This window comes from Escherichia sp. Marseille-Q3837 (assembly GCF_916618735.1).
GTDB classification, from domain to species: Bacteria; Pseudomonadota; Gammaproteobacteria; order Enterobacterales; family Enterobacteriaceae; genus Escherichia; species Escherichia ruysiae.
Genome location: NZ_CAKAKC010000001.1, coordinates 288356 through 345274, shown reverse-complemented (window position 1 = coordinate 345274; position 56919 = coordinate 288356). Strand labels below are relative to the sequence as shown.

The 56919-nt window shown below is 50.0% G+C and carries 56 protein-coding genes and 1 tRNA gene (2 of these 57 only partly in view); 35 read left to right on the top strand and 22 right to left on the bottom strand.

From position 1 onward, the window contains the following. Positions 1-3934: the 5' portion of a glutamate synthase large subunit gene (gene gltB / locus LG381_RS01585; RefSeq protein WP_032226595.1), read on the bottom strand. The gene continues 527 nt to the left of window position 1, outside the view; the window shows 3934 of its 4461 coding nt (coding positions 1-3934); it begins with the start codon at positions 3932-3934; its stop codon lies off the left edge, out of view. A 675-nt stretch (positions 3935-4609) separates the two neighbouring features. Between gltB and LG381_RS01580 the strand changes: the two genes are divergently transcribed. The 4 genes from LG381_RS01580 to mtgA all read left to right on the top strand — a co-directional run bounded on the left by LG381_RS01580 (position 4610) and on the right by mtgA (position 9579). Then, entirely contained in the window at positions 4610-5539 is a 930-nt protein-coding gene (locus LG381_RS01580; protein ID WP_225761945.1) for a TIGR01212 family radical SAM protein, read from the top strand. A 95-nt stretch (positions 5540-5634) separates the two neighbouring features. Then, complete coding sequence (arcB, locus tag LG381_RS01575) at positions 5635-7971, top strand: aerobic respiration two-component sensor histidine kinase ArcB (protein WP_222686557.1); 2337 nt, start codon at positions 5635-5637, stop codon at positions 7969-7971. A 229-nt stretch (positions 7972-8200) separates the two neighbouring features. Continuing rightward, positions 8201-8854, top strand: a complete 654-nt coding sequence (gene elbB / locus LG381_RS01570) for an isoprenoid biosynthesis glyoxalase ElbB (RefSeq protein WP_137325791.1) — start codon at positions 8201-8203, stop codon at positions 8852-8854. Then, positions 8851-9579 (top strand): monofunctional biosynthetic peptidoglycan transglycosylase, encoded by a 729-nt coding sequence (mtgA, locus tag LG381_RS01565; protein WP_225761944.1) that lies wholly within the window; start codon positions 8851-8853, stop codon positions 9577-9579. Before elbB ends, mtgA begins: the two co-directional genes overlap by 4 nt. On the opposite strand, the gene yrbL is transcribed toward mtgA, so the two are convergent. The 12 genes from yrbL to LG381_RS01505 form a co-directional block, all read right to left on the bottom strand. Continuing rightward, the gene (gene yrbL, locus LG381_RS01560; protein ID WP_000620414.1) at positions 9576-10208 is read right to left on the bottom strand and encodes a PhoP regulatory network protein YrbL; all 633 of its coding nucleotides are present in this window, start codon (positions 10206-10208) and stop codon (positions 9576-9578) included. The genes mtgA and yrbL overlap by 4 nt on opposite strands. A 223-nt stretch (positions 10209-10431) precedes the next feature. Further along, on the bottom strand, positions 10432-10704 hold the full coding sequence (gene npr / locus LG381_RS01555) for a PTS phosphocarrier protein NPr (protein WP_000216792.1): 273 nt from the start codon (positions 10702-10704) through the stop codon (positions 10432-10434). Further along, a complete protein-coding gene (gene rapZ / locus LG381_RS01550) occupies positions 10701-11555 on the bottom strand; it encodes an RNase adapter RapZ (protein WP_000243741.1) in 855 nt (284 codons plus the stop codon). The genes npr and rapZ overlap by 4 nt, the downstream gene beginning before the upstream one ends. 45 nt (positions 11556-11600) lie before the next feature. Then, complete coding sequence (gene ptsN, locus LG381_RS01545; RefSeq protein WP_000183676.1) at positions 11601-12092, bottom strand: PTS IIA-like nitrogen regulatory protein PtsN; 492 nt, start codon at positions 12090-12092, stop codon at positions 11601-11603. 117 nt (positions 12093-12209) lie between these two features. Next, positions 12210-12497, bottom strand: a complete 288-nt coding sequence (gene hpf, locus LG381_RS01540) for a ribosome hibernation promoting factor (protein WP_001176602.1) — start codon at positions 12495-12497, stop codon at positions 12210-12212. Between the two features lie 22 nt (positions 12498-12519). Beyond that, positions 12520-13953 carry an RNA polymerase factor sigma-54 gene (rpoN, locus tag LG381_RS01535; RefSeq protein WP_000809026.1) on the bottom strand — a complete coding sequence of 478 codons (1434 nt, stop codon included), beginning with the start codon at positions 13951-13953 and terminating at the stop codon, positions 12520-12522. Positions 13954-14000: 47 nt separating this feature from the next. Further along, a complete protein-coding gene (gene lptB / locus LG381_RS01530) occupies positions 14001-14726 on the bottom strand; it encodes an LPS export ABC transporter ATP-binding protein (protein ID WP_000224099.1) in 726 nt (241 codons plus the stop codon). Positions 14727-14732: 6 nt separating this feature from the next. Continuing rightward, entirely contained in the window at positions 14733-15290 is a 558-nt protein-coding gene (gene lptA, locus LG381_RS01525; RefSeq protein WP_000669785.1) for a lipopolysaccharide ABC transporter substrate-binding protein LptA, read from the bottom strand. Then, complete coding sequence (gene lptC / locus LG381_RS01520) at positions 15259-15834, bottom strand: LPS export ABC transporter periplasmic protein LptC (RefSeq protein ID WP_000030542.1); 576 nt, start codon at positions 15832-15834, stop codon at positions 15259-15261. The genes lptA and lptC overlap by 32 nt, the downstream gene beginning before the upstream one ends. Continuing rightward, a complete protein-coding gene (kdsC, locus tag LG381_RS01515) occupies positions 15831-16397 on the bottom strand; it encodes a 3-deoxy-manno-octulosonate-8-phosphatase KdsC (RefSeq protein WP_001030165.1) in 567 nt (188 codons plus the stop codon). The genes lptC and kdsC overlap by 4 nt, the downstream gene beginning before the upstream one ends. A gap of 20 nt (positions 16398-16417) precedes the next feature. Further along, the gene (gene kdsD, locus LG381_RS01510) at positions 16418-17404 is read right to left on the bottom strand and encodes an arabinose-5-phosphate isomerase KdsD (protein ID WP_010346512.1); all 987 of its coding nucleotides are present in this window, start codon (positions 17402-17404) and stop codon (positions 16418-16420) included. A 13-nt stretch (positions 17405-17417) separates the two neighbouring features. Continuing rightward, a complete protein-coding gene (locus LG381_RS01505) occupies positions 17418-18395 on the bottom strand; it encodes a calcium/sodium antiporter (RefSeq protein WP_222679551.1) in 978 nt (325 codons plus the stop codon). 208 nt (positions 18396-18603) lie between these two features. Between LG381_RS01505 and mlaF the strand changes: the two genes are divergently transcribed. The 7 genes from mlaF (at position 18604) to murA (ending at position 23434) form a co-directional block, all read left to right on the top strand. Next, positions 18604-19413, top strand: coding sequence for a phospholipid ABC transporter ATP-binding protein MlaF (mlaF, locus tag LG381_RS01500; protein WP_137467696.1), 810 nt, complete (start codon positions 18604-18606; stop codon positions 19411-19413). A 7-nt stretch (positions 19414-19420) separates the two neighbouring features. Beyond that, complete coding sequence (gene mlaE / locus LG381_RS01495) at positions 19421-20203, top strand: lipid asymmetry maintenance ABC transporter permease subunit MlaE (protein ID WP_000925792.1); 783 nt, start codon at positions 19421-19423, stop codon at positions 20201-20203. Positions 20204-20207: 4 nt separating this feature from the next. Beyond that, positions 20208-20759 (top strand): outer membrane lipid asymmetry maintenance protein MlaD, encoded by a 552-nt coding sequence (mlaD, locus tag LG381_RS01490; protein WP_016159478.1) that lies wholly within the window; start codon positions 20208-20210, stop codon positions 20757-20759. Positions 20760-20777: 18 nt separating this feature from the next. Continuing rightward, positions 20778-21413 (top strand): phospholipid-binding protein MlaC, encoded by a 636-nt coding sequence (mlaC, locus tag LG381_RS01485; protein WP_000476479.1) that lies wholly within the window; start codon positions 20778-20780, stop codon positions 21411-21413. Then, positions 21413-21706 (top strand): lipid asymmetry maintenance protein MlaB, encoded by a 294-nt coding sequence (gene mlaB, locus LG381_RS01480; RefSeq protein ID WP_000004491.1) that lies wholly within the window; start codon positions 21413-21415, stop codon positions 21704-21706. Before mlaC ends, mlaB begins: the two co-directional genes overlap by 1 nt. A 159-nt stretch (positions 21707-21865) precedes the next feature. Beyond that, complete coding sequence (gene ibaG / locus LG381_RS01475; protein WP_010346509.1) at positions 21866-22120, top strand: BolA family iron metabolism protein IbaG; 255 nt, start codon at positions 21866-21868, stop codon at positions 22118-22120. A 54-nt stretch (positions 22121-22174) separates the two neighbouring features. After that, the gene (gene murA / locus LG381_RS01470) at positions 22175-23434 is read left to right on the top strand and encodes a UDP-N-acetylglucosamine 1-carboxyvinyltransferase (protein WP_000357262.1); all 1260 of its coding nucleotides are present in this window, start codon (positions 22175-22177) and stop codon (positions 23432-23434) included. Between the two features lie 47 nt (positions 23435-23481). Here murA and sfsB read toward each other — a convergent pair whose 3' ends face one another. Both sfsB and ispB read right to left on the bottom strand, forming a co-directional pair. Then, a complete protein-coding gene (gene sfsB, locus LG381_RS01465; protein ID WP_000445413.1) occupies positions 23482-23760 on the bottom strand; it encodes a DNA-binding transcriptional regulator SfsB in 279 nt (92 codons plus the stop codon). 226 nt (positions 23761-23986) lie between these two features. Continuing rightward, a complete protein-coding gene (gene ispB / locus LG381_RS01460) occupies positions 23987-24958 on the bottom strand; it encodes an octaprenyl diphosphate synthase (protein WP_010346507.1) in 972 nt (323 codons plus the stop codon). A 258-nt stretch (positions 24959-25216) separates the two neighbouring features. On the opposite strand from ispB, the gene rplU reads away from it, so the two are divergent. From rplU to cgtA, 4 genes are all read left to right on the top strand, one after another. Beyond that, a complete protein-coding gene (gene rplU, locus LG381_RS01455) occupies positions 25217-25528 on the top strand; it encodes a 50S ribosomal protein L21 (protein ID WP_000271401.1) in 312 nt (103 codons plus the stop codon). 20 nt (positions 25529-25548) lie between these two features. Continuing rightward, entirely contained in the window at positions 25549-25806 is a 258-nt protein-coding gene (rpmA, locus tag LG381_RS01450) for a 50S ribosomal protein L27 (RefSeq protein WP_000940596.1), read from the top strand. A 126-nt stretch (positions 25807-25932) separates the two neighbouring features. Further along, complete coding sequence (locus LG381_RS01445) at positions 25933-26898, top strand: DMT family transporter (RefSeq protein ID WP_000813014.1); 966 nt, start codon at positions 25933-25935, stop codon at positions 26896-26898. Positions 26899-26913: 15 nt separating this feature from the next. Next, a complete protein-coding gene (cgtA, locus tag LG381_RS01440) occupies positions 26914-28086 on the top strand; it encodes an Obg family GTPase CgtA (protein WP_000673561.1) in 1173 nt (390 codons plus the stop codon). 111 nt (positions 28087-28197) lie between these two features. On the opposite strand, the gene dacB is transcribed toward cgtA, so the two are convergent. Then, the gene (gene dacB, locus LG381_RS01435) at positions 28198-29631 is read right to left on the bottom strand and encodes a serine-type D-Ala-D-Ala carboxypeptidase (RefSeq protein WP_001212645.1); all 1434 of its coding nucleotides are present in this window, start codon (positions 29629-29631) and stop codon (positions 28198-28200) included. A gap of 246 nt (positions 29632-29877) precedes the next feature. Between dacB and greA the strand changes: the two genes are divergently transcribed. Further along, positions 29878-30354 (top strand): transcription elongation factor GreA, encoded by a 477-nt coding sequence (greA, locus tag LG381_RS01430; protein ID WP_001148001.1) that lies wholly within the window; start codon positions 29878-29880, stop codon positions 30352-30354. A 155-nt stretch (positions 30355-30509) separates the two neighbouring features. Here the strand turns inward: greA and yhbY are convergent, their stop codons facing one another. Further along, positions 30510-30803, bottom strand: coding sequence for a ribosome assembly RNA-binding protein YhbY (gene yhbY, locus LG381_RS01425; protein WP_001054420.1), 294 nt, complete (start codon positions 30801-30803; stop codon positions 30510-30512). Between the two features lie 126 nt (positions 30804-30929). Between yhbY and rlmE the strand changes: the two genes are divergently transcribed. From rlmE to LG381_RS01395, 6 genes are all read left to right on the top strand, one after another. Then, positions 30930-31559, top strand: coding sequence for a 23S rRNA (uridine(2552)-2'-O)-methyltransferase RlmE (rlmE, locus tag LG381_RS01420; protein WP_000145975.1), 630 nt, complete (start codon positions 30930-30932; stop codon positions 31557-31559). A gap of 99 nt (positions 31560-31658) precedes the next feature. After that, the gene (ftsH, locus tag LG381_RS01415) at positions 31659-33593 is read left to right on the top strand and encodes an ATP-dependent zinc metalloprotease FtsH (protein ID WP_001107477.1); all 1935 of its coding nucleotides are present in this window, start codon (positions 31659-31661) and stop codon (positions 33591-33593) included. Positions 33594-33682: 89 nt separating this feature from the next. After that, the gene (gene folP, locus LG381_RS01410) at positions 33683-34531 is read left to right on the top strand and encodes a dihydropteroate synthase (protein WP_000764735.1); all 849 of its coding nucleotides are present in this window, start codon (positions 33683-33685) and stop codon (positions 34529-34531) included. Beyond that, positions 34524-35861: a phosphoglucosamine mutase gene (gene glmM / locus LG381_RS01405; protein ID WP_000071137.1), complete on the top strand. Its 1338-nt coding sequence runs from the start codon at positions 34524-34526 to the stop codon at positions 35859-35861. The genes folP and glmM overlap by 8 nt, the downstream gene beginning before the upstream one ends. Positions 35862-36088: 227 nt before the next feature. After that, on the top strand, positions 36089-36421 hold the full coding sequence (gene secG / locus LG381_RS01400; protein ID WP_001517162.1) for a preprotein translocase subunit SecG: 333 nt from the start codon (positions 36089-36091) through the stop codon (positions 36419-36421). Positions 36422-36434: 13 nt separating this feature from the next. Further along, positions 36435-36521: transfer RNA gene (locus tag LG381_RS01395), tRNA-Leu, on the top strand. Positions 36522-36745: 224 nt separating this feature from the next. On the opposite strand, the gene LG381_RS01390 is transcribed toward LG381_RS01395, so the two are convergent. The 3 genes from LG381_RS01390 to nanC all read right to left on the bottom strand — a co-directional run bounded on the left by LG381_RS01390 (position 36746) and on the right by nanC (position 39648). Next, a complete protein-coding gene (locus LG381_RS01390) occupies positions 36746-37732 on the bottom strand; it encodes a sialate O-acetylesterase (protein ID WP_225761943.1) in 987 nt (328 codons plus the stop codon). Between the two features lie 73 nt (positions 37733-37805). After that, positions 37806-38912, bottom strand: coding sequence for an N-acetylneuraminate epimerase (locus LG381_RS01385; RefSeq protein ID WP_225761942.1), 1107 nt, complete (start codon positions 38910-38912; stop codon positions 37806-37808). 19 nt (positions 38913-38931) lie between these two features. Beyond that, positions 38932-39648: an N-acetylneuraminic acid outer membrane channel NanC gene (gene nanC, locus LG381_RS01380; protein WP_016159471.1), complete on the bottom strand. Its 717-nt coding sequence runs from the start codon at positions 39646-39648 to the stop codon at positions 38932-38934. A 1483-nt stretch (positions 39649-41131) separates the two neighbouring features. Here nanC and fimB point away from each other — a divergent pair. The 9 genes from fimB to fimH all read left to right on the top strand — a co-directional run bounded on the left by fimB (position 41132) and on the right by fimH (position 49883). Then, complete coding sequence (fimB, locus tag LG381_RS01375; protein WP_000790591.1) at positions 41132-41734, top strand: type 1 fimbria switch DNA invertase FimB; 603 nt, start codon at positions 41132-41134, stop codon at positions 41732-41734. A gap of 477 nt (positions 41735-42211) precedes the next feature. Next, positions 42212-42808, top strand: coding sequence for a type 1 fimbria switch DNA invertase FimE (fimE, locus tag LG381_RS01370; protein WP_000044716.1), 597 nt, complete (start codon positions 42212-42214; stop codon positions 42806-42808). 479 nt (positions 42809-43287) lie between these two features. Further along, complete coding sequence (gene fimA, locus LG381_RS01365; protein WP_000695568.1) at positions 43288-43836, top strand: type 1 fimbrial major subunit FimA; 549 nt, start codon at positions 43288-43290, stop codon at positions 43834-43836. A 65-nt stretch (positions 43837-43901) separates the two neighbouring features. Next, positions 43902-44441: a fimbrial protein gene (locus tag LG381_RS01360; RefSeq protein ID WP_105280712.1), complete on the top strand. Its 540-nt coding sequence runs from the start codon at positions 43902-43904 to the stop codon at positions 44439-44441. 36 nt (positions 44442-44477) lie between these two features. Next, the gene (fimC, locus tag LG381_RS01355; RefSeq protein ID WP_085460270.1) at positions 44478-45203 is read left to right on the top strand and encodes a type 1 fimbria chaperone FimC; all 726 of its coding nucleotides are present in this window, start codon (positions 44478-44480) and stop codon (positions 45201-45203) included. A 65-nt stretch (positions 45204-45268) separates the two neighbouring features. Further along, positions 45269-47905: a fimbrial usher FimD gene (gene fimD / locus LG381_RS01350; protein WP_225761941.1), complete on the top strand. Its 2637-nt coding sequence runs from the start codon at positions 45269-45271 to the stop codon at positions 47903-47905. A gap of 9 nt (positions 47906-47914) precedes the next feature. Further along, a complete protein-coding gene (locus LG381_RS01345) occupies positions 47915-48445 on the top strand; it encodes a fimbrial protein (RefSeq protein ID WP_225761940.1) in 531 nt (176 codons plus the stop codon). A gap of 12 nt (positions 48446-48457) precedes the next feature. Further along, positions 48458-48961 (top strand): type 1 fimbria minor subunit FimG, encoded by a 504-nt coding sequence (gene fimG / locus LG381_RS01340; RefSeq protein ID WP_000872017.1) that lies wholly within the window; start codon positions 48458-48460, stop codon positions 48959-48961. A gap of 19 nt (positions 48962-48980) precedes the next feature. Continuing rightward, entirely contained in the window at positions 48981-49883 is a 903-nt protein-coding gene (fimH, locus tag LG381_RS01335; protein WP_225761939.1) for a type 1 fimbria D-mannose specific adhesin FimH, read from the top strand. Positions 49884-50136: 253 nt separating this feature from the next. Here fimH and gntP read toward each other — a convergent pair whose 3' ends face one another. Further along, positions 50137-51480 carry a gluconate permease GntP gene (gene gntP, locus LG381_RS01330; protein WP_225761938.1) on the bottom strand — a complete coding sequence of 448 codons (1344 nt, stop codon included), beginning with the start codon at positions 51478-51480 and terminating at the stop codon, positions 50137-50139. Between the two features lie 339 nt (positions 51481-51819). Here gntP and uxuA point away from each other — a divergent pair, with 339 nt between their 5' ends. The 4 genes from uxuA (at position 51820) to iraD (ending at position 56388) form a co-directional block, all read left to right on the top strand. Continuing rightward, positions 51820-53004 carry a mannonate dehydratase gene (gene uxuA, locus LG381_RS01325; protein WP_000438582.1) on the top strand — a complete coding sequence of 395 codons (1185 nt, stop codon included), beginning with the start codon at positions 51820-51822 and terminating at the stop codon, positions 53002-53004. Between the two features lie 80 nt (positions 53005-53084). Next, the gene (locus LG381_RS01320) at positions 53085-54545 is read left to right on the top strand and encodes a fructuronate reductase (protein ID WP_225761937.1); all 1461 of its coding nucleotides are present in this window, start codon (positions 53085-53087) and stop codon (positions 54543-54545) included. Between the two features lie 269 nt (positions 54546-54814). Continuing rightward, entirely contained in the window at positions 54815-55588 is a 774-nt protein-coding gene (gene uxuR / locus LG381_RS01315; RefSeq protein WP_000833697.1) for a Uxu operon transcriptional regulator, read from the top strand. Positions 55589-55995: 407 nt separating this feature from the next. Further along, entirely contained in the window at positions 55996-56388 is a 393-nt protein-coding gene (gene iraD, locus LG381_RS01310; protein WP_032227041.1) for an anti-adapter protein IraD, read from the top strand. Positions 56389-56462: 74 nt separating this feature from the next. Here the strand turns inward: iraD and iadA are convergent, their stop codons facing one another. Then, positions 56463-56919 carry the final stretch of a beta-aspartyl-peptidase gene (gene iadA, locus LG381_RS01305; RefSeq protein WP_032227042.1) on the bottom strand. Its footprint extends 716 nt past the window's final position, so 457 of the gene's 1173 nt are visible here — the last part of the coding sequence; its start codon lies off the right edge, out of view; its stop codon occupies positions 56463-56465.

Genomic DNA, 56919 nt, shown 5'->3' with positions numbered 1-56919 from the left:
GAGGACGAATGGCGATTAAGCCGCCCGCCATGCCTTTACCGACATAGTCGTTGGCATCGCCCGTCAGATACAGCTCCACGCCGCCTGCGTTCCACACGCCGAAACTCTGGCCTGCGGTGCCGTTGAAGTACGCTTTAATCGGATCGGCAGCCAGCCCCTGATCGCCGTGCGTCTGGGCGATATAACCTGAAAGCGATGCGCCCACGGAACGGTCGGTGTTACGAATATCGAACCAGAAGGTTTTACTCTGACGCTCATCGACAAACGGTTTCGCCTGTTGCAGCAACTGCGCGTTCAGCAGACCGTTATCGAACGGCGGGTTGTTTTCGGTGCAGTAGAGCGCCTTACCAGGATGCGGCTCGGCAGTCTCCAGCAGCTTCGATAGCGCCAGTTTTTGCTGTTTAGCGGTGAAACCGTCCAGCTCTTTCAGCAGGTCGGTGCGACCAATCAGATCCACCAGACGCGTCACGCCCAGCTGTGCCATCAGCTCGCGGGTTTCACGGGCGATAAATTCAAAGTAATTCGTCACCTTGAACGGCAGGCCGTGGTAGTGATTTTTACGCAGTTTTTCGTCCTGAGTTGCCACGCCGGTGGCGCAGTTGTTCAGATGGCAAATACGCAGATATTTACAGCCGAGCGCCACCATTGGGCCAGTGCCGAAACCGAAACTTTCCGCGCCGAGGATGGCTGCTTTGATGATATCGACGCCGGTTTTCAGGCCGCCATCAACCTGCAAACGGATCTTATGACGCAAGCCGTTGGCAACCAGCGCCTGTTGGGTTTCAACAAGCCCCAGCTCCCACGGGCAGCCTGCGTATTTCACCGACGAAAGTGGACTTGCTCCAGTGCCGCCGTCATAGCCTGCGATGGTGATCAAGTCCGCATAGGCTTTCGCCACGCCGGTGGCGATAGTGCCAACGCCCGGCTCAGACACCAGCTTCACGGAGATCATCGCTTTCGGGTTAACCTGTTTCAGGTCGAAAATAAGCTGCGCTAAGTCCTCGATAGAGTAGATATCGTGATGCGGCGGCGGGGAGATCAACGTTACGCCGGGTACGGAATAGCGCAGTTTGGCGATGTAAGGAGTGACTTTATCGCCCGGCAACTGACCGCCTTCGCCCGGCTTCGCGCCCTGAGCGACTTTAATCTGAATCACGTCGGCATTGACCAGATACGCCGGAGTGACGCCGAAGCGACCGGAAGCGACCTGTTTAATGCGCGAGACTTTGTTGGTGCCGTAGCGCGCCGGATCTTCACCCCCTTCACCGGAGTTGGAGTTGCCGCCGATGCTGTTCATCGCTTCCGCCAGTGCCTCGTGGGCTTCCGGGCTTAACGCGCCGATAGACATCGCAGCGGTATCGAAGCGTTTAAACAGTTCGCTTGCCGGTTCAACATCAGCAATGTTGACCGCGTTTTCACCCGGCGTAATTGCCAGCAGATCGCGCAGCGTTGTTGCCGGGCGCTCGTTAACCAGCTTCGCGTATTCCTGATAGTCGCTGTACTCGCCGCTCTGTACCGCCTGCTGCAGCGTGCGCACGACGTCTGGATTGTAGGCGTGGTATTCGCCGCCATGCACATATTTCAGCAGGCCGCCCTGGCTGATGGGCTTACGCGCCAGCCAGGCTCGTTTTGACAGATTCAGCAGATCCTGCTGGAAGTCTTCGAAGCCTGCCCCGCCAATGCGGCTGACCGCGCCCTGGAAGCACAGGCTCACAACATCATCGTGCAGACCGACCGCCTCAAACAGTTTCGAGCAGCGGTAAGAGGCGATGGTGGAGATGCCCATCTTGGACATGATTTTGTACAAGCCTTTGTTGATGCCGTTACGGTAGTTGAGCATCACAGTACGATAATTTTTGGCAATCGCGTGGGTGTCAACCAGGCGACCCAGTGTTTCATAGGCAAGGTACGGATAAATAGCCGTCGCGCCGAAGCCCAGCAACACGGCGAAGTGGTGTGGATCGCGGGCGCTGGCGGTTTCGACGATGATGTTGGCGTCGCAACGCAGGCTTTGATCGACCAGACGGGTCTGGATCGCGCCAACCGCCATCGGGGCCGGAACCGGCAGGCGATCTTTAGCGATATTCCGGTCGGAGAGCACCAGCAGCACGGTGCCGCTACGCACCATTTTTTCGGCTTTATCGCACAGCTCTTTGACCGTCGCTTCGAGCGTGTTTTTGGTTGCGTCAAAGGTGATATCCAGGGTATCTGCGCGGTAGTGCTCTTCTTTCATCGTCGTGAGCTGTTTGAAATCGGAGTAGAGCAGAATCGGCGATTTAAAGCTTAAACGGTGTGCCTGGCCTTCGGCTTCACAGAAGACGTTCATTTCGCGCCCGATGCTGGTAGCGAGCGACATAACATGCGCTTCACGCAGCGGGTCGATTGGCGGATTAGTGACCTGGGCAAACTGCTGGCGGAAGTAGTCGTAAATAATGCGCGGCTGGCTGGAGAGCACGGCGAATGGGGTGTCGTCGCCCATCGAACCGACAGCTTCCTGACCGTTTTCGCCCAGCACACGGATCACAGAGTCCAGCTCTTCCGCGCTGTAGTTAAACTGTTTCTGGTAGCTGGCAAGCGTGTCGTCGTCCAGTTCACGGCTACCCACTTCTTCATCGGGCAAGTCTTCAAACGGCACCAGGCGGCGAACGTTTTTCTCCATCCACTCTTTATATGGATGGCGGCTTTTCAGGTCATCATCGGTTTCTGCCGAGTGCAAAATACGCCCACTGCGGGTGTCGATCACCATCAGTTCGCCCGGCCCCACGCGGCCTTTTTCAACCACTTCGTCAGGCTGATAATCCCAGATGCCGACTTCAGAGGCGCAGGTGATGAGCTTATCTTTGGTGATGACGTAGCGCGCCGGACGCAGACCGTTACGGTCGAGGTTACAAGCAGCGAAGCGACCGTCTGACATCACGATGCCCGCCGGGCCATCCCACGGCTCCATATGCATGGAGTTAAAATCGAAGAACGCGCGCAGTTCCGGATCCATATCCGGGTTGTTCTGCCAGGCTGGTGGAACTAACAGACGCATGGCGCGGATGATATCCATCCCGCCTGCCAGCAGCAGTTCCAGCATGTTATCCATTGAACTGGAGTCAGAGCCGGTTTCGTTGACGAAGGGTGCGGCGTCGTGCAAATCCGGGATCAGCGGCGTCTGGAATTTATAGGTACGGGCGCGCGCCCACTGACGGTTACCGGTGATAGTGTTGATTTCGCCGTTGTGCGCCAGATAGCGGAACGGCTGCGCCAGCGGCCAGCGTGGCACGGTGTTGGTGGAGAAGCGTTGATGGAACAGGCAGATAGCAGATTCCAGACGCAGATCCGCAAGATCCAGGTAAAAGCGCGGCAAATCAGCCGGCATACACAGACCTTTATAGATGTTGACCAGATTCGACAGGCTACAGACGTAGAAGTCTTTATCGGCTTCGAGACGTTTTTCGATGCGGCGACGGGCGATAAACAGACGGCGCTCCATATCGCGCGGACGCCAGCCTGCCGGGGCGTTCACAAAAATTTGCTCAATGCGCGGCAGCGAGGAGAGGGCGATTTCACCCAGTACACCTTCGTTGGTAGGGACATCACGCCAGCCGACAATCGACAAGGTTTCGCGTTGTAGCTCTTCTTCAACGACGCGGCGTGCGGCGGCGGCGAGTTCAGGATCTTTATTCAGGAAGATCATCCCGACGGCGTAGTTTTTCGCTAAACGCCAGCCGCGTTCCTGCGCAACGATACGAAAAAAGCGATCCGGTTTTTGTAACAGCAGGCCGCAACCGTCACCAGTTTTACCATCAGCGAGAATCGCGCCACGGTGCTGCATACGAGCCAGTGCGTGTATTGCAGTACGCACTACCTTGTGGCTAGGTTCGCCTTCTATGTGGGCGATCAGGCCGAAACCACAGTTATCCCTCTCAAGGGATTTATCGTACAACATATCGTGAACCTCCCCCAGGCTCTGCGGGAACCCCACTACCGAACCGCTGCGCACGGGCACAGAAAGAGCATGGCGACGGGGTTTGCGTTTCATACGCTTACCTCGCATTCGCCCCCTTTTTTGTCCTTTTCGCATCAGTTAATACGGTGAAGAGGGGAACTCAATTACTGCATAAATATGATGAGCAGGCTGCTCATCCAGAAAGCTTCCAGCGGATTTCCAACTTATCGGGAAAGCTGATACAGGTCAAATGGCAAGCTTATTGGTCTGGAAATGTGCTTTAGCGCAAAAATCTTTATTAAGATATTGAAATTAAACTAAATCTGTTATTCTTAATTAATGGAAAGAGAAAAAGGAAAACGTTGAGTGCCTGACTACTTTAGCGGCGAGTTAACCCTTATCCTGCCTTGAATTGACGTTTGAAGCAGTGTTTTATACTGCCTTAAGAGGAAAAGGCATTTCATGCTACTGTTTTTGTTTAAAATCCATTAGCGGATAAAAAAATCCGACGCAAGATAAGCAAAAGTAATTTATGTGCTATTGCATTAAATTTCAGTAATTGTGATTTATTATGCAGTTGGTATAAGCAGGCCGGGACGATTGATCCAGGTCATCGCCGAATTGAGCTAAAAATGGCAGGCTTTGGCCTCTTTTCAAGGCGCGGTCTATCAGATTATGCAGTTACAGAAATTAGTCAATATGTTTGGTGGGGATCTTACCCGTCGTTACGGGCAAAAGGTGCATAAACTGACGCTGCATGGCGGTTTTAGCTGCCCGAATCGTGACGGAACCATCGGACGCGGCGGATGCACATTCTGTAATGTTGCTTCGTTTGCCGACGAAGCGCAGCAACACCGCTCCATTGCTGAACAGCTGGCGCATCAGGCGAATCTGGTTAACCGTGCGAAACGCTATCTGGCCTACTTTCAGGCTTATACCAGCACCTTTGCGGAAGTTCAGGTGCTGCGTTCCATGTATCAACAGGCGGTGAGCCAGGCCAATATTGTCGGTTTGTGTGTTGGTACGCGCCCGGACTGCGTGCCGGATGCGGTGTTGGATCTGCTTTGTGAATATAAAGACCAGGGCTACGAAGTGTGGCTGGAGCTGGGGTTGCAAACCGCGCACGACAAAACACTGCATCGCATCAATCGCGGACATGATTTTGCCTGCTATCAGCGCACGACCCAGCTGGCGCGTCAGCGTGGGCTTAAGGTGTGTTCTCACTTAATTGTCGGCCTGCCTGGCGAAGGGCAAGCGGAATGTTTGCAAACACTGGAGAGAGTGGTTGAAACCGGCGTGGACGGCATCAAGCTTCATCCCCTGCATATCGTGAAAGGCAGCATTATGGCGAAAGCCTGGGAAGTGGGACGTTTGAACGGTATTGAACTGGACGATTACACGCTGACGGCGGGAGAGATGATTCGCCATACGCCACCGGAAGTTATCTACCACCGCATTTCCGCCAGCGCCCGTCGCCCGACGTTACTTGCTCCGCTGTGGTGTGAAAATCGCTGGACGGGTATGGTCGAGCTGGATCGCTATCTGAATGAACATGGCGTACAGGGATCGGCGCTGGGACGTCCGTGGCTACCTCCAACGGCGTAGGCCATTGAGGGGAATTCCGCATTTCTCACACAATTTATAACGTAACTGTCAGAATTGGGTATTATTGGGGCAGGTTGTCGTGAAGGAATTCCCTAATGAAGCAAATTCGTCTGCTGGCGCAGTATTATGTTGACCTGATGATGAAGTTAGGTCTGGTGCGCTTCTCAATGTTGCTGGCGCTGGCTCTTGTCGTTCTCGCCATTGTGGTGCAAATGGCGGTGACCATGGTGCTGCATGGTCAGGTCGAAAGTATTGATGTTATTCGTTCTATCTTCTTTGGTCTGCTGATTACGCCGTGGGCGGTCTACTTTCTTTCGGTGGTCGTCGAGCAACTGGAGGAGTCACGACAACGTCTGTCACGGCTGGTGCAAAAACTGGAGGAGATGCGCGAGCGCGATCTGAGCCTCAACGTTCAGTTAAAAGACAATATTACCCAGCTTAATCAGGAAATCGCCGTTCGTGAAAAAGCTGAAGCTGAATTGCAGGAAACCTTCGGTCAGCTGAAAATTGAAATCAAAGAGCGTGAAGAGACACAAATTCAGCTCGAACAGCAATCCTCTTTTTTACGTTCCTTCCTTGACGCCTCTCCAGATCTGGTTTTTTACCGTAACGAAGATAAAGAGTTTTCCGGCTGTAACCGTGCAATGGAATTGCTAACAGGGAAGAGCGAAAAACAACTGGTTCACCTGAAACCTGCTGATGTTTACTCGCCGGAAGCCGCCGCGAAAGTTATTGAAACCGATGAGAAAGTGTTTCGTCATAATGTGTCACTGACTTATGAACAGTGGCTGGATTATCCGGACGGACGCAAAGCCTGCTTTGAAATCCGTAAAGTGCCGTACTACGACCGCGTGGGTAAACGGCATGGTTTGATGGGCTTTGGTCGCGACATTACCGAGCGTAAGCGGTATCAGGATGCGCTCGAACGCGCCAGCCGCGACAAAACGACGTTTATTTCCACCATCAGTCACGAATTGCGTACACCTCTGAACGGTATCGTTGGCTTAAGCCGCATTCTGCTGGATACGGAACTCACTGCTGAGCAGGAAAAATATCTCAAAACCATCCATGTTTCCGCCGTCACTTTGGGGAATATTTTTAACGATATTATCGACATGGATAAGATGGAGCGCCGCAAGGTTCAGCTTGATAATCAGCCGGTTGATTTCACCAGCTTCCTTGCCGATCTGGAAAATCTTTCCGCATTGCAGGCGCAACAAAAAGGGCTGCGCTTTAATCTGGAGCCGACGCTACCATTACCGCATCAGGTCATTACCGACGGTACGCGTTTACGGCAGATCCTGTGGAATCTCATCAGTAACGCCGTCAAATTTACCCAGCAAGGTCAGGTTACCGTGCGCGTGCGCTACGATGAAGGCGACATGCTGCATTTTGAAGTGGAAGACTCAGGCATCGGCATTCCGCAGGATGAGCTGGATAAAATTTTTGCCATGTATTACCAGGTGAAAGACAGTCACGGCGGTAAACCTGCCACCGGCACCGGCATTGGTCTGGCCGTTTCTCGTCGGCTGGCGAAAAATATGGGCGGCGATATTACTGTTACCAGCGAACAGGGCAAAGGTTCAACCTTTAGGTTGACGATCCACGCACCGTCGGTGGCAGAAGAGGTCGATGATGCGTTTGATGAAGACGATATGCCTTTACCGGCACTAAACGTGCTGCTGGTGGAAGACATTGAACTGAACGTTATTGTCGCGCGTTCTGTACTGGAAAAATTAGGTAACAGCGTTGATGTAGCAATGACCGGCAAGGCGGCGCTGGAGATGTTTAAGCCGGGCGAATACGACCTGGTATTGCTGGATATTCAGTTGCCAGATATGACCGGGTTGGATATCTCTCGTGAACTGACGAAGCGTTATCCGCGCGAAGATTTACCGCCGCTGGTGGCTTTAACTGCCAATGTGCTGAAAGATAAACAAGAGTACCTCAATGCTGGAATGGATGATGTGCTGAGTAAGCCGCTTTCCGTACCGGCGCTAACCGCGATGATCAAGAAATTCTGGGATACCCCGGATGATGAGGAGAACACGGTGACGACAGAAGAGAACAGCAAATCTGAAGCATTACTCGATATTCCCATGCTGGAACAGTATCTCGAACTTGTAGGGCCGAAGTTGATTACCGACGGGTTAGCGGTGTTTGAGAAGATGATGCCGGGCTATGTCAGCGTGCTGGAGTCGAATCTGACGGCGCAGGATAAAAAAGGCATTGTCGAGGAAGGGCATAAAATTAAAGGCGCGGCGGGTTCAGTGGGGTTACGCCATCTACAACAGCTGGGTCAGCAAATTCAGTCTCCCGACCTTCCTGCGTGGGAAGATAACGTAGGTGAATGGATTGAAGAGATGAAAGAAGAGTGGCGTCACGACGTAGATGTGCTGAAAGCGTGGGTGGCAAAAGCCACTAAAAAATGACCCCGGCTAGACCGGGGTGCGCGAATACTGCGCCAACACCAGGGAAATCTTGGCTGCGCCGTAAATTATTATGATGAGTTACAAGGGCACAGCACTGTTTTTCAGGCCGCACGCAGTTAAGATAGCAAATCTTAAATGATTTGTTACATGAATCAGTTAAATGTGTGATGCGTAGCATTTTTATTAAAAAGATTAATGTGTTTCAGTCAGTTGCGAAAGGATGATCACAATGAAGAAAATTGGCGTAGTTCTGAGCGGGTGCGGCGTTTATGACGGTTCCGAAATTCATGAAGCTGTGTTGACGTTACTGGCGATATCGCGTAGCGGCGCGCAGGCGGTCTGCTTTGCACCGGATAAGCAGCAGGTTGACGTTATCAACCATTTAACCGGCGAGGTGATGACGGAATCGCGCAATGTGCTGATTGAAGCCGCGCGTATTGCGCGTGGTGAGATCCGTCCTCTGGCTCAGGCCGATGCTGCCGAACTGGATGCGTTGATTGTGCCTGGTGGCTTTGGTGCGGCGAAGAATTTAAGCAATTTTGCCAGCCTTGGCAGTGAATGCACTGTTGAGCGTGAATTAAAGGCGCTGGCGCAAGCGATGCATCAGGCCGGTAAACCGCTTGGTTTTATGTGTATTGCCCCTGCGATGCTGCCGAAAATTTTCGATTTCCCACTGCGTTTAACCATCGGTACTGATATCGATACCGCAGAAGTGCTGGAAGAGATGGGCGCAGAGCATGTACCGTGTCCGGTCGATGATATCGTGGTTGATGAAGACAATAAGATTGTCACTACACCGGCTTATATGTTGGCACAGAATATTGCGGAAGCGGCGAACGGCATTGATAAGCTGGTGTCCCGCGTGCTGGTTCTGGCTGAATGAGTAAAAGCCGCTTAACGGCGTTCGGTTTCGTTCGTCGTTTTCTTCTGCGGTTAGTGGTTGTCCTCGCCGTTTTATGGGGCGGGGGCATCGCGTTGTTTAGCATAGCGCCTGTCCCGTTCTCAGCGGTGATGGTCGAGCGACAGGTCAGTGCCTGGCTGCATGGCAATTTTCGTTACGTGGCGCATTCTGACTGGGTCAGTATGGATCAAATCTCGCCGTGGATGGGGTTGGCAGTGATTGCCGCAGAAGATCAGAAATTCCCTGAGCACTGGGGCTTTGATGTCGCTTCCATTGAGAAAGCCCTGGCGCACAACGAGCGCAATGAAAATCGTATTCGCGGCGCATCAACGATTTCTCAGCAGACAGCCAAAAATCTCTTTTTATGGGATGGGCGTAGCTGGATACGTAAAGGGCTGGAAGCTGGTCTGACATTGGGGATAGAAACGGTCTGGAGCAAAAAGCGTATCCTGACGGTTTACCTGAATATCGCCGAATTTGGCGATGGTGTGTTTGGTGTTGAAGCCGCAGCGCAACGCTATTTCCACAAACCCGCGAGCAAACTCACTCAGTCGGAGGCTGCCTTACTGGCAGCGGTACTTCCGAACCCACTACGCTTTAAAGTTTCCGCACCCTCAGGCTACGTGCGTAGCCGTCAGGCGTGGATTTTACGGCAGATGCATCAGTTGGGCGGTGAATCTTTTATGCGACAACACCAGCTGGATTAAGCTTCGCGCGAGGTGAGGGTGAGTTTCTTGTTCTCACTGAGTTGTGCGCCTTTCTTCAGGGCGACCGATAACGCGGGTTGAGCGATAAAACGTTGCCACAAACGCTCTTGCTTACGTAGACAACACCACTTCGACCAGGTCGCCAGCGGAATCCACGTGCTTTCACCAATGTTGTCACAGACGACGGGAATGATTTCTGACTCGCTGATGCGGTGGCAAAGAATATTCTGCGGCTTCAGCGACATCGTCACGATGCGGTTATCCTGCAAATAACGCTTCAGCTGCTTCAGTAACTGACGCAACTGAGCAACATCTTCTTCGTAACGGCATTGTCCAGCAAATTCGGTCAATGTAATAGACGGCTTGCCATCAAAATCGGCAATGACATCGTAGACATAACCGGTTCCACAATCCGTCTCAACCGTACCGTGATAGCGTGGAATACCGCTCCAGTCTTTCAAACGACGACCAAGGTGCGCATAGTACTTTAACTCACGGCGGATCTCTTTATCACCACCGTCGCCACGGTGGTAGACAATCTTGATACAGCGTTGGGCATCTTCCGGATGCGCGTAACATTTCCGATGTCTTCCGGTGCCCAGGGGACTTTGTTCAGATAAGCGAATCATGCCATCTCCTGGAAATATTTTCTGACAATCTCCAGTATGAGGACTTAACTTAAACAAAACCTAAACAGGACTTTTTAAGGTTTTCTTAAGGTTTTGTTCGTACAGAAAAGAGCACAAAATGTACAAATTGCGAAAAATGAGGACATTTTCCGCTTGTACTTTTTTCACCCCTACGGGCTGAAGGTGTATATCTGGGGGGAATTAAGCGTCAGGGTTATGAAGATTAATCTTCATCGAAACCAGAGTTAAAGAGGGCGATAACGGCGGCCAGTGCTTCCACTTCCTGTGGACCGGTCGCTTCGACTTCAATCTGCCGTCCTTTGGCGGAGTCCAGCATCAGCAGCGCAATAACGCTGTTCGCTTCAGCCTCGGTGCCTTCGTCATTACGTAACAGCACTTCAGCGTCAAAACCCTGCATTAATTCAAAGAGTTTCATGGCAGGCCGGGCATGCATGCCCAGCTTGTTTGTGATTTCAACAGTTTGCTTGACGGTCATGGTTTACGTTTTTCCAGCGTACGATGGCGTGACTGGACGTTTTTACCGCGCGAGCGGAAGTAGTCTGCCAGTTGCTCTGCAATATACACCGAACGGTGCTTCCCGCCGGTACAACCAATAGCGACCGTCAGGTAGCTACGGTTGTTGGTTTCCAGCATAGGTAACCATAGCTCAAGGTAGCTTCGCGTCTGGTAGATAAAATTGTGTACTTCTGTGTGGCGGTCGAGGAACGCGGCGACAGGTTTATCAAGACCTGTCATTGGACGCAGTTTCGGATCCCAGTGCGGGTTCGGCAGGAAGCGCACGTCAAAGACGTAATCTGCATCAATAGGAATGCCGTGTTTGAAGCCGAAGGACTCAAAGACCATCGTCAGTTCACGCTCGCGTTTTCCCAGCAAACGGGTACGCAACATTTCTGCCAACTCGTGAACGGACATTTCTGAGGTATCGACAATCAAATCTGCCCGCGAACGCAGTGGCTCCAGCAGATCGCTTTCTTTGTCAATAGCACTTTCCAGCGACAGGTTCTTGCTGGAGAGCGGATGCAGACGGCGCGTATCGCTGTAACGACGAATCAGGGTGTTACGATCGGCATCGAGAAACAGCAGTTGCGGTGAGAAAGCATCAGGCAGGTTACTCATCGCCTGTTCGAATATTTCTGGTGACTCCGGCATATTACGAACATCAATGCTGACGGCGGCAGAAATCTCGCGATCGGCGAGCGTGCGAGCCAGATCGGGTAACAGCACTACGGGAAGGTTATCCACGCAGTAAAAACCCATATCTTCCAGCGCACGCAGGGCGACAGATTTACCTGAGCCTGAACGTCCGCTGACGATCATCAGTACCATGTACTGTTTCTCCTCACAACGTCTAAAAGAGACATTACAGAATAACTACGCTTCATCCGGAGTACCTTCGGTATCCGTAATGATTTGATACAGCTCTTCATCACTCTGGGCTGCACGTAAACGGCGGCAGATGGTTTTGTCCGCCAGACGTTTCGCCACCAGCGAAAGAGTATGCAGGTGCGTTTTAGTTTGGTCAGCTGGCACCAGCAGGGCAAAAAGTAAATCCACCGGTTGGTTGTCGATGGCATCGAAAGCTATAGGCGTTTCGAGCTGAACGAAAACACCAACGGCACGCAGAGTATCTTCTTCCAGTTTGCCATGCGGAATGGCAATGCCATTACCGATACCGGTACTGCCCATTTTTTCCCGCGTCAGAATAGCTTCAAAAACCACCTGAGGCGGCAGGCTGAGTTGTTTCGCAGCCAGTTCGCTGATAATTTCCAGTGCACGTTTTTTGCTCTGACAGTGGACGCGGCTTCGCGTACATTCCCTGTTAAGAACACTGCTAAGCTGTAGAGTTGTATCATTATTTGTCATAATTTCACCTAAGAACCTGACCACTCAAATCGTGGGACAGGTTCGGAGCATTAACTGTACAAATGGCCCGTTGTGTCGCACAACAGGCCGCCATGCACTTGCTAATTGCCCGGACAATTAGTGTTGTTTCAATTTATCTTTATGCTTGGTCAACTGGCGTGCCAGCTTATCAATTAAGCCATCAATGGCAGCATACATGTCCTGACCTTCCGCGCTGGCATGAATTTCGCCACCGTTTACATGCAGTGTTGCATCTGAGGTATGGGTGACTTTCTCCACTTTCAGAACAACATAGACCTGGTTGATTCGGTCAAAATATTGCTCAAGTTTGGCAAATTTTGATGTGACAAATTCGCGCAGGGCCTCGGTGATCTCGACGTTATTTCCGGTAATGTTGAGCTGCATAGTGTCTTCCTTATCGGTTGGGTCAAACGAGCTGTTTACGCTGGTTTGACGGCGGAATGGATAAAGACTCTCGGTATTTCGCAACAGTGCGGCGTGCCACCATGATACCTTGTTCCGACAGCAAAGAGGTTAACTTGCTGTCGCTCAACGGTTTCGCTGGGTTTTCCGCCGCGATTAATTTCTTCACCAGCGCACGAATCGCCGTGGACGAGGCTTCGCCGCCGCCCTCGGTATTGACGTGACTGGAGAAAAAATACTTCAGTTCAAAAATGCCTCGTGGACTATGCAGGTACTTTTGCGTGGTCACGCGAGATATCGTCGATTCATGCATTTCGACGGCCTGGGCGATGTCGGCCAGTACCATCGGTTTCATATATTCTTCGCCTTGCTCAAAGAAGGCTTGCTGCTGTTCAACAATACAGCGACTCACGCGCAGTAGCGTATCGTTACGGCTTTCCAGACTCTTAATCAACCATTTGGCATCCTGCAGATTGCTGCGGATAAACTGGCTGTCGCCATCGTTACGTGTGTTATTGCACATCGAGGCGTAGTGCTGGTTGATTTGCAGACGCGGAATGCTGTCGCTGTTGAGTTCCACCGTCCAGTGGCCGTTATGCTTACGCACCAACACATCTGGAATGACATATTCCGGCTCACCGGTCTGGATCGACTGGCCGGGGCGTGGATCGAGCGACTGGATCAGATTGACGGCTTCTTTCAGCACATCTTCTTTCAGACGCGTGACGCGCATTAAAGTGCGGAAGTCGTGATTGGCTAACAGATCGAGATGATCGCTAATGATCAGCCTGGCCTCTTCCAGCCACGGCGTGGTCTTATCGAATTGGGAGAGTTGGATCAGCAGGCAGTCACGCAGATCTTTCGCCGCCACACCGACCGGATCAAACCGTTGGATCCGCTTAAGGACCGCTTCAACTTCATCGATGTCGATCTCTTCATCGCCCATGCTTTCGAGAATATCTTCCAGTGGGACGGTGAGATAACCGGTATCATCAACGGCATCAACGATGGAGGTGGCGATAGCGCGGTCAGTGTCGGAAAACGGTGTCAGCTCGACCTGCCACATCAGGTAATCCTGCAAGGTCTGCGTCGTTTCGCCTTGATAGACCGGCAGTTCGTCGTCAATGTAGTCACCGCTGGTGCCGGACGGCGTACCGGCTGTATAGATGGTGTCCCAACTGGCGTCGAGCGGCAGCTCTTCCGGCATCTCTTTTTGTTCGAGCGCGTCAGCGGTGTCCAGCGTTTCGCTGTCTGGCGTTTCGTGAGTGTCGATTTCATCATGAGTGTCGATTTGCTCAAGCAGTGGATTACTCTCCAGCGCCTGCTGCAGCTCCTGTTGAAGTTCCAGCGTGGACAGCTGCAACAGACGAATTGCCTGTTGTAGCTGAGGCGTCATCGCCAGTTGCTGACTAAGCCTGAGTTGCAAACCTTGCTTCATGTTCAGAATCGTACTCTCCTGCTAAAACGTCGCGAGCTTCTACCCTATCAGAGTCTGAAGTCTTCCCCAAGGTATACACGCTTAACGTGTTCGTCTTGTAAGATTTCTGTAGGTGTGCCGTGGGCGATCAAATGCCCCTGACTAACGATATAAGCGCGTTCACAAACTGCCAGTGTTTCACGCACGTTATGGTCGGTGATCAGCACACCCAGGCCGCTGTCGCGCAGGTGCTCAATGATGCGTTTGATGTCGATAACCGAGATCGGGTCAACCCCGGCAAACGGTTCATCAAGCAGAATAAATTTCGGATTCGCAGCCAGTGCGCGGGCAATTTCTACACGGCGACGTTCACCACCGGAGAGCGATTGCCCCATGCTGTCACGCAGGTGCTCAATGTGAAACTCTTCCATCAGCTCGTTCGCACGGTCTTCACGTTGTTCAGCAGACAAATCGTCACGAATTTGCAGTACCGCCATCAGGTTATCGTAAACGCTGAGGCGGCGGAAAATGGAGGCTTCCTGCGGCAGATAGCCGATACCGCGACGCGCGCGTGCGTGTAATGGCAGCAGGCTGATATCGTCATCATCAATAATGATGTTGCCTGCATCGCGCGGCACAATGCCAACAACCATGTAGAAAGTGGTGGTCTTACCGGCACCGTTTGGCCCCAGCAGACCGACAATTTCTCCGGAGTTGACGGTCAGACTGACGTCTTCCACCACGCGGCGACCCTTATAGGCTTTTGCAAGGTTCTTTGCTGTTAATGTTGCCATAACGAATTAATTACCTTTCTTCTGCGCCGGGGTCTGGCCTTTGTTGTTTTTATCCTGCAACTGCGACGGCACCAGAACGGTGGTTACGCGCTTACCTTTATCGCTGAAGGCCTGCATTTTCTGCTCTTTCACCAGGTATGTGATCTTATCGCCCTTTATATTGCTATCGACCTGCTGCAGATAAGCATTACCGGTCAGAACGACAAAATCTTTCGCCAGTTCGTAATGCATCTGGGAAGCGTGACCTTCGACAGGTTTACCGTTGTCCTGCATTTGATAGAACGTCGCTGGCTTACCGTAGCCATCGATCACTTCTTTGCCCTGCTCGCCGCCCGGGCGGGTAACGACCACTTTATCGGCATTAATTTTGATGGTGCCCTGGGTAACGATGACGTTACCCGTGAAGGTGACTACGTTGCCTTGCATATCAAGAGATTGCTGATCCGACTCAATGTGAATCGGCTGGTCAGTGTCTCCGGTAACGGCAAATGCCGGAATACTGGCGGCCAGAAGAGAGCTGGCAAGCACAAGATTAAGGCTGAGTTTGTTTGTTTTGAATTTCATAGGATGTTCTAACCTTTTCAATCAGCTCGGCGTTCTTGCTGCGTAAGTTGCCGCGCATTTTCAGACCGCTGGAGTTAAATGTTGTTCCGTATAACGTGACGAGGTCTTCAGAGGTAACATCCTGCGTCACCAGATTGATCTGCGCGTTATCCGTCGTGATTCTGCGAAGTTGAGAGTCCGGCACGAGTGCGTTGACTTCAACGTGTCCATATAAATAGAGCATCCGATCATTGGTCAGCTTGGCTTTATCCGCTTTTACGGACCATGTCGGGATTTTATCCTTATCAAACGTAGTAAGTACCGGTTGCGTAAACCACGAAACGGCCTGATCGGAATAATATTCAACGTGTTGAGCAATCAATCGATAGCTTAGCGCCCCTTCTGGGTTATAGACGAGCGTGTCCGTATGCTCGCTTTTGTAGGTGGGATCATTGTTGTTGACGACCACCTGGGCGGTATCGTCTTTCTCGGTCATGTTAATGCCGATCATCACCAGAACCGCCAGTGATAGCACAATGATAACCCAACGTCTGGCTTTACTCATATCGATTGCCCTTTGGCTTCATCCAGTTTGCCCTGCGCCAGGAGTAATAAGTCGCAAACTTCACGCACTGCGCCACGACCGCCAGCAATGCGAGTCACGTAATCGGCGCGCGGGAGCAACAGCGGATGCGCATCGGCCACGGCTACGCTTAGGCCCACTTTTTCCATTACCGGCCAGTCGATGAGATCATCCCCAACGTAAGCCACGTTTTCCGGGGCGATCGCCAGTTTTTCCAGCAGATCGCTAAAGGCGATAAGTTTATTCGACTGCCCCTGATACAAGTGAGTAATCCCCAATGTGGCACAGCGATCTTCTACCAGTTTAGCCTTTCGCCCGGTAATGATGGCGACTTCAATATCAGAGGTGAGCGCACAACGAATGCCATAACCATCACGAACATTGAACGCTTTAAGTTCTTCGCCGTTGTTGCCCATATAAATCAGGCCATCTGACAGCACGCCATCGACGTCAAGGATCAGCAGACGAATATTTTCTGCTTTTGCCATAACGTCGGCACTGACAGGGCCGTAACAGGTCTCAAGTGACGCACCTGCTTTATTCATTGTTGTTTATCCTTGAATCTTTACACTACGCCAGCACGCAGTAAATCATGCATATGTAACACACCGAGTAAATGGTCGCCATCGGCAACCATTACGGAGGTGATATGGCGGGACTGCATTAAGTTCAGTGCCTCAACGGCCAGAATGCCAGGGCGTACGCGAATTCCCCCCGGCGTCATCACATCGGCAATACTTAATTGACGGACATCCACGCCCATATCGAAGACACGGCGTAAATCACCGTCGGTAAAGATGCCTTCAATCATCATATTGTCATCGCAAATGACGGTCATACCAAGATTTTTGCGGGTAACTTCCAGTAATGCATCGCGCAGGCTGGCGGTTTTTTTGACATGCGGGATCTCATCACCCGTATGCATAATATCGTTTACGCGCAGCAGAAGTTTACGACCCAGTGCGCCGCCGGGATGTGAGAGCGCAAAATCTTCGGCGGTAAAGCCGCGCGCTTTTAACAGAGCGACGGCGAGCGCATCGCCCATAACCAGCGTGGCGGTGGTGCTGCTGGTCGGTGCCAGCCCCAACGGGCAGGCTTCTTTTGCTACTTTAACACACAGATGCACGTCTGCGGCACGAGCCATGCTGCTCTCCGGGCGACCGGTAATGCAGATTAACGGCACGTGAAGACGCTTAAGCACCGGAATCAAAGCATTGATTTCGCTGGATTCACCAGAGTTAGAGATAGCTATTACCACATCCTGCGGGGTGACCATGCCTAAATCGCCATGCGCGGCTTCGCCAGGATGGACGAAAAATGACGGAGTACCGGTGCTGGCAAAGGTCGCGGCCATTTTGCGTCCAATGTGTCCCGATTTGCCCATCCCCATAACCACGACTTTACCTTTACACCAAAACATCTTTTCGCAAGCGAGCGCGAAATTCTGATTGATGTATTGATCAAGCTCCGCCAGGCATTCACGTTCAATCGCCAGGACTTCTTTACCTGCTTGCTGAAAGTCAAAACCCGGTTGCAACTCTACGTGCGACATAATGCGTTTCCAGTTATTCAACGAGTATTGGCGATAACCAGTACAACATCGCCAGCCATACGATAAATCCGCCTGTTAATAATACCCCTACGCCACGGCCCGGTTGCGGGGAGCGTCGCCAGCACAGCAACGCAAAAATAATGCTTACCAACAACATCACGCTGTAGTCACGGCTGTACGCCAGTGGGTTAATCTCCCCTGGCGTAATCAGCGCCGGCAGACCCAGTACGATGACGATATTAAATATATTCGCGCCAATGATATTACCGATGGCGATGTCGTTTTCACCTTTGCGAACACCGGCTATCGCGGTTGCCAGTTCTGGCAGACTCGTGCCGATAGCGATTGCCGTCAGACCAATAGTCAATTCGCTGATGGCAAAGTAATTCGCCAGAACGGTGGCGTTATCAATCACCATCCGCGTAGCCACTGGCATGATGATCAGCGCAATGCCAAGCCATAAAAATGCGACGGGTAAACCGCCTTCACGCGGTAGCTCTGCAAGCTGCTCTCTGGTCAGGCTATCGGTTCCCTGACGTTCGGCCTGATGTGCAAGTTTAACAATGAACAGCAGCCATAGCACAGCCAGAAAAAGGAGAAAGATACCATCGCTGCGGCTAAGTTGTCCGTCATAGAGTACGGAACCGGCCACCACGCTGACGAATAACATTAATGGTAACTCGCGGCGCAGAACATCGGAATGGACGGTAAAAGGGCGCACCAGTGCGGTCAGACCGAGGATCAGCAAGATATTGATAATGTTTGAGCCAAGCGCCGTACCGACGGCTAAATCGCGTTGTTCGTGCAGTGACGCGGCAAGCGAAACAATAATCTCAGGAAGCGACGTGCCAATACTGACCACAGTCATGCCAATGATCAGCGGTGGGATGCCAAAAGTGCGGCAAAGAATGGAAGCGGCAAATACCAGACGATCGGCACTGTATACGACCAAAAGTAAACCAACAATTAACAGTGCCGTAGCTAAAAGCATCTAACGTCCTTTCTTCAGGTATACTCGCCGGTCGCTGAAGATTCTCAGAAAGCCGTAACGGATTCTTAATTTTGACTTTATGCGGCTAAAAAGTAAAACAAATGCCAGCTTTAGCTAACCACGGCGGGTAATATTCTGTAAATATGTTGGGTTCAAGGTTAAATTGAGCACCATGCTTAGAAAATCAACGCAAGACGAAGGGTGAATTATGGGGCAGTCTGTGGCGAATTTAGTCGATATGCGCGATGTCAGTTTTACGCGTGGCAATCGCTGCATCTTCGATAATATTTCCCTGACCGTGCCGCGAGGGAAGATCACGGCAATCATGGGGCCATCGGGCATCGGTAAAACGACGCTACTCCGTCTGATTGGCGGGCAAATCGCACCAGATCACGGTGAGATCCTTTTTGATGGCGAGAATATTCCGGCGATGTCTCGTTCGCGCCTGTACACTGTGCGCAAACGGATGAGCATGTTGTTTCAGTCCGGGGCGTTGTTCACAGATATGAACGTATTTGACAACGTTGCCTATCCACTGCGCGAACATACCCAGCTCCCCGCGCCATTGTTGCATAGCACGGTGATGATGAAGCTGGAAGCCGTGGGGCTGCGTGGAGCGGCTAAACTGATGCCTTCTGAACTTTCCGGCGGGATGGCTCGTCGCGCTGCGCTGGCGCGTGCGATTGCCCTGGAGCCGGATCTCATCATGTTTGATGAACCGTTTGTTGGGCAGGATCCGATCACTATGGGCGTACTGGTGAAGCTGATTTCTGAACTGAACAGCGCGCTGGGCGTGACCTGCGTGGTAGTTTCTCACGATGTGCCGGAAGTCTTAAGTATTGCGGATCACGCCTGGATTCTGGCGGATAAAAAAATTGTCGCTCACGGTAGCGCCCAGGCGTTGCAGGCGAATCCTGATCCGCGCGTACGTCAGTTTCTGGACGGGATAGCTGACGGACCTGTTCCGTTCCGCTATCCTGCCGGCGATTATCACGCTGATCTTTTACCAGGGAGTTAAGCCACTCATGCTGTTAAATGCGCTGGCCTCGCTTGGACATAAAGGGATTAAAACCCTGAGAACGTTCGGACGGGCCGGGTTAATGTTATTCAATGCGCTGGTCGGCAAACCGGAATTTCGTAAACATGCGCCGCTGCTGGTGCGTCAGCTCTATAATGTCGGCGTCCTGTCAATGCTGATTATTGTGGTTTCTGGCGTATTCATCGGAATGGTGCTGGGTCTGCAAGGTTATCTGGTGCTGACCACTTATAGTGCGGAAACCAGTCTGGGTATGCTGGTGGCGTTATCGCTACTGCGTGAACTGGGGCCGGTGGTTGCTGCGTTGCTGTTTGCTGGTCGAGCCGGTTCGGCGTTAACCGCAGAAATCGGCTTGATGCGCGCCACAGAGCAGCTCTCCAGCATGGAGATGATGGCGGTCGATCCGCTGCGTCGGGTTATTTCTCCGCGTTTCTGGGCTGGGGTTATTTCATTGCCGTTGCTGACGATTATTTTCGTCGCCGTGGGGATCTGGGGCGGATCGCTGGTCGGCGTTAGCTGGAAAGGTATTGATAGCGGATTCTTCTGGTCGGCAATGCAAAATGCTGTCGACTGGCGTATGGATCTGGTCAACTGTCTGATTAAGAGCGTGGTGTTCGCTATTACGGTGACGTGGATTTCGTTGTTTAACGGCTACGACGCCATCCCGACTTCTGCCGGGATTAGCCGGGCAACCACTCGCACCGTTGTCCACTCGTCTCTGGCTGTTCTGGGGCTGGATTTTGTGCTGACCGCATTGATGTTTGGGAATTGAGTTCATGCAAACGAAAAAAAATGAAATTTGGGTGGGTATCTTTTTATTAGCAGCACTGCTGGCGGCGCTGTTTGTCTGCCTGAAGGCGGCAAACGTGACGTCCATACGTACTGAACCGACCTACACGCTTTATGCGACGTTCGATAACATTGGCGGCCTGAAAGCGCGCTCTCCGGTCAGCATTGGCGGCGTTGTCGTCGGTCGGGTGGCAGATATTACGCTGGATCCGAAAACCTATCTGCCGCGCGTGACGCTGGAAATTGAACAACGTTATAACCACATTCCTGACACCAGTTCGCTGAGCATTCGTACTTCCGGCCTGCTTGGAGAGCAATATCTGGCGTTAAACGTCGGTTTTGAAGACCCCGAACTGGGTACTGCTATCCTGAAGGATGGCGATTCGATTCAGGACACCAAGTCTGCGATGGTGCTGGAAGATCTCATTGGTCAGTTCCTTTACGGCAGTAAAGGCGATGACAATAAGAATAGTGGCGATGCGCCAGCTGCTGCGCCAGGTAATAATGAAACCACTGAACCTGTGGGTACAACGAAATAATTTCAGGAGAACCGACGCATGTTTAAACGTTTAATGATGGTCGCTTTGCTGGTGATTGCACCGCTGAGTGCGGCAACTGCGGCAGACCAAACCAATCCGTATAAGCTGATGGACGAGGCGGCGCAGAAAACGTTCGATCGCCTGAAGAATGAGCAACCGCAAATCCGGGCCAACCCGGATTACCTGCGTACTATCGTCGATCAGGAACTGCTGCCGTATGTGCAGGTGAAATACGCTGGTGCACTGGTACTGGGTCAGTATTACAAGGGCGCGACCCCAGCCCAACGTGATGCATACTTTGCCGCTTTCCGTGAGTACCTGAAGCAGGCTTATGGTCAGGCGCTGGCGATGTATCACGGGCAGACTTACCAGATTGCGCCAGAACAGCCGCTGGGTGACAAAACCATTGTGCCTATTCGCGTTACTATTATTGATCCGAATGGTCGCCCGCCGGTGCGTCTGGACTTCCAGTGGCGTAAAAACTCCCAGACTGGCAACTGGCAGGCTTACGACATGATTGCCGAAGGCGTCAGCATGATCACCACTAAACAAAACGAGTGGGGAACGCTGCTGCGTACCAAAGGTATTGACGGCCTGACCGCGCAACTGAAATCAATTTCTCAACAGAAAATCACTCTGGAAGAGAAAAAATAATGAGCGAGTCACTGAGCTGGGTGCAGACGGGCAACACTCTGGTATTAACCGGAGAGTTGGATCAAGACGTACTGCTACCGCTTTGGGAAGTGCGTGAAGAAGCGGTGAAGGGAATTACCTGCATCGATCTTAGCCGCGTGTCCCGCGTCGATACCGGTGGACTGGCGCTGCTGCTCCACCTTATCGATCTGGCGAAAAAGCAGGGCAACAGCGTGACGCTTCAGGGGGTAAACGATAAGGTGTATACCCTGGCAAAGTTGTATAATTTGCCGTCTGATGTCCTGCCTCGTTAAATTTTTTCAGGCTGGATAAGGCGTTAACCGCCTGTCCGGCAAATCCGCCTGCAAGTCGAGCCTTGTTTGATTTATCAGCAAGGCTTTTTGCTTATTTATGCCAGCGCAACTTTGCTCTAAGATGTTTTGCTGGTTTATTAACTGATGAATGAAGATCCCATGGAAAATAATGAAATTCAGAGCGTGCTGATGAACGCTCTCTCCCTCCAGGAAGTCCACGTTTCCGGCGATGGCAGCCACTTTCAGGTTATTGCCGTGGGTGAGATGTTTGACGGCATGAGCCGGGTTAAAAAACAGCAGACGGTTTATGGTCCGCTGATGGAATATATTGCGGATAACCGCATTCATGCTGTGTCGATCAAAGCGTATACCCCTACGGAGTGGGCGCGAGATCGCAAACTGAACGGCTTTTGAGCTATGGGCGATTTGCCGGTAGCGGATATGAATTGTTAACTGAGAACAAACTAAATGGATAAATTTCGTGTTCAGGGGCCAACGAAGCTCCAGGGCGAAGTCACAATTTCCGGCGCTAAAAATGCTGCTCTGCCTATCCTTTTTGCCGCACTACTGGCGGAAGAACCGGTAGAGATCCAGAACGTACCGAAACTGAAAGACGTTGATACGTCAATGAAGCTGCTAAGCCAGCTGGGTGCGAAAGTAGAACGTAATGGTTCTGTGCATATTGACGCCCGCGACGTTAATGTATTCTGCGCACCTTATGATTTGGTCAAAACCATGCGAGCCTCTATCTGGGCGCTGGGGCCGCTGGTGGCACGTTTCGGTCAGGGACAAGTTTCTCTACCTGGTGGTTGTACGATTGGTGCGCGTCCGGTTGATTTGCATATTTCCGGGCTTGAGCAATTAGGCGCGACGATCAAACTGGAAGAAGGTTACGTAAAAGCTTCCGTTGATGGGCGTCTGAAAGGCGCGCATATCGTGATGGATAAAGTCAGCGTCGGCGCAACCGTGACCATCATGTGTGCTGCAACCCTGGCGGAAGGCACCACGATTATTGAAAACGCCGCGCGTGAACCGGAAATCGTCGATACTGCGAACTTCCTGATTACGCTGGGCGCGAAAATTAGCGGTCAGGGCACCGATCGTATCGTCATCGAAGGTGTGGAACGTTTAGGCGGCGGTGTCTATCGCGTGCTGCCGGATCGCATCGAAACCGGCACGTTCCTGGTGGCAGCGGCAATCTCTCGCGGCAAAATTATCTGCCGTAACGCCCAGCCAGATACTCTGGACGCCGTGCTGGCGAAACTGCGTGACGCTGGAGCGGACATTGAAGTAGGTGAGGACTGGATTAGCCTGGATATGCATGGCAAACGTCCGAAGGCCGTTAATGTCCGCACTGCGCCGCATCCGGCGTTCCCGACCGATATGCAGGCTCAGTTCACGCTGCTGAACTTGGTGGCAGAAGGCACCGGATTCATCACCGAAACGGTCTTTGAAAACCGCTTTATGCACGTGCCAGAACTGAGCCGTATGGGCGCGCAAGCCGAGATTGAAAGCAATACCGTTATTTGTCACGGTGTCGAAAAACTTTCCGGCGCACAGGTCATGGCGACCGATCTGCGTGCATCAGCAAGTCTGGTGCTGGCTGGCTGTATTGCGGAAGGGACTACGGTTGTTGATCGTATTTATCACATCGATCGCGGCTACGAACGCATTGAAGACAAATTGCGTGCATTAGGTGCGAATATCGAGCGTGTGAAAGGCGAGTAATCGTCTGAAAGCTGGCAGCCCCGTTCGCGGGGCTACCGCCAGACCACTCATTTTTTCGGTTTAGTGTAGCTGCGCATCAACTGCGTTCTGTCGATAAACTCATGGGTCTGCGGATCATGGTAGCGTGATGGCCATATAACCCAGGGGTCAGTACCCAGGGCTTTCGCAATAATCATCTCTCCCTTTGGCCACGGACGCGATAATGCATTTGCCAGCGTCGAGGAACTCAAACCATTTCTGCGAGATTCCGCCGCCATTGACGTTCCCTTCTTGCGCAAACCCGCAATGATGTCAGCGGGATGCCAGTCAATGAAATTACTCTCCATCTTGCCTCACTCCTTAAGTTAGTCGCTTTCATTCAGAACATGTGTTCTATCGAGCATCACTATACTCCTGATGGCGCATTGCTCTAAAAAGTTCATGTAAATAGTGTGAAGATTCAGAATATATAAAGACAAAAAGCTGATTATTCAGATGGTATTGCACTGAATAAGTGTTTTTATGGAACTTACTGGAGTTATCCCGCGCAATACGCGGGATAAAGGGAAGGAATTAACGATCGCGTTGAACCGCGATATGTGCAAGGCCGATTAACGCCTCTCGCCACGGGGTATCCGGGAGTATCTGTAACGCTTCGATGGCTTTGTCTGCCTCTTCCTCGGCACGCTGACGCGTCCATTCAAGAGATCCACACGCGTTCATTGCTTCCAGAACCGGTTCCAGAAGATGACGCCCGTTGCCTTGCTCAATAGCAGTACGGATCATTTGCGCCTGCTCCGGTGTACCATTATGCATCGCATGTAGCAGCGGCAGCGTCGGTTTACCTTCGTTCAGATCGTCCCCGACGTTTTTACCTAACTGTTCACCATCGGCGCTGTAATCGAGCAAATCGTCGATGAGCTGAAAAGCGGTGCCGAGGTAACGTCCATAATCCTGCAGGCCTTTTTCCTCTTCCGGTGTACATCCTGCCAGAATCCCGGAACACTGCGCAGCAGCCTCAAACAGACGTGCAGTTTTGCTGTAGATAACGCGCATGTAGTTTTCTTCGGTGATATCCGGGTCGTTAACGTTCATCAGTTGCAGAACTTCACCTTCTGCAATGACGTTTACGGCTTCAGACATCACTTCCAGCACTTTGAGCGAGCCGAGGCTGGTCATCATCTGGAACGCGCGGGTGTAAATAAAATCGCCTACCAGCACGCTGGCGGCATTGCCAAACGCGGCGTTGGCGGTAGCTTTACCACGGCGCATATCTGATTCATCCACAACGTCATCGTGTAGCAGAGTCGCTGTGTGGATAAACTCGATCAGAGCGGCAATGGTGACATGCGCATTTCCCTCATAGCCAACAGCTCGTGCAGCCAGTACAGCAATCATCGGACGAATACGTTTACCGCCGCCGCTGACGATGTAATAGCCTAACTGATTGATCAGTTGGACGTCGGAATTAAGCTGCTCAAGGATTGCCGCATTAACACCCGCCATATCTTGCGCGGTTAACTCATTGATTTTTTCTAAATTCATCGCAAAAGCCGGGCTTTTCGCCCCGATTACCTTACTGTGAACAAAGGCAACTTAGGGTTTATGGTTAGGAATATAGGGTGATTGTACTGAAAAAATGGCACAGATAAACGTTACCGTACAAGTTGTGTTTTTTTTCTTCGTGTATTGACTGTAGCACTTGTCAAAGGCGTGCGTTTTGCGTAATATTCGCGCCCTATTGTGAATATTTATAGCGCACTCTGAATCATTGAAAAGGTGTGCGCGGAAGCGGAGTTTTATATGTACGCGGTTTTCCAAAGTGGTGGTAAACAACACCGAGTAAGCGAAGGTCAGACCGTTCGCCTGGAAAAGCTGGACATCGCAACTGGCGAAACTGTTGAGTTCGCTGAAGTGCTGATGATCGCAAACGGTGAAGAAGTCAAAATCGGCGTTCCTTTCGTTGATGGCGGCGTAATCAAAGCTGAAGTTGTTGCTCACGGTCGTGGCGAGAAAGTTAAAATCGTTAAGTTTCGTCGTCGTAAACACTATCGTAAGCAGCAGGGCCATCGTCAGTGGTTCACTGATGTGAAAATTACTGGCATCAGCGCCTAAGACCTGAGGAGAGATTTCAAATGGCACATAAAAAGGCTGGCGGCTCCACACGTAACGGTCGCGATTCAGAAGCTAAACGCCTGGGCGTTAAGCGTTTCGGTGGCGAATCCGTTCTGGCGGGTAGCATCATCGTTCGTCAACGTGGCACCAAATTCCACGCTGGCACTAACGTAGGTTGCGGTCGTGACCACACTCTGTTTGCTAAAGCAGACGGTAAAGTGAAATTCGAAGTTAAAGGCCCGAAAAACCGTAAATTTATCAGCATCGAAGCTGAATAAGTTTTTCGCGTCCCGGTAACGGATGAAAGCCCCGCAACACGTTGCGGGGCTTTTTACATTCGATAGCCGGTAAAAATGCGCATCGTGCGGCGTTAATCCGCAAATGCGTTTTGCAGGGAATACGGTATGAAGCAGCAGGCAGGCATTGGCATTCTTTTGGCGCTCACCACAGCAATTTGCTGGGGGGCGTTGCCAATCGCAATGAAGCAGGTGCTGGAGGTGATGGAACCTCCGACAATTGTGTTTTACCGTTTCTTGATGGCGAGTATTGGCCTTGGTGCCATTCTTGCGGTGAAGAAGAAGCTGCCGCCATTACGCGTGTTTCGTAAGCCACGCTGGTTGATATTACTGGCGGTGGCGACTGCCGGGCTGTTTGGGAACTTCATCCTGTTCAGCTCATCCTTGCAATACCTGAGTCCGACCGCCTCGCAGGTGATTGGGCAACTCTCGCCGGTTGGCATGATGGTTGCCAGCGTATTTATCCTGAAAGAGAAAATGCGCAGCACCCAGGTTGTGGGAGCATTGATGCTCCTGAGCGGCCTGGTGATGTTCTTTAACACCAGTCTGGTCGAGATATTTACAAAGCTCACCGATTACACCTGGGGAGTTATCTTTGGGGTCGGTGCGGCGACGGTTTGGGTGAGTTATGGCGTGGCGCAAAAGGTTTTATTGCGTCGGCTGGCCTCACCGCAGATCCTATTTTTACTGTACACTTTATGTACAATTGCGCTCTTCCCTCTGGCAAAGCCTGGGGTGATAGCGCAGCTTAGCCACTGGCAGCTCGCATGTTTAATTTTTTGCGGACTGAATACATTGGTAGGATATGGCGCCCTGGCGGAAGCGATGGCTCGCTGGCAGGCAGCGCAGGTGAGCGCGATAATCACGCTCACCCCACTGTTTACGCTGTTTTTTTCAGATCTTTTATCACTGGCCTGGCCCGATTTCTTCGCCAGACCGATGTTAAACCTTTTAGGTTATCTCGGTGCGTTTGTCGTGGTTGCGGGCGCGATGTATTCCGCCATTGGTCATCGTATTTGGGGCGGATTACGTAAGCATACAACGGTGGTATCGCAACCCCGCGCAGGCGAATGATTTACGGAGAATAAAATGAAGTTTGTTGATGAAGCATCGATTCTGGTCGTTGCAGGTGATGGCGGTAATGGTTGCGTGAGCTTCCGCCGCGAAAAATATATTCCGAAAGGCGGCCCGGATGGCGGCGACGGTGGTGACGGCGGTGACGTATGGATGGAAGCCGACGAGAACCTGAATACGCTTATCGATTATCGTTTTGAAAAATCTTTCCGCGCCGAGCGTGGTCAGAATGGCGCAAGCCGCGACTGCACCGGTAAGCGTGGTAAAGATGTGACGATTAAAGTACCAGTAGGTACGCGTGTTATCGATCAGGGCACCGGTGAAACCATGGGCGATATGACCAAACACGGTCAGCGTCTGCTGGTTGCTAAGGGCGGCTGGCACGGTCTGGGCAATACTCGTTTCAAATCGTCCGTTAACCGTACACCACGGCAGAAAACCAACGGCACGCCGGGCGATAAGCGCGAGTTGCTGCTGGAGCTGATGCTGCTGGCTGACGTCGGTATGCTGGGGATGCCAAATGCTGGTAAATCGACATTCATTCGCGCTGTTTCGGCGGCTAAACCGAAAGTAGCGGACTATCCGTTTACCACTCTGGTGCCAAGTCTGGGTGTGGTACGAATGGACAACGAAAAGAGCTTCGTTGTTGCCGATATTCCAGGGCTGATTGAAGGCGCTGCGGAAGGCGCAGGTCTGGGGATTCGCTTCCTGAAGCACCTGGAACGTTGCCGCGTCCTGTTGCACCTTATCGATATCGATCCGATTGACGGCACCGATCCGGTTGAAAACGCGCGTATTATTATCAGCGAGCTGGAAAAATACAGTCAGGATCTGGCGGCGAAACCGCGTTGGTTAGTCTTCAACAAGATCGATCTGCTGGATAAAGCGGAAGCCGAAGAGAAAGCGAAAGCGATCGCTGAGGCGCTGGGCTGGGAAGATAAATATTATCTGATCTCTGCGGCAAGCGGACTGGGCGTTAAAGATCTCTGCTGGGATGTGATGACCTTTATCATTGAAAACCCGGTCGTGCAGGCCGAAGAAGCGAAACAGCCAGAGAAAGTCGAATTCATGTGGGATGATTATCACCGTCAGCAGCTTGAAGAAATTGCTGAAGAGGATGATGAAGACTGGGATGACGACTGGGACGAAGACGACGAAGAAGGCGTTGAGTTCATTTACAAGCGTTAATTACTGATGACAAACGCCAAATAGCCTGATGCGCTACGCTTATCAGGCATAAACAAAGCGCACTTTGTCAATAATCTGAAACCCCGACCATGCGCCGGGGTTTCTTTTTGACTAATTGTTCTGATAAATATCTTTATACAAGCGGCTTTCAAAGCGCACTAACGGAATACGGCGATTACGCTGATCCGCCGGTTCTACTGCATAGCCAGAAAGATATTGCACAAACGCCATTCGTTGCCCGCTCGCTGTGGTAATGAATCCCGCCAGGTTATATACCCCCTGCAACGAACCGGTTTTCGCTGAGACTTTGCCATCCACGCCCGCCTGATGCAGACCCGCACGGTACTGTAACGAGCCGTCATAACCCGCCAGCGGCAGCATAGAGATAAAGTTAAGCTCATTGTCATGTTGGGCGATATATTGCAGCACCTGCATCATGGTGGCAGGCGCAATCAGGTTATGGCGTGAAAGTCCCGAGCCGTCGGCAATAATCGTGTTGCCAATATCGACACCGGCTTGCTGACGCAGAATTTGGCGCACGGCGTCCGATCCGGCCCGCCATGTTCCAGGCACATTGAAACGCGCATGGCCTATCATGCGGAAAACCGTATCGGCGATCATGTTGTCTGATTTTTTCAACATAATCTTAAGCAGATCATGCAAAGGAGCCGATTGTTTACTGGCCACCACCGTTCCCGGTTCGTTAACCTGCGTTTGTCGCAGCAGTGTTCCGCTCCAGGTGATACCCGCTTGTTTTAACTCATCTTTCAGAATCGCCCCGGCATAGCTGGCACCATCTTGCACCGCAAAGGCTAACGGTAGAGGTTCGGAACGTTGTGGCAGGCATCCGGTCAGCGTAAAGCGGTTCAGGTCGCCTGGCACGACATCCAGCTCGCAGTATTGCGCTTCGGCAGAACCACGGGGTAGGGTGCGTACCTGGCTGAACATCGTAACGGGGTAATAAGATGCCACGCGTATAAAAGCCATATCACCGGGTTTTTGGGCGCTGTAGAGCGAGACGGAGAAGCAATTGCGGTCAACAATGGCAGCGGCGGGTGGTGCGCTAAAGCATTGTGTCATGTCATTCCATGGCCAGCCGGGAGCTTTATCATGGCTGGCAAAAATGGAGGTATCTATGAGTACATTGCCATCGATTTGTGTGACACCAGATTTTTTCAGAGTCGCGACCATATTGCGAATATCCTGACGTTTTAACGTCGGATCGGCACCAAATCGCGCCACTAAATCGCCTTTAAGCACTCCGTTTTCCACATTACCTTTGGTTTCAAGCGTAGTGGTAAAACGAAAATCGGGGCCGAGTTGAATCAACGCAGCCAGCGCAGTGATTACTTTTTGCGTACTGGCGGGCAGCGCCATCTGCTGACTGTGGTAATCAATCGTGGGGGCAGACGCGCCGACTCTTTGCACCATCAGGGCAAGGTTGGCACCAGCGGGTAGTTGAGTAATGTACTCATCAACATTCGCAGCCTGAACACTGAACGCTATACAGCTGGTCAATCCGATGATAAATCTGGAAAATCGCATAATCTCGCGCTAACAACCTGGAATCGAGCCGTCATACTACGGCGCAACGCCCTATAAAGTAAACGATGACCCTTCGGGAACTTCAGGGTAAAATGATCATCAAAATGTGAATTGTAGCTGACCTGGAACCTGTTTCCGGGTCGGTATTTTTTTGCTTCTGGCCTGGTGAGGAGTTATGCCGGGCTGACCGAACAGCCGGGGTGGGTGGAGACTCGCCCCATCAGGAATATTCAAGAGGTATAACAAATGCAAGCTATTCCGATGACCTTACGCGGCGCTGAAAAATTACGCGAAGAGCTGGATTTTCTGAAATCTGTGCGCCGTCCTGAAATCATTGCTGCTATCGCGGAAGCGCGTGAACATGGCGACCTGAAAGAGAATGCTGAATATCACGCTGCGCGTGAACAGCAGGGCTTCTGCGAAGGCCGTATCAAAGACATCGAAGCCAAGCTGTCGAACGCGCAGGTGATTGATGTCACCAAAATGCCAAACAATGGCCGCGTTATTTTTGGTGCTACCGTAACGGTGTTGAATCTGGATTCTGATGAAGAACAGACTTATCGCATCGTAGGCGATGACGAAGCTGACTTTAAACAAAACCTGATTTCTGTAAACTCACCTATCGCTCGTGGCCTGATCGGCAAAGAAGAAGATGATGTTGTGGTCATCAAAACGCCAGGCGGCGAAGTAGAATTTGAAGTAATTAAGGTAGAATACCTGTAAGAATTACCCAATACTCAAAATGTTGATGTATTGTAAAGAAAGGAAAAAGGCCGCTATGCGGCCTTTTATCAACGAACAGAGCGTGGCATTTTGCTCTCCTGCCTGCGGAAAATCCCTCGTTTTACACAGAAAATGTGTGTAACTTTAGGATAATCTTAGCGTGGCAGCGAGATTTTACGTTCTTTAGTTGGGCGATAAAGCACCAGCGTTTTACCGATGACCTGTACATTACAGGCGCCGGTTTCGCGCACGATAGCTTCCACGATCAAGGTTTTAGTTTCGCGATCTTCTGTGGCGATTTTCACCTTGATGAGTTCATGGTGCTCTAACGCTTGTTCAATCTCGGCCAGCACCCCTTCGGTCAAACCATTACTGCCAAGCAGAACAACTGGCTTGAGCGGATGTGCCAGACCTTTCAGGTGTTGTTTTTGTTTAGTACTCAGATTCATCGTATTTTTTTGCTTACGTTGGGATTGAAAACGGGTCATTCTACCGCCATCTCCCATATATCACCAAATAGGCGCGTAAAAATTTACGCAATTGGTTACGATGAGTTATCCCAATGGGAAAGTTAAATGACAGGTAAGAAGCGTTCTGCCAGCTCCAGCCGCTGGCTTCAGGAACACTTTAGCGATAAATATGTTCAACAGGCACAGAAAAAGGGGTTACGTTCCCGTGCCTGGTTTAAACTTGATGAAATACAGCAAAGTGACAAACTCTTTAAACCGGGAATGACGGTTGTCGACCTTGGTGCTGCCCCGGGTGGTTGGTCACAATATGTGGTCACCCAAATTGGCGGCAAAGGCCGCATCATCGCTTGCGATCTTTTACCTATGGATCCTATCGTTGGTGTGGACTTTCTTCAGGGCGATTTTCGTGATGAACTGGTGATGAAAGCACTGCTGGAACGCGTAGGCGACAGCAAAGTCCAGGTTGTCATGTCCGATATGGCACCAAACATGAGCGGAACACCGGCGGTGGATATCCCCCGTGCCATGTATCTGGTGGAACTGGCGCTAGAAATGTGTCGTGATGTGTTAGCGCCGGGTGGCAGTTTTGTAGTGAAGGTGTTCCAGGGCGAAGGTTTCGATGAGTATCTAAGGGAAATTCGCTCCCTGTTTACGAAGGTCAAAGTTCGTAAGCCGGACTCTTCTCGTGCACGTTCGCGGGAAGTGTATATTGTAGCGACCGGGCGTAAACCCTAACCGGGAGATTTCAGACGAAAGTTTGAAAGATGCTGGATATAGAGTATCCTGACGCTGTTTTTAACACAGTTGTAATAAGAGGTTAATCCCTTGAGTGACATGGCGAAAAACCTAATACTCTGGCTGGTCATTGCCGTTGTGCTGATGTCAGTATTCCAGAGCTTTGGGCCCAGCGAGTCTAATGGCCGTAAGGTGGATTACTCTACCTTCCTACAAGAGGTCAATAACGACCAGGTTCGTGAAGCGCGTATCAACGGACGTGAAATCAACGTTACCAAGAAAGATAGTAACCGTTATACCACTTACATTCCGGTTCAGGATCCGAAACTACTGGATAACCTGCTGACCAAGAACGTCAAGGTTGTCGGTGAACCGCCTGAAGAGCCAAGCCTGCTGGCTTCTATCTTCATCTCATGGTTCCCGATGCTGTTACTGATTGGTGTCTGGATCTTCTTCATGCGTCAAATGCAGGGCGGCGGCGGTAAAGGCGCGATGTCGTTCGGTAAGAGCAAAGCGCGCATGTTGACGGAAGATCAGATCAAAACGACCTTTGCTGATGTTGCTGGTTGCGACGAAGCAAAAGAAGAAGTTGCCGAACTGGTTGAGTATCTGCGTGAGCCGAGCCGCTTCCAGAAACTGGGCGGTAAGATCCCGAAAGGCGTCCTGATGGTCGGTCCTCCGGGTACGGGTAAAACGCTGCTGGCGAAAGCCATTGCAGGTGAAGCGAAAGTTCCGTTCTTTACCATCTCCGGTTCTGACTTCGTAGAAATGTTCGTCGGTGTGGGTGCGTCTCGTGTGCGTGACATGTTCGAACAGGCTAAGAAAGCGGCACCGTGCATCATCTTCATCGATGAAATCGACGCCGTAGGTCGCCAGCGTGGCGCTGGTCTGGGTGGTGGTCATGATGAGCGTGAACAGACCCTGAACCAGATGCTGGTTGAGATGGATGGCTTCGAAGGTAACGAAGGTATCATCGTTATCGCGGCGACTAACCGTCCGGACGTTCTCGACCCGGCACTGCTGCGTCCTGGTCGTTTCGACCGTCAGGTTGTGGTTGGTCTGCCAGATGTCCGTGGGCGTGAGCAGATCCTGAAAGTGCATATGCGTCGCGTACCGTTGGCGCCAGATGTTGATGCGGCAATTATTGCTCGAGGCACACCAGGCTTCTCCGGTGCAGACCTGGCGAACCTGGTGAACGAAGCGGCACTGTTTGCGGCACGTGGCAACAAACGCGTTGTATCAATGGTTGAATTCGAAAAAGCGAAAGACAAAATCATGATGGGTGCGGAACGTCGCTCCATGGTGATGACGGAAGCGCAGAAAGAATCGACTGCTTACCACGAAGCTGGCCACGCGATTATTGGTCGTCTGGTGCCGGAACACGATCCGGTGCACAAAGTAACGATTATCCCGCGCGGTCGCGCGTTGGGTGTGACCTTCTTCCTGCCTGAAGGCGACGCAATCAGCGCCAGCCGACAGAAACTGGAAAGTCAGATTAGTACCCTGTACGGCGGTCGTCTGGCAGAAGAGATCATCTACGGACCAGAACATGTTTCTACCGGTGCGTCGAACGATATTAAAGTTGCGACTAACCTGGCGCGTAACATGGTGACCCAGTGGGGCTTCTCTGAAAAACTCGGTCCGCTGCTGTATGCGGAAGAAGAAGGTGAAGTTTTCCTCGGTCGTAGCGTGGCGAAAGCAAAACATATGTCCGATGAAACCGCGCGTATCATCGACCAGGAAGTGAAGTCACTGATTGAACGTAACTATAATCGTGCGCGTCAGTTGTTGAACGACAACCTGGATATTCTTCATGCGATGAAAGATGCACTCATGAAATATGAGACCATCGACGCACCGCAGATTGATGACTTGATGGCTCGTCGCGATGTACGCCCGCCTGCAGGTTGGGATGAGTCGGGAGCATCTAACAATTCTGACAATAATGGCACTCCAAAGGCGCCGCGTCCGGTTGATGAACCACGTACGCCAAATCCGGGTAACACCATGTCAGAGCAGTTAGGCGACAAGTAAGTTCCCGCATCAGATGACTGTATTTGTACCGAAAACCCCGGGGCGTGCTCCGGGGTTTTTTCTTATCAATTTATACCAGGGATAACACCATGAAACTCTTTGCCCAGGGCACTTCACTGGATCTTAGCCATCCTCACGTGATGGGGATACTCAACGTCACGCCAGATTCTTTTTCTGATGGTGGTACGCATAACTCTCTGATTGATGCAGTGAAACATGCGAATCTGATGATCAACGCTGGCGCGACGATTATCGACGTTGGTGGAGAGTCTACGCGTCCAGGTGCAGCGGAAGTGAGTGTTGAAGAAGAGTTGCAACGTGTTATTCCGGTGGTTGAGGCAATTGCGCAACGATTCGAAGTCTGGATCTCTGTGGATACCTCCAAACCGGAAGTTATCCGTGAGTCGGCGAAAGTGGGCGCTCACATCATTAACGATATCCGCTCCCTTTCCGAACCTGGCGCTCTGGAAGCGGCTGCGGAAACTGGTTTACCCGTATGCCTGATGCATATGCAGGGAAATCCAAAGACCATGCAGGAAGCGCCGAAGTATGACGATGTTTATGCTGAAGTGAATCGCTACTTTATTGAGCAAATAGCACGCTGTGAACGGGCGGGTATCGCAAAAGAGAAATTGTTGCTCGACCCGGGATTCGGTTTCGGTAAAAATCTCCACCATAACTATTCATTATTGGCGCGTCTGGCTGAATTTCACCATTTCAACCTGCCGCTGTTGGTGGGTATGTCACGAAAATCGATGATTGGACAACTGCTGAACGTGGGGCCGTCCGAACGCCTGAGCGGTAGTCTGGCCTGTGCAGTTATTGCTGCGATGCAGGGCGCACACATCATTCGTGTTCATGACGTCAAAGAAACCGTAGAAGCGATGCGAGTGGTGGAAGCCACTCTGTCTGCAAAGGAAAACAAACGCTATGAGTAATCGTAAATATTTCGGGACCGATGGGATCCGTGGTCGTGTTGGGGATGCGCCGATCACCCCTGATTTTGTGCTGAAGCTGGGCTGGGCAGCAGGTAAAGTGCTGGCGCGTCATGGTTCCCGTAAGATCATTATTGGTAAAGACACGCGTATTTCTGGCTATATGCTGGAGTCGGCGCTGGAAGCGGGTTTGGCGGCAGCGGGACTTTCCGCACTTTTTACCGGCCCGATGCCAACACCGGCAGTGGCTTATCTGACGCGTACCTTCCGCGCAGAGGCCGGGATTGTGATTTCCGCATCGCATAACCCGTTCTACGATAATGGCATTAAATTCTTCTCTATCGACGGCACCAAACTGCCGGATGCGGTAGAAGAGGCCATCGAAGCTGAAATGGAAAAAGAGATTAGCTGCGTTGATTCGGCAGAACTGGGTAAAGCCAGCCGTATCGTTGATGCTGCGGGTCGCTATATCGAATTTTGCAAAGCCACGTTCCCGAACGAACTTAGCCTCAGTGAACTGAAGATTGTGGTGGATTGCGCAAATGGCGCGACTTATCACATCGCGCCAAACGTGCTGCGCGAGTTGGGAGCGAACGTTATCGCCATCGGTTGTGAGCCGAACGGCGTAAACATCAATGCCGAAGTGGGGGCAACTGATGTTCGTGCGCTACAGGCACGCGTATTGGCTGAAAAAGCAGATCTCGGCATTGCCTTTGACGGCGACGGCGACCGCGTGATTATGGTTGACCATGAAGGCAATAAAGTCGATGGCGATCAGATCATGTATATCATCGCGCGTGAAGGTCTTCGTCAGGGGCAGCTGCGTGGTGGCGCGGTGGGTACATTAATGAGCAACATGGGGCTGGAACTGGCGCTGAAACAGTTAGGCATTCCATTTGCACGTGCGAAAGTGGGCGACCGCTACGTACTGGAAAAAATGCAGGAAAAAGGCTGGCGTATCGGTGCAGAGAACTCCGGTCATGTGATCCTGCTGGATAAAACCACTACCGGTGACGGCATCGTTGCTGGTTTGCAGGTGCTGGCGGCGATGGCGCGTAACCATATGAGCCTGCACGACCTTTGCAGTGGCATGAAAATGTTCCCGCAGATTCTGGTTAACGTGCGTTATACCGCAGGCAGCGGCGATCCGCTGGAGCATGAGTCTGTTAAAGCCGTGACCGCCGAAGTTGAAGCGGCGCTGGGTAGCCGTGGGCGTGTGCTGTTGCGTAAATCCGGCACTGAGCCGTTAATTCGCGTGATGGTTGAAGGTGAAGACGAAGCGCAGGTCACCGAGTTTGCTCACCGTATCGCTGATGCGGTAAAAGCGGTTTAATGCGATAACTAACTGGCTAAAAAGGCGGCGATTGTCGCCTTTGTTTTTCTTATGCACATCTATTTTGCTGTTTTTTTCCGCAGTTGATACAATGCAATAAAATTGCCCTTGCGAAGGTCATTCGCTTTGGTTAGTATTCACACCCGCTTCAGTGGGAAAGATTAAATTCTCCCGCTTTATTGGTTGAAGCATTGGTACGCGGCAACTCCGCAAGGAACAGGTTGATTATGTACGAAGCTCTTTTAGTAGTTTTCCTTATTGTAGCAATTGGCCTTGTTGGTCTGATCATGCTGCAGCAAGGTAAAGGCGCTGATATGGGAGCCTCCTTCGGAGCAGGCGCTTCCGCTACGCTGTTTGGTTCAAGTGGTTCTGGCAACTTCATGACCCGTATGACGGCTGTGCTGGCAACGTTGTTCTTCATCATCAGTCTGGTGCTGGGTAACATCAACAGCAACAAAACCAATAAAGGTAGCGAATGGGAAAATCTGAGTGCTCCGGCGAAAACCGAACAAACTCAGCCAGCTGCTCCGGCTAAGCCGACCAGCGATATCCCGAACTAAGAATAGTATCTGTGCTGAGGTGGTGGAATTGGTAGACACGCTACCTTGAGGTGGTAGTGCCCTAACGGGCTTGTGGGTTCGAGTCCCATCCTCAGTACCAATATTCCAAAAGAAAGACGCTGAAAAGCGTCTTTTTTTGTATCTGTTGCCCGTCTGAATAGCGTTAAACAAAGTTTTCTGCATTATTATTTTCTACAAGCGCAATCGCCCTATGTTGCATAGGTTGTGATTACATAATCGTTGTAGATACCGTTTGAAGAGGCTGAAGATTACCAACAGAGTCCAGAGCATTGATGGATGCGCATAAATCAAATTTGTGAGTGCTCACTCTTCCTGCCAAAACCGCAAAATAACGTCAGCAAATTTGTCGGAAATAATCCCCCGACGGGCTGCCGAGCTAAAATGACTGCTTCGTAGCGCCGTTGTCCAGTTTTCTGGCGTTCGGTACGCTGAACCGTAATATCCCGTGATTAAATCGTCCGGATCTTCATCAGGCTCGTTCGTTAGCCCTCGTTCGTCTTGTTGCTGGAAGCCGACAAAAATAATATTGGTTAAGGCATTCTTTTTGTAATTGCCATAAAGAGTTTCGTACGCATGAGGATAATTTTCTTTCCAGTACCAGGTGGTATCGCCGCAGAACCACGGAGCAGCGGAAGTGTTAGTATTCAGAAGCTGAGAACTGTACTGCTTTAAATCCTTACGAAAGGCCTCAACCATATTATTAAAATATTGAGGGTGTAACGCGTAGTCACTCGTCATTAAGTCAAATTCGCCCTGCATCCAGCATACGCCGAGGAATTTATTCTGCGGATTCTTCGCCAGTGCAGCTCGCGTTCTGTTGACTAAATCCTGATACAGCGGAGTATCCGTTCCCCAACGACATGCATCATGGCTGGCTCCGTGCTGTTCTGAATATGTTCCTTCGCAGCCTGCGGTAAAAGCCGATCCGCCACGGCAACAAGGAACGATGAGAACGCCAGCATTATCAGGAATGAAGGGCAATAATTTCCGCGCAATATGCAGTGCCTGTCCAACTGTACCGTATTGTGTTTGATGATTCGTTGCCAGAGGATGGTGATAATCCCGCATATCCTGAACATCGTGTGGGCAGTGAGTTAGTGGAATAATGTCATTAAATTGACATGACGGGCCACCGGGATGCGTCTGTGTAAATCTTGCCAGTTGTTTTATTCTGGGGTGAGGCGCATCTTCACTGTCTGGTAACGGGAGTCCTTCGCCATATGCCATGGCATTAGATTGTCCGGCAACGGTAAGAACATAGTAATAATCGGGCGATATTATCGTGTTCATATATATGCGTAATTGAATGACAACGGGTGATGAGCCATTGAGCGCAGGGCTCCTTTGCTGGAGCCCTGAAAAGTTAGTTTTGCACAGTAACTTTATTATCTTTCACAGAGAGCAACACTGAATCCGCCACAGCTTTGCCGCCCGTAGTTTCACCGCCAATAATCAATAAATTATTATTCCAGGGCAATGATACTCCGTAGGCCCGACCTTGCGACAGTTCGCCAGATTTCTCCCATTTCCCGTTATGCCAAAGATGAATATCGGCGCTATACGATTTTTTCAGACCTGCATGCGCATAGTTTTTACCGTTCTGGTAATTTTCTCGTGAACCTTTGAATCCGGCTCCCCCGGCAAATATAAGAGAGTCATTGCTAATACCTGCAAAACCGCCAGCTACGCCATCTGGGGAGGAGACGGGAGAAAGTTTATTCCATTTTATGCCATTGCCGGTGAAATCAAGCTCAAATACAGCATCAGTTCGCAGTCCTGGTTTTGCTTCGCCATTAATAAGCCAGGTTTTATCACCTTTATTTACTACCGCTGCACCAGCCGTACCATACCAGGGGGATTCGCCAGTGTAACTCCATTGCTGTGTAGAGGGATCAAAAGACAACAGGAACTTATTGAAGAAATAATCTTCTGCTTTTTTGTCAAAATAGTGGGTGTTGATTTTATCTATAGCCGCTGAATCTTTTCCTGCCTCCTTGAGATCTTCAAAATAGCCATTAAAGATATTTTGGTTAACGCCGCCAGTAATATAGGCTTTGCCGTTGTGTACAAAGGTCACATGACCTGCCATGCCCATCGGTGCGTGCGACATTAATTTAACCCAGGTATTGGTTTTGGGATTATATTTGTGTACGTCGTTGAATACCTGAGTTAACCCCTCACTGTTTTTACCAACACCGCCAAATACATACAAATTACCATCAATAAAGGCAGAGGTTGCTTGATCTCTCGGGCCAGCGGGGAATTCCGCCAGAGCTATCCATTTTTTATCTTTGGCTTGCGTATCCAGCTTGTACCATGCCGTACCTGCGCTACCTAAACCAATGTAGACAGTGTCGTTATCAATTACACCAGTACCACTTTTAAATGGCACAGGAGTTTCTGGTAATACCGACGCGTTTGCGGCACATGAAGCCATCATGATAGCAAGTGCCGTTATTGTTTTATTCATTGTGACTGTCTCCTGTCTACTACAGTTTAAATGACACACCAATGCGATAACTGTTTTCCGATAAATTATCTCTACCGTTGTAAACACCCTGACGGTCAAGGTAGTCATATTCTATGTATGGCGTAATATCGGGCGTCATATGGTATTGTAGAACAAATGCATTTTCCGTCGCCCATTTCTTATGGTTTGCATAGCGATAATCGTTTTGTTTGCTGTACAGCGTCGTTTGCCATGCGAAGGTGAAATCACTATTAATATTGTAAGTGACATATCCATCCCAACGATGAACGTTATCACGAGACATATCACCAGATAAGTCTTGTTGTCGGTAAGCTTTCCAGTCGTAACGATAGCGAATGCCAAAATTGAGATCTTTTGTCGCATCCCATGACAGTTTTACGTAAGGTCCATAGCGTGTGCCATTGCTGCTAAAATGGGTTAACATTCCTGGGCGCACGGTCCATTGATCATCAAGTTTAATCGCGTAATTAACTTCAACCTGAACATCATTTAATGCGGCATTTTCCTTTTTATTATCATGAATGGTATTCCAGGTATTACTTTCCATACTTGCCCACCATCCATTTTTCCACCCCTCACTGACTTTGAGTCGAGTTTCATAGGCATGGCTTCCACTACGATATCCACCACGCACATCCAGTGTTGCAGCCTGAGAAATTAATGGTGACGAAAAGCAGAGTAATAATACGCCAGAAAGTATTTTAGCCTTTTTCATAAATTTCACTCATTTGTAGAATACAGAAAGTAATACGAAGTCCGAATAAACAAATAGCATTTATGTTATGTGCTCTTTTTTGCCAGGCTTATAGCGTCATTGGCCACGGATAATTATATTTTATTTTTTTTGTATAATGCCTCCTGTGAGAAATTGCTTTCCACATAATTTAAGATAAACAGAGATCTGGATTAAATACCTGAGTATTAAATCTATTCTGATGTTTATTTGATTTTAGTGTTCGTAAGCTATTTCACTTACTAAATCCATTTTTAGCCAGTGTCATAAAATGGATTGTTTGTTGATCTCATTTTCATACTCCTGTCAGACTGAAGTGCTCTTTCATCACCCGATAAGAGAGGACGCCAGGGATGTTTGTATTAGATTGCGATATGAGTCGTCTTATTTATCTCTTGTGTGTACCTTTATACCTGTTATACCAGATCAAAAATCACGCAATCCATACAACAAAACCAGATTTGCAATTCGCGTCACAAAATATGTCGATATTTTTCGAAGGTAAAGATGTTATGTAAGGCCAGATGGTCATTGTCGACTGCCTTCATGAAACTGAAGTTTTGTTATTAACTAATTGTTTACAATGTATTTTTAATGATTTTCGGCAGTGCCGGGTTTACAAGCTAACTCCTCAGGTATGGTGAAAATGAGTGTTTATCTGCTATCAGATTGACAATAATTCTCATCATAAAATATGTTTTAACGTTCTGAGACTAAGGGCAACCTGGTATGTAGTAGAGGAGTTTCTGATCCTGTCCAGGGCTGGCTCGTTGATGTTCAGCACACTTCAGGATGGGGGGGGATCGGTTATTTGCCGTATCGCCAGTAAATAGTAGTGAGTAAGAAAAGATTAAGTTGAAGTAACCACACCATATTTAACACGAATGTAGATGAAAAAAGGTGCATGCAGACTTCCCCCCATATCTTTGGACAATACACGGTCTGGAAAGGAATATAACAATCTCACTGCATGAATTTACAAACCAAATGGTAATAATGGCTAGGGAACTAAGCATTAGCATGATAATAGCCACTTAAAAATTAAGGAATCTCATGAAATAGCAATTTTGAGGAAAATGGAGTTGACTAATAATGTTATATGTGAGATGGCGCGTTGAACAAAAAATTAAATTTTGCTGAATTTTTTTTATGTTGATTTTACTTGTTACAGAACATATCACGTGATATATAGATAAGATTAGTTACATTGATGATGAGGGTTATTATTAGATTCGTCTCAGATTGAAAATATATAAAAGAACATAGCATGCAAGAGCATAGCGTTGTATGGCAAAGTTATTATAAGTAGCTATCGCCATTCTATTTAAGTTCATTCAAAAGAGCTGGTCCACTTGCGTTAGTCATTAAGCAAACATTCGCTTTTATAAACATAATCAGGATTACAATGTTGGATTATTGCTAACCCAGCACAGCTAGTGCGCGTCTGTAATAATAAGGGAAAACGATGAAGAATAAGGCTGATAACAAAAAAAGGAACTTCCTGACCCACAGTGAAATCGAGTCACTCCTTAAAGCAGCAAATACCGGGCCTCATGCTGCACGCAATTATTGTCTGACTTTGCTTTGTTTTATTCATGGCTTTCGGGCGAGTGAAATTTGCCGATTGAGAATTTCGGATATTGATCTGAAGGCAAAGTGCATATATATCCATCGATTAAAAAAAGGCTTTTCAACGACGCACCCGCTATTGAACAAAGAAGTTCAGGCTTTAAAAAACTGGTTGAGTACGCGTACTTCTTATCCACATGCTGAGAGTGAGTGGGTATTTTTATCACGCAAAGGGAATCCGCTTTCTCGTCAACAGTTTTACCATATTATCTCGACTTCAGGTGGTAATGCCGGGCTATCACTGGAGATTCATCCGCACATGTTACGCCATTCGTGTGGTTTTGCTTTGGCGAATATGGGAATAGATACACGACTTATCCAGGATTATCTTGGGCATCGTAATATTCGTCATACCGTCTGGTATACCGCCAGCAATGCAGGGCGTTTTTACGGCATCTGGGACAGACCCAGAGGTCGACAGCGTCACGCTGTTTTATAAAGATGGATGAGATACCAGGGATGGTGTTAAAACCTACATTATTCTTACGATATATCAATAATAATTAACCATTTATTAATTGATGTTATTGTTGGTGTAATTCTTAATTATCATAATAAACATTAGCTTAACCATACACATACAAAATACAATGGTTTATTTTATTCGAAATAAACAAACAAAAGCATTCATAAATTTACATATCACTTAGATCCTTCTCTTTCTGCACTTTTTTCTTTATTTTTTAAGCAACTGGGAGTTAATCAGGTGCTATCTATTGTTATATTGAATTAAATCAATGAAAATAGATGTTGTCACATCAGTGATATTTTATTTTTGTATGATGTTTAATGTAATTGACTGATAACCACATAACTTTATGTGTGATTATCTTTTTATCTATTGGGCTAATTTTGACCGTTTGAGGTTTCCTATAGGTATTCATTCAAATATATCTCAGTCAGGAGTACTACTATTGTGAGTAAACGTCGTTATCTTACCGGTAAAGAAGTTCAGGCAATGATGCAAGCGGTTTGCTATGGGGCAACGGGCGCCAGAGATTATTGTCTTATTCTGTTGGCATATCGGCATGGGATGCGTATTAGTGAGCTGCTTGATTTGCATTATCAAGATCTTGACCTTAATGAAGGTCGAATAAATATTCGACGGCTGAAGAACGGATTTTCTACAGTTCACCCATTACGTTTTGATGAGCGTGAAGCTGTAGAACGCTGGACCCAGGAACGTGCTAACTGGAAAGGCGCTGAGCAGACCGACGCCATATTTATTTCCCGTCGTGGAAGTCGACTTTCTCGTCAGCAGGCCTATCGCATCATTCGTGATGCCGGTATTGAAGCTGGAACCGTGACGCAGACTCACCCTCATATGTTAAGACATGCTTGCGGTTATGAACTGGCGGAGCGCGGTGCTGATACCCGTTTAATTCAGGATTATCTGGGGCATCGAAATATTCGCCATACTGTGCGTTATACCGCCAGTAATGCAGCACGTTTTGCCGGATTATGGGAAAGAAATAATCTCATAAACGAAAAATTAAAAAGAGAAGAGGTTTGATATAACTTATTGATAAGAAAATGAAAAAATAAAAAAATACAAGACAATTGGGGCCAAACTGTCCATATCATAAAAAAGTTTCGTATTTTTTCTCAAGCATAAAAACATCAAAAAACGACAAAAATCAACTAACTGTTTGATATGTAGACTATTTCTATTGTAAATTAATTTCACATCACCTCCGCTTTACGTAAAGATAACGTCTCTCTTTCTCGAAGCAACTTCCTCATTCTTCTCTCCAAAAACCACCTCATTCAATATAAAAATCTATGAATAAATATAATCACAGAACATAAAGCCAACAAATAAACTGAAAAAGTTCGTGCGCGATGCTTTCCTCTATGAGTCAAAATGGCCCCAAATGTTTCATTTTTTGGGGGGAAACTGTGCAGTGTTGGCAGTCAAACTCGTTTCCAAAACAAAGTGTACAGAACGACTGCCCATATTGATTTATACGTAGATTTAAAAAGGAAAGCAGCATGAAAATTAAAACTCTGGCAATCGTTGTTCTGTCGGCTCTGTCCCTCAGTTCCACAGCGGCTTTGGCCGCTGCTACGACGGTAAATGGTGGGACAGTTCACTTTAAAGGGGAAGTTGTTAACGCCGCTTGTGCGGTTGATGCAGGCTCTGTTGATCAAACTGTTCAGTTAGGTCAAGTGCGTACCGCTTCGTTGGCACAAGAAGGTGCAACCAGTTCTGCTGTCGGTTTTAACATTCAGCTGAATGATTGCGATACCACTGTTGCAGACAAAGCAGCCATTGCCTTCCTTGGCACAGCAATTGATGGAAATCATACCAACGTACTGGCTCTGCAGAGTTCAGCTGCGGGCAGCGCAACAAATGTTGGTGTGCAGATCCTGGACAGAACGGGTACTGCGCTGGCGCTGGACGGTGCGACATTTAGCGCACAAACAACCCTGAACAACGGAACCAACATCATTCCATTCCAGGCACGTTATTTTGCAACCGGTGCTGCAACCCCTGGTGCTGCTAATGCGGATGCGACCTTCAAGGTTCAGTATCAATAACCTACTCAGGTTTAGGGACGTCATTATGGGCAAGGATGCCCACTCCTTGTGCGATAAGAATAATGATGAAAAGGACGAGATTATTTCTAGTAGCGTTGTTGCTGCCGATGTTTGCTCTGGCCGGAAATAAATGGAACACCACGTTGCCCGGCGGAAATATGCAATTTCAGGGCGTCATTATTGCGGAAACTTGCCGGATTGAGGCCGGTGATAAACAAATGACGGTCAATATGGGGCAAATCAGCAGTAACCGGTTTCATGCGGTAGGGGAAGATAGCGCACCGGTGCCTTTTGTTATTCATTTACGGGAATGTAGCACGGTGGTGAGTGAACGTGTGGGCGTGGCTTTTCACGGTGTCGCGGATGGTAAAAATCCGGATGTGCTTTCTGTGGGAGAGGGGCCAGGGATAGCAACCAATATTGGTGTAGCGTTGTTTGATGATGAAGGAAACCTCGTACCGATTAATCGTCCTCCTGTGAACTGGAAGCGGCTTTACTCTGGCTCTACTTCGTTAAATTTCATCGCCAAATATCGTGCTACCGGGCGTCGGGTTACTGGCGGCATCGCCAATGCCCAGGCCTGGTTCTCTTTAACCTATCAGTAATTGTTCAGCAGACAATGTGATAACAGGAACAGGACAGTGAGTAATAAAAACGTCAATGTAAGGAAATCGCAGGAAATAACATTCTGCTTACTGGCAGGTATCCTGATGATCATGGCAATGATGGTTGCCGGACGTGCTGAAGCGGGAGTGGCCTTAGGTGCGACACGCGTAATTTATCCTGCAGGGCAAAAACAAGTGCAACTTGCCGTGACAAATAATGATGAGAATAGCACCTATTTAATTCAATCATGGGTAGAAAATGCCGATGGTGTAAAGGATGGTCGTTTTATCGTGACGCCACCTCTGTTTGCGATGAAGGGAAAAAAAGAGAATACCTTGCGTATTCTTGATGCCACAAATAACCAATTGCCGCAGGATCGGGAAAGTTTGTTCTGGATGAATGTCAAAGCGATTCCGTCAATGGATAAATCAAAATTGACCGAGAATACGCTACAGCTCGCAATTATCAGCCGCATTAAACTGTACTATCGCCCGGCTAAATTAGCGTTGCCACCCGATCAGGCCGCAGAAAAATTAAGATTCCGTCGCGGCGCAAATTCTCTGACGTTGATTAACCCGACACCCTATTACCTGACGGTAACAGAGTTAAATGCCGGAACACGGATTCTTGAAAATGCATTGGTGCCTCCAATGGGCGAAAGCACGGTTAAATTGCCTCCTGATGCAGGAAGCAATATTACTTACCGAACAATAAATGATTATGGCGCACTTACCCCAAAAATGACGGGCGTAATGGAGTAACGCAGGGGGAATTTTTCGCCTGAATAAAAAGAATTGACAGCCGGGTAATTTTAACCGGAGGAATAATGTCATATCTGAATTTAAGACTTTACCAGCGAAACACACAATGCTTACATATTCGTAAGCCTCGTCTGGCTGGTTTTTTTGTCCGACTCTCTGTTGCCTGTGCTTTTGTCGCACAGGCACCTTTGTCATCTGCCGAACTCTATTTTAATCCGCGTTTTTTAGCGGATGATCCCCAGGCTGTGGCTGATTTATCGCGTTTTGAAAATGGGCAAGAATTACCGCCGGGGACGTATCGCGTCGATATCTATTTGAATAATGGTTATATGGCGACGCGTGACGTCACGTTTAATACGGGTGACAGTGAACAAGGGATTGTCCCTTGCCTGACTCGCGCTCAACTCGCCAGTATGGGGCTGAATACAGCTTCTGTCTCCGGTATGAATCTGCTGGCGGATGATGCCTGCGTGCCATTAACCACAATGATCCATGACGCTACTGCGCATTTAGATGTTGGTCAGCAGCGACTCAACCTGACGATCCCTCAGGCATTTATGAGTAATCGCGCGCGTGGTTATATTCCTCCTGAGTTATGGGATCCCGGTATTAATGCCGGATTGCTCAATTATAACTTCAGTGGAAATAGTGTGCAGAATCGGGTTGGGGGTAACAGCCATTATGCATATTTAAACCTACAGAGTGGGTTAAATATTGGTGCATGGCGTTTACGCGACAATACCACCTGGAGTTATAACAGTAGCGGAAATTTATCAGGTAGCAAAAATAAATGGCAGCATATCAATACCTGGCTTGAGCGAGACATCATTCCGTTACGTTCCCGACTGACGCTGGGCGATGGTTATACCCAGGGCGATATTTTCGATGGTATTAACTTTCGCGGCGCACAATTGGCCTCAGATGACAATATGTTACCCGATAGCCAAAGAGGATTTGCCCCGGTGATCCACGGTATTGCGCGTGGTACTGCACAGGTCACTATTAAACAAAATGGGTATGACATTTATAATAGTACGGTGCCACCGGGGCCTTTTACCATCAACGATATCTATGCCGCAGGTAATAGTGGTGACTTGCAGGTAACGATTAAAGAGGCTGACGGTAGCACGCAGATCTTTACCGTACCCTATTCGTCAGTCCCGCTTTTGCAACGTGAAGGGCATACACGTTATTCCATTACGGCAGGAGAATACCGTAGTGGAAATGCGCAGCAGGAAAAACCCCGCTTTTTCCAGAGCACATTACTCCACGGCCTTCCGGCTGGCTGGACAATATATGGTGGAACGCAACTGGCGGATCGTTATCGTGCTTTTAATTTCGGTATCGGGAAAAACATGGGGGCACTGGGCGCTCTGTCGGTGGATATGACGCAGGCTAATGCCACACTTCCCGATGAAAGTCAGCATGACGGACAATCGGTGCGTTTTCTCTATAACAAATCGCTCAATGAGTCAGGCACGAATATTCAGTTAGTGGGTTACCGCTATTCGACCAGCGGATATTTTAATTTCGCTGATACAACATACAGCCGAATGAATGGCTACAACATTGAAACGCAGGATGGTGTTATTCAGGTTAAGCCGAAATTCACCGACTATTACAACCTCGCTTATAACAAACGCGGGAAATTACAGCTCACTGTTACTCAGCAACTCGGGCGCACATCAACACTGTATTTGAGTGGTAGCCATCAAACTTATTGGGGAACAAGTAATGTCGATGAGCAATTCCAGGCTGGATTAAATACTGCGTTCGAAGATATCAACTGGACGCTCAGCTATAGCCTGACGAAAAACGCCTGGCAAAAAGGACGGGATCAGATGTTAGCTCTTAACGTCAACATTCCTTTCAGCCACTGGCTGCGTTCTGACAGTAAATCTCAGTGGCGACATGCCAGTGCCAGCTACAGCATGTCGCACGATCTCAACGGTCGGATGACCAATCTGGCTGGTGTATACGGTACGTTGCTGGAAGACAACAACCTCAGCTATAGCGTGCAAACCGGCTATGCCGGGGGAGGCGATGGTAATAGCGGAAGTACAGGCTACGCCACGCTGAATTATCGCGGTGGCTACGGCAATGCCAACATCGGTTACAGCCATAACGATGATATTAAGCAGTTCTATTACGGAGTCAGCGGTGGGGTACTGGCTCATGCCAATGGCATAACGCTGGGGCAGCCGTTAAACGATACGGTGGTGCTTGTTAAAGCGCCTGGCGCAAAAGATGCAAAAGTCGAAAACCAGACGGGGGTGCGTACCGACTGGCGCGGTTATGCCGTGCTGCCTTATGCCACTGAATATCGCGAAAATAGAGTGGCGCTGGATACCAATACCCTGGCTGATAACGTCGATTTAGATAACGCGGTCGCTAACGTTGTTCCCACCCGTGGGGCAATTGTGCGAGCAGAGTTTAAAGCGCGCGTTGGAATAAAACTGCTCATGACGCTAACCCACAATAATAAGCCGCTGCCGTTTGGGGCGATGGTCACATCAGAGAGCAGCCAGAGTAGCGGCATTGTTGCGGATAATGGCCAGGTTTATCTCAGCGGAATGCCTTTAGCGGGAAAAGTTCAGGTGAAATGGGGAGAAGGGGAGAATGCTCACTGTGTCGCCAATTATCAACTGCCACCAGAGAGTCAGCAGCAGTTATTAACTCAGCTATCAGCTGAATGTCGTTAAGGGGGCGTGATGAAAAGCAAACCTTTTTATCTTCTCTGCGTTTTTTTGTGGCTGGTTGTCAGTCACGCCAGAGCCGCAGATAGCACGATTACTATTCGCGGCTATGTCAGGGATAACGGCTGTAGTGTGGCAGCTGAATCAACCAATTTTACCGTTGATCTGATGGAAAACGCGGCGAAGCAATTTAGCAACATTGGGGCGACGACTCCAGCCGTTCCATTTCGTATTGTGCTGTCACCCTGTGGTAATGCCGTTTCCGCCGTAAAGGTTGGGTTTACCGGTGTTTCAGATAGCCACAATGCCAACCTGCTTGCACTTGATAATACGGTGTCAGCGGCCGCAGGGCTGGGAATACAGCTTCTGAATGAGCAACAAAATCAGATACCCCTTAATGCCCCATCGTCCGCGATTTCGTGGACGACCCTGACGCCGGGTAAACCAAATACGCTGAATTTTTACGCCCGGCTAATGGCGACACAGGTGCCTGTCACTGCGGGGCATATCAATGCCACGGCAACCTTTACTCTTGAATATCAGTAACTGGAGATGCTCATGAAATGGCGCAAACGTGGGTATTTATTGGCGGCAATGTTGGCGCTCGCAAGTGCGACGATACAGGCAGCCGATGTCACCATCACGGTGAACGGTAAGGTCGTCGCCAAGCCGTGCACAGTTTCCACCACCAATGCCACGGTAGATCTCGGCGATCTTTATTCTTTCAGTCTTATATCTGCCGGAGCGGCATCGGCCTGGCATGATGTTGCGCTTGAGTTGACTAATTGTCCGGTGGGAACGTCCAGGGTCACCGCCAGCTTCAGCGGGGCAGCCGACAGCACCGGATATTATAAAAACCAGGGAACCGCGCAAAACATCCAGTTAGAGCTACAGGATGACAGTGGCAACACATTGAATACTGGCGCAACCAAAACAGTTCAGGTGGATGATTCCTCACAATCAGCGCACTTCCCGTTACAGGTCAGAGCATTGACGGTAAATGGCGGAGCCACTCAGGGAACCATTCAGGCAGTGATTAGCATCACCTATACCTACAGCTGAACCCGAAGAGATGATTGTAATGAAACGAGTTATTACCCTGTTTGCTGTACTGCTGATGGGCTGGTCGGTAAATGCCTGGTCATTCGCCTGTAAAACCGCCAATGGTACAGCTATCCCTATTGGCGGTGGCAGCGCCAATGTTTATGTAAATCTTGCGCCCGCCGTGAATGTGGGGCAAAACCTGGTCGTGGATCTTTCGACGCAGATCTTTTGCCATAACGATTACCCGGAAACCATTACAGACTATGTCACACTGCAACGAGGTTCAGCTTATGGCGGTGTGTTATCTAATTTTTCCGGAACCGTAAAATATAATGGCAGTAGCTATCCTTTCCCGACCACCAGCGAAACGCCGCGCATTGTTTATAATTCGAGAACGGATAAGCCCTGGCCGGTGGCGCTTTATCTGACGCCGGTCAGCAGTGCGGGTGGCGTTGCGATTAAGGCAGGCTCATTAATTGCCGTGCTTATTTTGCGACAGACCAACAACTATAACAGCGATGATTTCCAGTTCGTCTGGAATATTTACGCCAATAATGATGTGGTGGTGCCCACTGGCGGCTGTGATGTTTCCGCTCGTGATGTCACCGTTACACTGCCGGACTATCCCGGTTCGGTGCCGATTCCTCTTACCGTTTATTGTGCGAAAAGCCAAAACCTGGGGTATTACCTTTCAGGCACAACCGCAGATGCGGGCAACTCGATTTTCACCAATACCGCGTCGTTTTCGCCAGCACAGGGAGTCGGCGTACAGTTGACGCGCAACGGAACGATTATTCCAGCGAATAGCACTGTGTCATTAGGGGCAGTAGGGACTTCGGCGGTAAGTCTGGGATTAACGGCAAATTACGCACGTACTGGAGGGCAGGTGACTGCAGGTAATGTGCAATCGATTATTGGCGTGACTTTTGTTTATCAATAAAGAAATCACAGGGCTTGCTAATGCTGGTACGTAATATTACGTGATGCGCCAGGCTACCTGCAAAACCTGCATGTTAGCCCTTTGTAGGCCAGATAAGACGCGTCAGCGTCGCATCTGGCATAAACAAAGCGCACTTTGCTGGTCTGTTCCCCTCACCCTAACCCTCTCCCCGGAGGGGCGAGGGGACTGTCTGGGCACATTTTTAGACTTTGTCATCAGTCAGAGCCTGCCATTGGCAGGCTCTGGTGTTCTTTTACGCTACCATGCTGATAATCAACACAATAATCAGCCCAACCACGGAGTTGACCAGTTCCAGCAGACCCCAGGTTTTTAACGTGTCTTTTACCGACAGGTCAAAATAACCCTTAAACAACCAGAAAGATGCATCGTTAATGTGGGTGAGGGTGTTGGAACCCGCAGCCGTCGCCAGCACCAGCAGCGCCGGATTCACGCCAACCAGTTGACCGGTTGCCGGATCAAGGATTGCAGCACTGATAATCCCGGCGGCAGTCATCGCCGAAACCACACCCTGACCGGTCGCCAGACGAATCAGTACGGTGATCAGCCACGCCATGATGTAGGGCGAAATATTGCCATGCGACATCAACATGCCGATGGTGTCACCAATACCGGTGTCGATGATGGTCTGCTTCAGTACGCCGCCAGCACCGATGATCAGAATCACCATCGCAATGCTTTTTACTGCGCTTTCAAAGGCGTTCATCACCCACTGCATATCGTGCCCGCGCGCGGTGCCAAAGAGTACGAACGCAACTACCATCGCAATAAACATCGCAATCGGCGAGGAACCAATAAAGTTAACCACTTCCCACGCAGGCGTGTCTTTTACCAGCCAGATATTGGCGATGGTGGTGGAGATCATAATGATCGCCGGGATCAGCGGCACCAGAATCGAAACGCCGAAAGAGGGCAGATTATTCATATCTACCGGTTGATCTGCTTTCAGGAATGACGGCGTTGGGCGCTCAAGATTGCCGAGGAACTTCGGCAGGATCAGACCTGCGCAGATTACACTTGGGATCGTCACCAGTACGCCATAGATATAAACCATCCCCATATCCGCGCCATAAGCGTTCACCAGCGCCACCGGACCCGGCTGCGGTGGGAACAATGAATGTGCGGTAGTGGCAGCTGCTACTGCCGGGATCGCCAGTTTCAGGAACGGAATTTTAGCTTCGGCGGCAATAACAATAACCAGCGGCGCTAACATGATAAAGGCTACTTCATAGAACATCGCCAGACCGAAAATCAAGCCGATGATAATCACCGATAGCTGTACATAGCGCAGACCGAGACGTGCCAGCAGCGTATGCGCTATCTGGTGAGCAGCGCCGGAGTCGACCATCAATTTACCGATGACCGCACCGAATACCACGATGATAGCCAGTTCCCCCAGCGTGTTGCCGAAGCCCGCTTTCATGGTGTGCAGCAGCGACATCAAATCCATGCCCGCCAGCATCCCGACGGACAGCGCCGCCACCAACAAAGCTACCATCGAGTTGATCTTGAACCTCAAATTCAGTACCAGCATCAGGCCGATACCGAAGACGACCCAAAGAATGTTAAGCACATGCATAACGTTTTACCTTACCTGGTTGAGCCATTGTTATTTTGGGCGACATGTTATGTAAATTGGTCAACCATTTTTGCGATGAATATCACATACCCTGATCAATAACCGTTGTTTACCCTTTGCTGTAATTTGCAACAATCGGCGGGAGAGTAGATTTCTTGTGATGTGGTTAACCAATTTTAGAATCTGGGTTGACATGTCTTACCAAAAGGTAGAACTTATACGCCATCTCATCCGGTGCGACGCCACGGCTGTGGTCTGGTTGTTCATCCGGATACCTAAACAACTCCGGGGTTCCGCGTCTCTTCGCTGTGGAACCCACTATGTGAAAGAGGAAAAATCATGGAACAGACCTGGCGCTGGTACGGCCCAAACGATCCGGTTTCTTTAGCTGATGTCCGTCAGGCGGGCGCAACTGGCGTGGTTACCGCGCTGCACCATATCCCGAACGGCGAAGTATGGTCCGTAGAAGAGATCCTCAAACGCAAGGCTATCGTTGAAGATGCTGGCCTGGTGTGGTCTGTCGTAGAAAGCGTGCCAATTCACGAAGATATCAAAACCCATACCGGCAACTATGAGCAGTGGATCGCTAACTATCAGCAGACCCTGCGCAACCTTGCGCAGTGCGGTATTCGCACTGTGTGCTACAACTTCATGCCTGTGCTCGACTGGACCCGTACTGACCTCGAATACGTGCTGCCAGACGGCTCCAAAGCTCTGCGCTTCGACCAGATCGAATTCGCTGCATTCGAAATGCATATCCTGAAGCGTCCAGGCGCGGAAGCGGATTACACCGAAGAAGAAATTGCTCAGGCTGCTGAACGCTTCGCCACTATGAGCGACGAAGACAAAGCGCGTCTGACCCGTAACATCATTGCTGGTCTGCCGGGCGCGGAAGAAGGCTACACCCTCGACCAGTTCCGTAAGCACCTGGAGCTGTACAAAGATATCGACAAAGCGAAGCTGCGCGAAAACTTTGCGGTCTTCCTGAAAGCCATTATTCCGGTTGCCGAAGAAGTTGGCGTGCGTATGGCTGTTCACCCGGACGATCCGCCGCGCCCGATCCTCGGCCTGCCGCGCATTGTTTCCACCATTGAAGATATGCAGTGGATGGTTGATACCGTAAACAGCATGGCGAACGGTTTCACCATGTGCACCGGTTCTTACGGCGTGCGTGCTGACAACGATCTGGTTGATATGATCAAGCAGTTCGGTCCGCGTATTTACTTTACCCATCTGCGCTCCACCATGCGTGAAGATAACCCGAAAACCTTCCACGAAGCGGCGCACCTGAACGGTGACGTTGATATGTACGAAGTGGTGAAAGCGATTGTTGAAGAAGAACACCGTCGTAAAGCGGAAGGCAAAGAAGACCTGATCCCGATGCGTCCGGACCACGGTCATCAGATGCTGGACGACCTGAAGAAGAAAACCAACCCAGGTTACTCCGCGATTGGTCGTCTGAAAGGCCTGGCCGAAGTTCGCGGTGTCGAACTGGCGATCCAGCGCGCTTTCTTTAGCCGTTAATATCCACCGGCATGGCTGCGCGCCGTGCCGGTTCCTTCTTCCTTGCCGTCACTCTCTGAAGACGGATTCTGGAGTTTACGATGACTACTATTGTTGACAGCAATCTGCCGGTTGCCCGCCCGTCATGGGATCATTCTCGTCTGGAATCACGCATTGTGCATCTCGGTTGCGGGGCGTTTCACCGCGCGCACCAGGCGCTGTACACCCATCATCTGCTGGAAAGCACCGACAGCGACTGGGGTATCTGCGAAGTTAACCTGATGCCAGGTAACGACCGCGTGCTGATCGAAAACCTGAAAAAACAGCAACTGCTGTACACCGTGGCGGAAAAAGGCGCGGAAAGCACCGAGCTGAAAATTATCGGTTCGATGAAAGAAGCTCTGCATCCGGAAATCGACGGTTGCGAAGGTATTCTCAACGCAATGGCGCGTCCGCAAACAGCGATTGTCTCTCTGACGGTCACGGAAAAAGGTTACTGCGCCGATGCGGCAAGCGGTCAGTTGGATCTCAATAACCCGCTGATCAAGCACGACCTGGAAAATCCGACCGCGCCGAAGTCCGCGATTGGTTACATCGTTGAAGCTCTGCGCCTGCGTCGTGAAAAAGGGCTGAAAGCGTTTACCGTGATGTCCTGCGACAACGTGCGTGAAAATGGTCATGTGGCGAAAGTTGCCGTTCTGGGGCTGGCTCAGGCGCGCGACCCACAGCTGGCGGCATGGATTGAAGAAAATGTCACCTTCCCCTGCACTATGGTTGACCGCATCGTTCCGGCGGCGACGCCAGAAACCTTACAGGAAATTGCTGATCAACTGGGCGTTTACGACCCGTGCGCCATTGCCTGCGAACCGTTCCGCCAGTGGGTGATTGAAGATAACTTCGTTAATGGTCGCCCGGACTGGGATAAAGTGGGCGCACAGTTCGTTTCGGACGTTGTACCATTCGAAATGATGAAACTGCGTATGCTCAACGGCAGCCACTCTTTCCTGGCGTACCTTGGTTACCTCGGTGGCTATGAAACCATTGCTGATACCATGACTAACCCGGATTATCGCAAAGCCGCCTTTGCCCTGATGATGCATGAACAAGCGCCAACGCTGTCGATGCCGGAAGGGACTGACCTGAACGCCTATGCGACGCTGCTGATCGAGCGTTTCAGCAACCCGTCTCTGCGTCACCGCACCTGGCAGATTGCGATGGACGGCAGCCAGAAGTTACCGCAGCGTCTGCTGGACCCGGTGCGTCTGCATCTGCAAAACGGCGGTAGCTGGCGTCACCTGGCGCTCGGCGTGGCGGGCTGGATGCGTTACACCCAGGGTGTGGATGAGCAAGGCAACGCCATCGACGTAGTTGACCCGATGCTGGCTGAATTCCAGAAGATCAACGCGCAATATCAGGGAGCAGAACGCGTAAAAGCCCTGTTGAGCCTGAGCGGTATTTTTGCAGATGATCTGCCGCAGAATGCCGACTTTGTTGGCGCAGTGACAGCGGCATATCAGCAACTGTGCGAGCGCGGCGCGCGCGAATGCGTGGCTGCACTGTAACTGACTGATTACCATACAGACTTACTGGTCAATCAAACCAATATTTGGTTGACCAGTTTTCGTTTTTTTGCCTACCTGTACGTGCCAACTTCCAGTGCTAATGGTATAGTTTGTCATTGACGATCTACGTAAGATCGCCCGATGCGCACGCTTATCGAGCCAGGGTATCAATCACAACTTATTAAATACGCACTCTTTGTCGGTCGGATAAGGTGTTCACGCCGTATCCGGCAATAATTTGATTAACCGCACCTAACGGACACAACATCATGAAATCTGCCACCTCTGCGCAAAGACCTTACCAGGAAGTCGGGGCGATGATCCGCGATCTGATCATCAAAACACCGTACAATCCTGGCGAACGGCTGCCGCCGGAGCGTGAAATCGCAGAAATGCTCGAGGTCACGCGCACTGTGGTGCGTGAGGCGTTGATCATGCTGGAGATCAAAGGACTGGTAGAAGTGCGTCGGGGCGCCGGTATTTATGTCCTCGACAGTTCAACCAGCCACACTGCCGACAACGCAGATGCCAACGTCTGTAATGACGCCGGTCCTTTTGAGCTGTTACAGGCGCGTCAGTTACTGGAAAGTAACATCGCGGAATTTGCCGCTTTGCAGGCCACCCGCGAAGATATCGTCAAAATGCGCCAGGCATTGCAGCTTGAAGAACGCGAACTGGCCTCCAGCGCACCGGGCAGCAGTGAAAGCGGCGATATGCAGTTCCACCTCGCCATCGCAGAAGCGACGCATAACAGTATGCTGGTGGAGTTGTTCCGTCAGTCCTGGCAGTGGCGTGAAAACAATCCGATGTGGATCCAGTTGCACAGCCATCTGGATGACAGCTTGTATCGCAAAGAGTGGCTGGGCGATCACAAACAGATCCTCGCGGCGTTAATCAAAAAAGACGCCCGTGCGGCGAAGCTGGCAATGTGGCAGCATCTGGAAAATGTGAAACAGCGCCTGCTGGAATTTTCCAATGTTGACGATATCTATTTTGACGGCTATCTCTTCGACTCCTGGCCGTTGGATAAAGTTGACGCCTGACCCTTTATTTCTGGTGCAAAGTTGAGCAGCTTTGCACCAGGCCCTTTAGCCACGTAATAACCGATATTATTAATAAACGATGAGTAATTTAATAATTACTTATTACATGTCTTTTATAAGCATTTTATATCTATTTAAATCTGAGTGATTATTCGGAATAATCAAAATATATTGGTTTGTTTCTGTCTGGTTTAGTGACTTTTATCAAATTATATCTTTTTAAATAAAAAGTAAGTGGATCTTCATTTCTGTTCAGGGTCTTATACTTTGCGGGCGAGAATCAAGCCTGTTATCAGGCACGGATGCAATGAGCAAAAAGGAATGACTATGGAAAATGAGCATCAACCCAGTGGTGTCATGCCGTCAGGGCAAGATATCGATGCCGCTAAACGTCAGGAGTGCGCAAAATGATGCGCCAATTACTTCAGACCGTATTACCTGAAAACACAGGCAGCAATACATCATCGCTGCGTGATTCCGTATGTCGGGATCTCTTTCAACTTTTCAATTCTCCTCATTCACCGCTACCTGCATTACTTATTTCAGGTATGCCAGAGTGGCAAGGGGATAATCAGAGCGACAAACATCTCCAGAGCTGGTATTGCCGTCAGTTGCGTTCCGCTCTTTTATTTCATGAACCACGTATTGCTGCATTGCAAGTGAGTCTGAAAGAAGCATATTGCCACGATCTGACGATCAGTCTGGAGATGATGCTGTACCACGACGATGAACCTCTGACGTTTGAGTTGGTCTGGCAGCATGGCGGTTGGTACAGTGCGACGGTGGGAAAAGTCAGCTAAATACCATCTTCTGCGTTTTACTCTGTCAGCCGTCCGAACGGGCTTCTACGTCCATTCGGGCGGCAGACAACCGCTTATGCAGTTTCAAACGTTCCTTTCACACACGCCTTGCCGTCTTTGACCATCAGTTTGCCGTGAGCGTACACCTGCTCAATGCGCAGTTCCGGTGTCATAACCAGCAAATCCGCGTCATTGCCGGGCAGAATTTCACCTTTCCCTGTCAGGTTGAGGAAACCGGCGACGCTGCTGGTGAGTGGACGCACGGCATCGCTGATACTGAAACCGAAGTCTTTGACCAGCACCTGTACGGTTTCCAGCAAAGTCTCAAAACCGGCAACGCCGATATGCGTTAAATTCCCCTCGTCGTCAAAGAACGGCTGGCTACCGTTGCCGTCGGAGCTGAGGGTGATGCGAGCCAGCGGAATACCCGCCTGAACGGCGCGGGCAATCCCTTCTGCAGGGGCGACCGGCTCGTCAATGCTGCTGGTGATGTCGATGGTGCCGCCTTTCAGGGCGAACTCCAGCGCCTGT

Excerpts from the sequence above, each read along its gene's own strand:
- LG381_RS01385 (WP_225761942.1), bottom strand. The coding sequence starts at position 38,912 with ATGAATAAAACAATAACGGCACTTGCTATCATGATGGCTTCATGTGCC.
- fimD (WP_225761941.1), top strand. The coding sequence starts at position 45,269 with ATGTCATATCTGAATTTAAGACTTTACCAGCGAAACACACAATGCTTA.
- glmM (WP_000071137.1), top strand. The coding sequence starts at position 34,524 with ATGAGTAATCGTAAATATTTCGGGACCGATGGGATCCGTGGTCGTGTT.
- iraD (WP_032227041.1), top strand. The coding sequence starts at position 55,996 with ATGATGCGCCAATTACTTCAGACCGTATTACCTGAAAACACAGGCAGC.
- lptA (WP_000669785.1), bottom strand. The coding sequence starts at position 15,290 with ATGAAATTCAAAACAAACAAACTCAGCCTTAATCTTGTGCTTGCCAGC.
- LG381_RS01390 (WP_225761943.1), bottom strand. The coding sequence starts at position 37,732 with ATGAACACGATAATATCGCCCGATTATTACTATGTTCTTACCGTTGCC.
- kdsC (WP_001030165.1), bottom strand. The coding sequence starts at position 16,397 with ATGAATAAAGCAGGTGCGTCACTTGAGACCTGTTACGGCCCTGTCAGT.
- kdsD (WP_010346512.1), bottom strand. The coding sequence starts at position 17,404 with ATGTCGCACGTAGAGTTGCAACCGGGTTTTGACTTTCAGCAAGCAGGT.
- LG381_RS01320 (WP_225761937.1), top strand. The coding sequence starts at position 53,085 with ATGACTACTATTGTTGACAGCAATCTGCCGGTTGCCCGCCCGTCATGG.
- uxuR (WP_000833697.1), top strand. The coding sequence starts at position 54,815 with ATGAAATCTGCCACCTCTGCGCAAAGACCTTACCAGGAAGTCGGGGCG.
- LG381_RS01445 (WP_000813014.1), top strand. The coding sequence starts at position 25,933 with ATGAAGCAGCAGGCAGGCATTGGCATTCTTTTGGCGCTCACCACAGCA.
- ibaG (WP_010346509.1), top strand. The coding sequence starts at position 21,866 with ATGGAAAATAATGAAATTCAGAGCGTGCTGATGAACGCTCTCTCCCTC.
- rplU (WP_000271401.1), top strand. The coding sequence starts at position 25,217 with ATGTACGCGGTTTTCCAAAGTGGTGGTAAACAACACCGAGTAAGCGAA.
- ispB (WP_010346507.1), bottom strand. The coding sequence starts at position 24,958 with ATGAATTTAGAAAAAATCAATGAGTTAACCGCGCAAGATATGGCGGGT.
- LG381_RS01505 (WP_222679551.1), bottom strand. The coding sequence starts at position 18,395 with ATGCTTTTAGCTACGGCACTGTTAATTGTTGGTTTACTTTTGGTCGTA.
- arcB (WP_222686557.1), top strand. The coding sequence starts at position 5,635 with ATGAAGCAAATTCGTCTGCTGGCGCAGTATTATGTTGACCTGATGATG.
- gntP (WP_225761938.1), bottom strand. The coding sequence starts at position 51,480 with ATGCATGTGCTTAACATTCTTTGGGTCGTCTTCGGTATCGGCCTGATG.
- fimH (WP_225761939.1), top strand. The coding sequence starts at position 48,981 with ATGAAACGAGTTATTACCCTGTTTGCTGTACTGCTGATGGGCTGGTCG.
- fimB (WP_000790591.1), top strand. The coding sequence starts at position 41,132 with ATGAAGAATAAGGCTGATAACAAAAAAAGGAACTTCCTGACCCACAGT.
- lptC (WP_000030542.1), bottom strand. The coding sequence starts at position 15,834 with ATGAGTAAAGCCAGACGTTGGGTTATCATTGTGCTATCACTGGCGGTT.
- fimG (WP_000872017.1), top strand. The coding sequence starts at position 48,458 with ATGAAATGGCGCAAACGTGGGTATTTATTGGCGGCAATGTTGGCGCTC.
- dacB (WP_001212645.1), bottom strand. The coding sequence starts at position 29,631 with ATGCGATTTTCCAGATTTATCATCGGATTGACCAGCTGTATAGCGTTC.
- yrbL (WP_000620414.1), bottom strand. The coding sequence starts at position 10,208 with ATGATTCGCTTATCTGAACAAAGTCCCCTGGGCACCGGAAGACATCGG.
- ptsN (WP_000183676.1), bottom strand. The coding sequence starts at position 12,092 with ATGACAAATAATGATACAACTCTACAGCTTAGCAGTGTTCTTAACAGG.
- mlaC (WP_000476479.1), top strand. The coding sequence starts at position 20,778 with ATGTTTAAACGTTTAATGATGGTCGCTTTGCTGGTGATTGCACCGCTG.
- nanC (WP_016159471.1), bottom strand. The coding sequence starts at position 39,648 with ATGAAAAAGGCTAAAATACTTTCTGGCGTATTATTACTCTGCTTTTCG.
- LG381_RS01360 (WP_105280712.1), top strand. The coding sequence starts at position 43,902 with ATGAAAAGGACGAGATTATTTCTAGTAGCGTTGTTGCTGCCGATGTTT.
- mtgA (WP_225761944.1), top strand. The coding sequence starts at position 8,851 with ATGAGTAAAAGCCGCTTAACGGCGTTCGGTTTCGTTCGTCGTTTTCTT.
- greA (WP_001148001.1), top strand. The coding sequence starts at position 29,878 with ATGCAAGCTATTCCGATGACCTTACGCGGCGCTGAAAAATTACGCGAA.
- sfsB (WP_000445413.1), bottom strand. The coding sequence starts at position 23,760 with ATGGAGAGTAATTTCATTGACTGGCATCCCGCTGACATCATTGCGGGT.
- rpoN (WP_000809026.1), bottom strand. The coding sequence starts at position 13,953 with ATGAAGCAAGGTTTGCAACTCAGGCTTAGTCAGCAACTGGCGATGACG.
- ftsH (WP_001107477.1), top strand. The coding sequence starts at position 31,659 with ATGGCGAAAAACCTAATACTCTGGCTGGTCATTGCCGTTGTGCTGATG.
- folP (WP_000764735.1), top strand. The coding sequence starts at position 33,683 with ATGAAACTCTTTGCCCAGGGCACTTCACTGGATCTTAGCCATCCTCAC.
- rlmE (WP_000145975.1), top strand. The coding sequence starts at position 30,930 with ATGACAGGTAAGAAGCGTTCTGCCAGCTCCAGCCGCTGGCTTCAGGAA.
- rpmA (WP_000940596.1), top strand. The coding sequence starts at position 25,549 with ATGGCACATAAAAAGGCTGGCGGCTCCACACGTAACGGTCGCGATTCA.
- secG (WP_001517162.1), top strand. The coding sequence starts at position 36,089 with ATGTACGAAGCTCTTTTAGTAGTTTTCCTTATTGTAGCAATTGGCCTT.
- elbB (WP_137325791.1), top strand. The coding sequence starts at position 8,201 with ATGAAGAAAATTGGCGTAGTTCTGAGCGGGTGCGGCGTTTATGACGGT.
- uxuA (WP_000438582.1), top strand. The coding sequence starts at position 51,820 with ATGGAACAGACCTGGCGCTGGTACGGCCCAAACGATCCGGTTTCTTTA.
- LG381_RS01345 (WP_225761940.1), top strand. The coding sequence starts at position 47,915 with ATGAAAAGCAAACCTTTTTATCTTCTCTGCGTTTTTTTGTGGCTGGTT.
- yhbY (WP_001054420.1), bottom strand. The coding sequence starts at position 30,803 with ATGAATCTGAGTACTAAACAAAAACAACACCTGAAAGGTCTGGCACAT.
- murA (WP_000357262.1), top strand. The coding sequence starts at position 22,175 with ATGGATAAATTTCGTGTTCAGGGGCCAACGAAGCTCCAGGGCGAAGTC.
- mlaF (WP_137467696.1), top strand. The coding sequence starts at position 18,604 with ATGGGGCAGTCTGTGGCGAATTTAGTCGATATGCGCGATGTCAGTTTT.
- lptB (WP_000224099.1), bottom strand. The coding sequence starts at position 14,726 with ATGGCAACATTAACAGCAAAGAACCTTGCAAAAGCCTATAAGGGTCGC.
- LG381_RS01580 (WP_225761945.1), top strand. The coding sequence starts at position 4,610 with ATGCAGTTACAGAAATTAGTCAATATGTTTGGTGGGGATCTTACCCGT.
- rapZ (WP_000243741.1), bottom strand. The coding sequence starts at position 11,555 with ATGGTACTGATGATCGTCAGCGGACGTTCAGGCTCAGGTAAATCTGTC.
- mlaB (WP_000004491.1), top strand. The coding sequence starts at position 21,413 with ATGAGCGAGTCACTGAGCTGGGTGCAGACGGGCAACACTCTGGTATTA.
- mlaE (WP_000925792.1), top strand. The coding sequence starts at position 19,421 with ATGCTGTTAAATGCGCTGGCCTCGCTTGGACATAAAGGGATTAAAACC.
- npr (WP_000216792.1), bottom strand. The coding sequence starts at position 10,704 with ATGACCGTCAAGCAAACTGTTGAAATCACAAACAAGCTGGGCATGCAT.
- hpf (WP_001176602.1), bottom strand. The coding sequence starts at position 12,497 with ATGCAGCTCAACATTACCGGAAATAACGTCGAGATCACCGAGGCCCTG.
- cgtA (WP_000673561.1), top strand. The coding sequence starts at position 26,914 with ATGAAGTTTGTTGATGAAGCATCGATTCTGGTCGTTGCAGGTGATGGC.
- mlaD (WP_016159478.1), top strand. The coding sequence starts at position 20,208 with ATGCAAACGAAAAAAAATGAAATTTGGGTGGGTATCTTTTTATTAGCA.
- fimA (WP_000695568.1), top strand. The coding sequence starts at position 43,288 with ATGAAAATTAAAACTCTGGCAATCGTTGTTCTGTCGGCTCTGTCCCTC.